This window comes from Pseudomonas sp. CFBP 5748 (assembly GCF_053850495.1).
Genome location: NZ_JBSPTN010000007.1, coordinates 169,294 through 226,964, shown reverse-complemented (window position 1 = coordinate 226,964; position 57,671 = coordinate 169,294). Strand labels below are relative to the sequence as shown.

The window sequence follows — 57,671 nt, the reverse complement described above, 5'->3', positions numbered from 1 at the left end:
TTAGCGTCAGCTCGCATTTGACACGCTCACCCAGGCTGAGGTTACGCACAGGTTTATGCAGGACCTTACTAAGGTTTAGCGCCTCGGTCAGTTCAACAAGGCGCGTGCGATAATCATCATCGTTAATATTGTAAATCTCTTTGTAGGTATTCAAGCTAATCTTCACCGGCAGATCCCACCACAATGAAGTTTTGTGTCCAAACACAACACCAATTTGCTTGAGAAACGCTCTTTCGCGGCGACTGGGATCAAAGCCGAGAACTCTAACAGTCCCCGAGGAAGGTTTTTGAATTCCACACAGGATTTTTATTAAACTGGACTTACCCGCCCCATTAGGTCCAATAAATCCTACCGCGGCACCGGCCTTGACCCGGAAATCGATAGAGCTTAAAGCCTGAAACGGCACATACGTTGGCTTTATTAACTGCTTACACCATTGAGCAATTCCTTCCGTTTCACCGGCCAAATAATAATCTTTACAGACTGATTGCAAATCAATCAACGCTTCCATAGGTGTCCATAGCTTCTATAGCCTAATACCGTAGCATCGCTTTTTGTAGATGCCGTTAATATCGCAACAACACTCGCCAAACTTACTAAACCCGTTAAAAAATTCTTCCAAGAATATCTGCCGGAAATTCGACACTTACTGGCGCAACTATTAAGCGGCCTTCCAAGATCCGTCTTAAAGACGTTCTCTACACCGCCCATCTGCAATCTCAAAAAAGCGAGTTCCGACATTTTCAATAAATCTAATATCATGCGAAACTATTAATGCGGCCGCATTAAGACGCTGTATCTCACCCTCAAGCATTTCTTGGGAGCTGATATCCAAATGATTGGTTGGCTCGTCTAAAATCAAAAAATTTGGGTTGGTTAAGCGAAGCATCAACATCGCAAGGCGTGCTCGCTCACCGTAACTGAGTTGCTCAATTTTCTTTTGAGACTCAATATATGAAAAACCTGAGGCCGCGAGCTTATTAATGGCCTGTTGTCGGTCGAGTTCAAAACTATTCATAAAAAACTCCAACACCTCAGCACCGGGTGGTAATAACGAAAGCTCCTGATCAAGCACCGCAATTTTGACCGATGGACCCATTTTTATTGACAGGCTCGATTCATTGATGATGGCCTTTAGCAAAGTACTCTTACCACAACCATTGGCGCCAGAAATCACCAATCGGTCTCCCCTGTTGACCACCAAGGACTCTATGGCGAATAGCATATGCTCTGGAGTTGAATACAACCTCAAACCCTCGATCCGCAAAATGTGTCTGGCTTTGAATTCGTCCACTTCCAATGTAATCCCGGCTTTACGCGAGGTTTGTTTTTCGGGTACTGAAGCCTCAATAATCTTGATTCTTTTCTCTATTTTTTTAGCCTTCTGCAACGCCTTGTCACTATAGTTATTAACCCCTAATTGACGTTGAAACTGAGCGCTTTTCTTTAATCGTTGAATCTCATTCATGACTTCTGTTCTAGAACACGCCGAGGCATGCTCTTGCTCCAGGAACAGCTTCCGGGCCTGCGTAAAGGAAAAACCAAAGTAGGAAATGGTTCTATCCTGGAGAATTAATGTACTTTGTGTGACTGAATCCAGAAAACTACGATTGTGACTGATCACAACAAATGTAGGGACGATATTACTGTCTCTAAGCAGGCGTATAATGTTCGCAATGTGGTCCTGATCCAAATGATTTGTCGGCTCATCTAACAGCAAGAGATCAGGTTCTACTAGAATTGCCTTGGCAATCATTAGCGTTTTTTTCCAGCCACCATTCAGCTGATTGAACGGCAGCGACCGATGGTCTTTCGGAAAGCCACATAGTTCAAGCACATAGTCTACTCTCCATCTATCATCAACAGAATCGCATAGATAACTTTCCAATATTCCAGAAGCAGATAACTCATCCCATTGTTCTGGAAAGCCCTGCTCTACATATTGACATCGCAACCCCTTGGAATGGGCGATGATACCTTCATGCTCATTTATATGCTTTGCAATACTGCGTAGCAACGAAGTTTTCCCAGAGCCGTTATTACCGATAACGCCTATTTTGTCTCCCGCCTGGATGGAGAAATTAACGTCCTTAAAAAGCACTTTCCCGCTCAAAGACAAAGAAACGCCTTCCAGCTTCACCAAGGACATGACTAATTCAACTCCCACTCTCTGACAATACTTCTCCGCTTATACGATTTCTGCTCTGGCAGAGCATCAACTTCCCGGTGTAAGAGCTCGATTGAATAACCAAACAAACAAGAGAGTCGCTCTTTCAACTGCAATAAAATTTCTTCCATTTTTTTGTGTGGCGCGCCAACGTAACGAGTCATCAGTTCTATTGTTTCCGCGCTTTTTTGGGTTAACCGAAATGCTTCCAACGTTCTGTCAGGTGTGACCAAAATATCATCCACCGCGGCGAGAATAGATGCGCTAGGCACCAAGTGATATTCACGCGTACGAAAGGCATCATCACGCCTCCCATTTATTTCGTATAACGTCGTACAATCACTACCGCACGCACACCGCTCAGGCTCTAATTTCTGCCTGGCGACATCTCCGTGATCAAATCGAATCAACGGCATCAATTCATTATTTAGATCTGTGCAGACAACGTTACCGTAACCCCGTACATCAGCGTTCACAACTTCCAAGTAAACGCCGTCTTCAATAGCGTGATATTGACCATGAGCACATTGTGTCGCTATCAAACCGACCTCTTCAGAACTGTATTCGTCAAATACAGGAAGGCCCAGGGCTTGTGAGTAGTAGCTTCGCTCCAACTGTGTACTGCTTTCTGAATTAGTTAAAATGGCTTCAACGCCACTCATTTTTACTTCAGCCTTATGCTTAAGTATTAACGGCAAGTAGCTTGGCAGTGTCACAAGCAGCTTGGGGCGCAGGAGCATCAAGTGTTCACCCAAGGGTGTGCTGGGAAGCAGATCAGGAAGCTGAAAGGTTCTATACATTCCATGAAGCGACGAAAACGCCAATCCGGAGTGATGAAGCATATAAATCCAGTCATGCTTTTGGAGTGGGCGCTGCAAGCACGAATTGTAAAAACGCATCACTTGTAAATGATCTAGAACGATATCGTCGTCATCACTATAAATGGTGAAGGGCTTTCCGCTTGAGCCGGATGTTCGAGAGGTATTAGCGAGTTCAAGAGCCTCCGGATCATTTACAATCATACGAGCATCAAAACTGCTAAGGAGGCCTTTGTTGACTATCGGGAGCTGCTCAAAATCCGAAAAGCTGGAGATCCCGCCCTCCTCATAACCGCAGGCACCATACAGTTCCCGATAAAACGGGACGTTTTTGTACGCGTTGTCAACCAAGCTTCGAATTTTCGCGAGTTGGAATTTTTTTATCTCAGCGCGTTCCTGGCTTAAAAATCGCCCCATTGAGTCTGCGTTTTTTGACCATGACTCGAGAGCGTCACCTTGAAGGTTATAATTATCGGTTCTTGGTTTAAATGCTTGTTGCGCCAGCTTTTTTATCGCCGTCAAGCGGACACTTTCCAACTGCGAACCTTGGATGATTTCTGAGGAATGAAATTTGTTCATTGGATGTCCCCTGTCATTTAAAGTTACGTTTATTTGTTAACTCTCGACATACGCAATTTAAAATTCTAACCCACATCGACTCATGAAAAAAAGCCAACAGATGCCTCCTTCATAATTAGATACAAAAACATCACTAACTAAATACAAACAAGACCAAGAACGAGTTAAAGCATCTGAAAAATAAATTGGTTTTCTCAGAACAAGGCGTCATACTGATGATGCTTTAGCACACATAACATCTTCAAGGAGGAAGAGAATTCCATGGTTGATTTTAATAAGCTTGTACCCGAGATGATCGTATCTGACATTAAGGTAAGTTTAAAATTTTATTGCAAAATTATTGGATTCCAAATTGAGTACGAAAGGCCGAAAAATGGCTTTGCATTCATTTCGTATCATGGGAGCCAACTCATGCTGGAGCAAGATTATTTCCACAAATCACCTTGGCGAGTAGAACCTCTACAACAACCCTACGGGCGAGGGATGAATCTCTCAATTGATTGTCCGGATGTCAAAGCGCTGGCAAAGGCCTTAGTAACCTCGGGACATGAACTACGTAAACCAGTAGAAGAAGCTTGGTACAAGGAAAACAAGCAACTGCATGGCGAGAGTAATTTTCTTGTTTTAGACCCCGACGGTTACCTACTCCGCTTCGCTCAGGATTTAGGTTCAAAACCTGATAATCGCAACGAACTCTGATACATCAGACCACTTATTGATTACTCACCTTTTTTAAGTTTCGACATCGATTATAAAATGGGTGAGTAATCATTACTTTGGGGCGTTCACAATGGGATCACTGATGCGAATTAACGCCATCGCTGTGTTTGCTCAGATCACATCCATACGTTCAACACGGCGTACGTATTACCTTAGGAGCAATTACCGATCTTGAAAGTGATACCGCATCAATGTGCTGAGGATTATATTTACTTTCGATCAACTTCGTTTGCATCTGTTCGATGGATAGCTCCACATCCCCTACATGCCCTACCAGCCAAACCCAATCCTGCTCATCCACTTCGAAATACGTCACATGGTGGAATACTTTCTTCATTCTGTCATAGGATTTTTTAAGGGTCTTATATCGCCACAAACTTGAGTTTCCTGCTTGCGTAATAAAGGCGCCACTGGGCGTAAGTAGCGACTTCACTTCATGCCAAAACGGCTCGTTATAAAGAGACTCCGTTTCAGGCCCCTCATCCGGAATATCCATTACGATGAGATCATACCGCGTGGTTTTATCGAGCAAGCTTCTTATGTATTCTTTACCATCCGCAAATATAATTTTCAAAGCATCATCGCTACCGGCGCTCGTGTATTTTATTATTTCTTCGCTTGTATAGCCGTATGGTAAAAATTCGCCACAGGCCACCATACACTCTTCATCAATATCAACATGTGTTACATGCTCCACGCCGGCGTCTTGCAGTATTTTTACAGCCACGCCTTCGGAGGAGCCAATGACCAGAGCAGTTTTCGGCAGAGTCGGCATACTCAAGAGAGCCGGCATCACTTGCCCTTCATGGTAGGCCAATTGACTTAACTCAGAGCTTTGTCGCTCATTATTACAAAATAAAGTAACGCCATGGGCCGTGTCGGCTATCAGCATATCCTGAAATTTTGTTTTACCCTGGAAGTGGATTTTATATATTTCCCACGTTCTATCAACGCCTTTGGAAATAGGCTCTCGCAATAATATTGATTCTGGAATTTTATTCATTCGCACTACTCTCCGCATGCTGTAATCCCTTGAGATTCAAACGTTTCAATATATTTACTTTGTGTACGGCACCCCTTAGCGGTGCCGTTACGAAAACTGACGTGGTTTGGCCTTTGAGAACTGACGCGATAAAACTCACTGGGACGAGTTTTACAAACAAACAACAGACAAATTATTAAATAATTGCGCACACCCTGCTAATGTTTACACTGTTAGTGGCTAAATAATAAGTTAGACATGAAGAGTTGCCCCCGACATTCGACGGTCTCTCAGCGTTCAATAGCAAGTTCAAGAGTTCGCTTGGCCTGCATAAAAATACTGTTTACGACCTCTTGTTCCTGCCCTGCCAAATGTGATGTTACTACTAGATTTTTGGCGGGCAAGGAGAGTAAGCCATACGGATCACTATGCTGGCCTTTATTATCAACCCATTCATTGTAATAGCCGTCTATAAAACAAAACGCATCTGCATTATTCTGAAGATATTTTTTAAGTGCAGCCGGACAGATTATCTTCGGATTGGACATATTCAGTATTTTCAGTTTTGTTGACGCGCCCGCCAATATAAATTCATCGATAAGATTGTACGTTTCAGCGCAACCTTTGAGATGAATACATAAAATATCAACGGTGTTAACCATCTCGACCAAGGTTGCATATCGTAACCCCAACGACGTCTCCAGCCCGACCCTCCTGCTTCTAGACCAGTAGTACATGGTTGTACATTCGCGTAGATGGAGTTGATGTGCCATCTCACTGGCAATCGCCCCCATTCCAACAAAACCTACTCTCAATTTCGACAATGATAGCCTAGGTGTCTGTATCCAGCCGGCCCCCTCTTTGACATTCTCAACACTCTCAAATACTTTTGCCAAGGAAACAGTGATCATTGCCAACGTAAACTCTGTCACTGCCTGAACGTTCATACTGGGTGTATTGGCTAATTTAATACCTTTTTTCGTAGCGCACTCCATGTCCACGAAGCTGGAGATACTGGTTCCCATCACAACCACGTTCTCTAGCCGAACGGCGACCTCCATTAGATGAGAGGATAGATACTCCGGCCCTCCCAAAATATAGTCATGCACGTAGGGCAAGACATCCATGATCTGCTGTTCATCAACGGGGCATCGAATATGAACAACTTCCACATCATCTGGAAATAAATGTCCTCCAACATCAAAGTCACCTGTCACCAGAACCTTTCTCATTAGAGCACCTCCGCCAGGCATTTGTTTTTGCACGCGGAAATTAAAGCAAGCTCTATTAACGCTTGTTTTAATCGCAAAATTGAAGAAAGGAACTGTCCATCAGGTTTCATTAGGGCGATCCTGATACGGTTGTGTCCCGCAACCTGATGACTGTTCCAATAAAAATATCTCCCCGGCAAGACCGCCACGTCACATTTAGCGAGATAATCAGTCAGTTCAAGATCCGACAGACCTGTTTTTTCAATATTGAGCCACATGACAGTCATTATTGAACTTGGCCCGACTGTTTCAATGGCAACCAGGGAGTTTTCTAATTCCGAGCGGGCGATTTCGATATTTTTCATGACGATGGAATGCATATACGAAAGCCCCCCTTTCTTCAGGGTCTCGTCGATAAATGCAACAATCACTCTTAATGAAAAATTAGAGCAGCACAAGTAAATCTCTTCGTAGATGTTCCGTATGTCAGCCGCCAGATCCTCGCTGTAGGAAAGCAGGCTGGCCTTGGTGTCGAGTGTCGGCCATTGCTTACCGGTATCCTCCAAGACTATAAATGACACCCCCTTATCGCTGAGGAGCGCATATTCGTCTATGTTGGTCTGGTGGCAGAACCGGAAAGAAGTATCGAGGATCAAGATCACATCGTGTCGATGACACAAGTCGATAACATTCGACATCGCGATCGCATCAAGTGCGACCCCTGTTGGATTATTCGGGTTAACCAGGAATAGCGCATCAAGGCGCCTATCCCGAACAAGATCCTCCAGCAGCGCCGGATCGACAACGACTTTTTCGGGAATGGCCTCGAGGGCGACTTCTCTGCGCCGTAGTAACTGGGCTAGGTTATCAAACGTCGGCTCCACGAGCCCAACCTTGTAATTCTTTGATCTTGCCCACGCTCCGACGATGTCGATACTGTTAGACGCAGTGGGACAAACGGAGAAGTGCGAGTGTCTTCTCAACCCGTCCAGGGCAAAGTACTCGGCAAACTTGTTTTTAAATAAAACCTCCATCTCCGGAATCGGCATCTCAACCGCGGAGCCCCATAACTCGGGTAACTCGGACAACACCGAACCAAAATGCTCCTTCGCCGAAATATAACTATGTCCATCTGCAAGATTGTACTTTGCAGACAAGCCAAAAACTTCCAGCTCTGTCAGGTTATTATTTTTATGGCCAGGTAAAAATTTCATTCAGCGCTACAACCCTTTCAAGAGACAACACCCAAACTTGCCGGCCGAACTTTAGCGACCCGAATTCGCTCTGTAAAGCTCACAAGCAGGACTTAGTCTATCTGAATATTTCTACCCCCCCTCGCTTTCACTCCAACGCCATTGTCCATCTTTAATACGGCTACCCCATTCCTGACAACCCATAAAGTCGATACTTTAAGTTTATTGTTTCTTTATCTTTCAGATGTTTATCACTTCAAACATGCCACTTGATAAGTTTATTTAGTGCCATAACTTTCTCCCGCCACCTACTCCGTAACATTACGATGTATTAATACTTGATAGTTTCCGTACCGGGAGATAACGCTCAAACCTAACAGTTCTGCTAGGTTGACATCCGCTTTCAGTACGGTAAATGTGGGATCAATGCTCCAACTGCGGGGAAGTGGTGATGCCCAGCTCATCTGATCGCGCCTTAATAGCCTATCGCTACGATGCACTTGACCGCCTGGTTGGCCGCACGCCTGCAGGGCAACCCCATCAGAGACGCTTCTATCAAAAGGACGTTCTGGTGACGGAGATCGAAGGCGGCGTTAGTTACCGGATTTTTCAATACCAGGACGAATTGCTTGCAGAACGCCATAACGGGCGTATCCCACGTACGGCCTTATTGATCACCGATAAACAACGCTCGGTGCTGCAGGCATTCGATGCGAGATCGGTCTATACCCCGTATGGCCATCGTTCTGTGGCAGGGAGCTTTGCCAGCCTTACGGGCTTCAACGGAGAACGTGCTGACTCGACTACCGGCCACTATTTGCTGGGAAACGGACACCGGGCCTTCAACCCAGTGCTCATGCGTTTCAACCGGCCCGATAGCTTGAGCCCATTTGGAGAAGGCGGCCTGAATAGCTATGCATATTGTGGGGGGGATCCCGTCAATCGTAGGGATCCCACAGGAAAATGGAATGTACATGGATGGTTTGCTAACGCGCTCTTGGAGATTATCGGCGCCTACGCAGTTCCTTTCATCCCCCAACGAGCAGTAACGTGGATCCCCGGAGTCGGAAATCGTACATTCGGACGTGTGACTAAAATAGCTAGCAGAATTTCCGGTTTTATTGCGGCAGGGGCTTATGTGGCTTTGAACCGCTATGATGCCTACGCTTTCGAAGCATCACTCTATGACAAACTCTTCACCGGTTTCCTGGCGATTTCTACCTTTAGCACTCTCAGCGCTGCGGCTTCGACCCTACATAAAGTAGCTCGAAAGGGGCGGCCGTCTGCTCCCCCCATCACCGACGTGTCATTCCGACCTAGACCAAGCGTTTCTAGCTTAGCCGTTGAACCTGTGCCTCTCTCAGTGAGGAGTTTGAACGGGTATAGTGCTAGAGAGGTTGCCCCCGAATCGCGGGTACCAGAGGCCATTGATATACGACGAAGCTAATGCTTCTCAGCGGACATGCCCCTGAGCAACGAGAGCGAAAGTCAGCGCCTGGATATTTTCATCCGATCCCCCTTCATTCCTTTACGCCACGTCGACGGAATGCTCATGCCTGGGGCGTCTGCACATTTATGTCCTGGCGGTTATGCGTGACTAAAGCCAAGTGATTGTGTCGCGGGGGTCCACAGTCAATGCGGTGCCACAGATAAAATGCACCCAACAAAAAGCCCCGCTTCCTTTCAGAAGCGGGGCTTTTTGCGTATCAGGCCACTTGAGGCTGTGCGCTCACCGGCTGAAGCGGTAGCAGCGGTGCATGGGGATCGGCCTTGACCGATTCGCGCCACGCCGCCAGCCACTCGGGATGAGCCTCGCTCCAGACTTGCTCATGCAGGCGGGACAAGGCCACCGGGTCGCTCAGCAGCGCCAATCGCTCGCTGTTGCTCAACCCGGCCGGACCGGCCTTCAGCGCGTGACGAACGCGCTCGACCCGCAGCCATTCAATCGGCTCGGCCTGGCCGTGCCGTGAGGTTGCCAGCGCATACGCCAAGGCGTTTTGTTGTGGATCGACCACCGCCCGGATGAAACCGTCGTTCAGCGCGTGCCAACGATTTTCATGGGTGTACTGGTCCGTCGACAGCAGTTCCTGCGGCGGTGCGTATTCCTCGGGGATCAGGAACAGGCTTTCATCACGGGACTTCAAGCCCAGGCCCACGCGGCTGGAAATCACCGATACCGGGATCGACAGCATCAAGGAACCAACGATCGGCACCAGCCACCACAAGAAGCTCGGGTTCAGCCAGATCACCAGCAAGGCCCAGAAAAAGCCCAGCAGAGTCTGCGGACCGTGGCGCTTGAGCGCTTCGCTCCACGGCGTGGAGTCGTCGTCACGTTGCGGCGAGTTCCAGGTTGCCGCCCAGCCCAGGAAAGCGGCGAGCACGAAACGGGTGTGGAAAATCATCCGCACCGGCGCCAGCAGCATGGAGAACAGCATCTCCAGCAGCATCGACAGCGTCACCTTGAACTTGCCACCGAACTCCTTCGCACCCTTGGCCCAGATCAGCACGATACTCAGCAACTTGGGCAGGAACAGCAGCACGATAGTGGTCGAGAACAGGGCGATGGCTTTTTCCGGGTGCCATTGTGGCCACAACGGATAAAGCTGACGCGGCTCGAGGAAGTACTGCGGCTCCATCAGCGTGTTCACCGCCAGCAGCGCAGTGGACAGCACCAGGAAGAAGAACCACAGGGGTGCCGACAGGTAGGACATCACGCCGGTCAGGAACACCGCACGATGCACCGGGTGCATGCCCTTGACCAGGAACAGCCGGAAGTTCATCAGGTTGCCGTGGCACCAGCGACGGTCGCGCTTGAGCTCGTCCAACAGGTTCGGCGGCAGTTCTTCGTAGCTGCCCGGCAGGTCATAGGCAATCCACACGCCCCAGCCGGCACGACGCATCAGCGCAGCTTCGACGAAATCGTGGGACAGGATCGCACCGGCGAACGCGCCTTTGCCGGGCAACGGCGCCAGGGCGCAGTGCTCGATGAACGGCTTCATGCGGATGATCGCGTTGTGGCCCCAGTAGTGGGACTCACCCAACTGCCAGAAGTGCAGGCCAGCGGTGAACAACGGACCGTACACCCGCGTGGCGAACTGCTGCATGCGTGCATACAGCGTGTCCATGCCCGAGGCACGTGGAGCGGTCTGGATGATGCCAGCGTCCGGCGTGGCTTCCATCAGGCGCACCAGACTGGTCAGGCACGTACCGCTCATGACGCTGTCGGCGTCGAGCACGACCATGTACTTGTATTCGCTGCCCCAGCGACGGCAGAAGTCGTCGAGGTTGCCGCTCTTGCGCTTCACGCGACGGCGACGGCGGCGATAGAAGATCTTGCCGAAGCCCCCGGCTTCACGACAGACATCCAGCCAGGCCTGTTGCTCGGCCACGCAGATATCGCTTTCGTTACTGTCGCTGAGCACGAAGAAGTCGAAGCGATCCAGGTCACCGGTGGCGGCCACCGACTCGAAGGTCGCGCGCAAACCGGCAAACACCCGCGGCACGTCTTCGTTACAGATCGGCATCACCAGCGCGGTGCGGGCGTCCTTGGGAATCGGCTCGTTGCCGGCACTGGCACCGGAGATCCGGTATTTGTCGTGGCCGGTGAGCAACTCGAGGAAGCCCATCAGCGCCGTCCAGAAACCGGCCGACACCCAGCAGAACAGAATCCCGAACAGAATCAGGATGCTGGTTTGCAGCGCATAGGGCAGCACTTGCGTGGCGGTCTGCAACAGCGGTTGGTGCAGGACTTCTTCCAGGTCCACGAACGACCAACCCTGGTACGGCATGATGCCTTTCATGTACCAGCCGGCGACGATGGTCTGGCCGAGCATCAATATCAGCAGGATATAGCGGCGGGTCGAACCCACGGTGCGCCAGCGCGCATGGGGCAATACCCGCTCATCCTTGGGCGGCTTCGGCGGATTGGTGCGACCGGTCAGGCGCCGCCAGCCACGCACCAGGATATTGGTACGCCACGGCTCCGGCACGACTTTGGTCCGACGAATCGGCGGTGTCGCCTTCAGGCACACGCGACCGCTGGCATCGACTGCCAGCATCTCGGCGTCCTGGAGTTCCTCAGCGGTGCTCAGGGTCAGGCGACGGCCTACCGAGGCTTGTGCCGCCTCGGCAGGTGCGTCAAAGGTCGAAGACGACAGGCGTGCGTGCAGTTCGCTGAAGGACTTGCAGCCCGCCAGTTCGGCGCGCTGCTCGTCGGTCATTGGCAAATGTGCCAGATACTCGCTGAGAGACTCTGGCTGTACGGGAGTATTACTCATCGGCAGGCAACTGATAGCTCCAGGTCTCGGTCAGGACTTGTTCAGTCTGTTCCGGTTCCTGCGGGGTTGGGGTCGCGTCCACAGCGGCGGACGCCGCCTTGACGGCCTTGGCTTCTTTTTCGTTCTCTATTGCTTGCTCTTTTTCTTTCGCTTTCTCGTTCTGCTGCTTGGCGATCTTGTCGGCCTTGGCCAGGGTGGTCACCGAATGCGACGCGCCAGGCTCCTCGACCGGAACAAGCGGACGGACCAGCGCAGCGCGCATTTCGGTCGCCTTGCTCGGGTCTTTGATCTTCATCCGCAGCGTCAGGCGCCAGCCCTTGGTTTCAGGGTTGTAGCGCACACTGTTCTCGACGATCTCGGCGTTGTCGCCGACGCTCACCTGGCTGCGCACATCGGCGTTTTCAGGCAGGGCTTGCAGGGAAGGACCTTCGAAATCCACCAGGTAGGCCACGCTGCCGTCCGGCTGGCGGATCAGGTTGGATTGCTTCACGTCACCGGTGGAACGCAGGGTCTGCTTGACCCAGGCGCTGTCCGGCGAATGCAGGTTGGCTTCGTCGAGGGTCCAGTGCAGACGGTAGGAGAAGTCCAGCGGCTGGCCTGGCTCCGGCAGTTTTTCCGGGCTCCAGAACGCTACGATGTTGTCGTTGGTCTCGTCGGCGGTCGGAATTTCCACCAGATCGACAGAGCCCTTGCCCCAATCGCCTTTCGGTTCGATCCAGGCGCTTGGGCGTTTTTCGTAGCGGTCGTCGAGGTCTTCGTAGTGGCTGAAGTCACGACCACGTTGCAGCAGGCCGAAACCACGTGGGTTTTCTACCGAGAAGTTGCTCACGGCCAGGTGTTTCGGGTTGTTCAACGGACGCCAGATCCACTCGCCGTTGCCAGCATGGATCGACAGGCCGCTGGAGTCGTGCAGTTCGCGACGGTAGTTCAGCACTTTGGACGGCTGGTTGGCGCCGAACAGGAACATGCTAGTCAGCGGGGCAACGCCCAGCTTGGTCACGCGATCACGCAGGAACATGCGCGACTTCACGTCAACGATGGTATCGGTACCCGGACGCACGGTCAGGCGATAGGCGCCAGTGGCCCGTGGCGAATCCAGCAAGGCGAAGATCACCAGGTGCTTGTCGGTCGGTTTCGGACGTTGGATCCAGAACTCGCGAAAACGCGGGAACTCCTCGCCAGACGGCAGCGCGGTGTCGATGGCCATGCCGCGAGCGGACAAACCGTAAGTCTGCCCCTTGCCGATGACGCGGAAGTAGCTCGCGCCCAGCATGGTCATGATTTCGTCTTGCTTGTCAGCCTTGTTGATCGGGTACAACACGCGGAAACCCGCGTAACCCAACTGCTCGGTGGCCTTGGGATCGAACTTCACGTCACCGAAATCGAAGCGCGACGGGTCGTACTTGATCTCTTCGACGGTCGTCGCGGTGATTTCGTTGATTTTCACCGGGGTGTCGAAATGCATCCCCTGATGATAGAAGGACAGCCTGAACGGGGTCTTCTGGTCGGCCCATTCGGCTTTTTCGGTGCGGAAACGGATTTTTTGATAGTCAGCGAATTTCATTTCGCGGAATTCGTTCGGCAGATTGCTGCGCGGGGCTTCAAATTTTTGCCCGGCCAGTTCTTGAGCCTTCGCCGATACATCATCCAGGCTGAATGCCCACAGTTGGCCCGCGCCGAACAGGCACAACAGGGCCGAGCCCGCTACCAGAGCGTTTCTAAACCGTTTGGCAGACATTTTTTGTGCATTACAGGGACTAACAATCACGAGCAACCCTCGCCGAAAACAGATCAAAAAACCAACGGCCAGATAAAGTATCTGCCTGGTATCGGCATTGAAAAACCGACCCTGCGGACCACTCTTGCCAAGTTGGCGAGCATTGTTCCGACTCCTATGGGGCAAAATGATTCCCCAAATGGATCAGGACAAGTCTCTACCTAAGTCAAATGGACCAGCGAACGCTGATCCCCCGTAGCGCGCGATTATCTAGTAGGCCGCGTGACAACGCATCAGGGATAGCAAAGTATTTATCGAGAAAACTCCCTGTTTAGCCTCGAAACAGGACCGAAAAGGTGTTTCAAACACTTTCAGGCCTGTAACAGAAAGGTTACCGGGCCGTCGTTGACCAGATGCACCTGCATGTCGGCGCCGAATCTACCTGATGCCACAGTGCCATGCACCTGTTTCGCTTGGCTGAGCAGATAGTTGAACAACTCTTCTCCCAGCGCCGCAGGAGCGGCCGTCGAAAAGCTCGGGCGCAAACCGCTTTTGGTGTCTGCCGCCAGGGTGAACTGCGACACCAGCAGCAAACCGCCGCCGACGTCTGCCAGGGACAGGTTCATCTTGCCGTCGGCGTCACTGAATACCCGATAGTTAAGCAGTTTATGCAGGAGTCTGTCAGCGCTGGCCCGGGTGTCCTCGGGCTCGACCGCCACCAGCACCAGCAAGCCCTGGTCCACGGCGCCAACGATCTCGCCGGCGACTTCGACCCGGGCGCCGCGAACCCGTTGCAACAAACCTTTCATGCTTCTTCGGGCGGCAGATCCAGCAGGCGCCGGGCCATTTGCGCTGCGGCGCGCACCAGCGCATCGGTGATGCCCGGCTCCGAAGCGGCGTGGCCGGCGTCGCGAATCACCTGCAATTCGCTGTTAGGCCAGTTCTGATGCAACTCCCAGGCATTGTCCAGCGGGCAGATCACGTCGTAGCGGCCGTGCACGATGACACCCGGCAAATGGGCGATCTTGCCCATGTCGCGAATCAGCTGGTTGGGCTCCAGGAAAGCGTTGTTGGTGAAGTAGTGGCATTCGATCCGGGCAATCGACAGCGCGCGCTGCGGTTCGGAGAAGCGATCGACCACCAGCGGATTCGGGCGCAGGGTCGCGGTACGACCTTCCCAGGTGGACCAGGCCTTGGCCGCGTGCATCTGGGCGATCTGGTCGTTGCCGGTCAGGCGCTTGTGGAAGGCGCTGAGCAAGTCTTCGCGCTCGTCCAGCGGGATCGGTGCGATGTAGTCCTGCCAGTAATCGGGAAACAGACGACTGGCGCCAGCCTGATAGAACCACTCGATTTCCTGCGGACGGCAGAGAAAGATCCCACGCAGAATCAGACCGTGCACCCGCTCCGGATGGGTCTGGGCGTAGGCCAGGGCCAGGGTCGAGCCCCAGGAACCGCCAAACAGCACCCATTTTTCGATGCCCAGGTGCTTACGGATGCGCTCCAGGTCTTCGACCAGATCCCAGGTGGTGTTGTTTTCCAGGCTGGCATGGGGCGTAGAACGACCGCAGCCGCGCTGATCGAAGGTAACAATGCGATAGAGGTTCGGATCGAAGTAGCGGCGGCTCTGCGCATCGCAACCCGCACCCGGGCCGCCGTGGATGAACACCACTGGCAGGCCTTCGGGGGAACCGCTTTCATCGACATAGAGCGTGTGGGTGTCATCGACAGCCAGATCGTGCCGGGCATGGGGTTTGATCTGCGGGTACAAAGTCTGCATTGAGCGCTCCGTAAGGGGTCGAGTCATCCCTGTAGGGACTTCTATTTAGTCTGCCGTCCGGCATCATAAACCCGAATTACCTTAATGAGCATGTCCCCTGCGCAGTCAAAGCGTGTCAGTCAGGTACGCCAGCAGCGTGCGATACATCTGATCGACCTCTGGCACCTGGCCCCGGCCACGCAAACAGCCATGGACCAACCCTCCCCCGACATACAGCACAGCGTCCACGCCTGCGGCGTTCAGCCGCTCGCTATAAAGGACGCCATCGTCGCGCAGCGGGTCCCATTGCGCCACGATGATCAGCGCCGGCGGCAAGCCGCCCAGGTCATCGGCGAGCAACGGCATGGCGAGGGAAGACAGTTGAGCGCCGCTCAGGTAGAGCGCCTGATAACGCTCCAGATCGCTGCTGCTCAGCAGCGGTGCATCGGCACATTCGTGCCGCGAAGGCAAATGCGCCGGGCCACCGAGGGCGGGATAAATCAGCACCTGAGCCCGGGGCAACACTTGCCCGGCGTCGCGCAAGGCCAGGCATAACGCAGCCGCGAGGTTACCCCCGGCGCTGTCGCCCACGACCAGTCGGCGGTGAGGATCAATGGCAAAAGGGGCTGCCGCCAGATGACGCCACACCGCGAGGCAATCTTCGAAAGCCGCCGGAAACGGATGTTCCGGGGCCAGCCGATAATCCACCGCCACCACCAACGCGCCGAGGGTGGCGGCCAGCTCCATGCAGATGAAATCGTGGGAGTCCAGATCCCCCACCACCCAACCGCCTCCATGCAGGTAGAGGATGCACGGCCAGCCTTCGGGCGGCGCTGTGATCCGGGAGTGATAGGCGCGTACGGCCACGCCGGCCAACTGGAAATCCTCGACCGCCAGCACCTCCGGGCACGGCGGCGTGAACGCCCGGCACATTTGGCTGTAGGCCTGGCGCGAGCCGACGAGGCTGGCGTCCGGGGTGTTGAAGCTCAGGGTTTTGTCGATGAAGGCTGACATCTGCTCAGAGAGTGGATATGAGGCCATGAAGAACACCACCCGATAAAAAAGCAGGACAAACACTGACCATTGGTGCTCAGAATCTCTGTGGGAGCAAGGCTTGCCCGCGATAGCGGTGGCACATCCAATATTTATGTCGACTGACGCATCGCCATCGCGGGCAAGCCTTGCTCCCACAGATAAATCACCCGCCACAAAAATAGGCAGGTCAATTTTTCAGACTGGCCTGCACCGCCGCCACGCCATCCTTGCCATCAAAACTGGTCACCCCGGCCAGCCAGCGCTGAAGATCTTCAGGATGATCACGCAGCCATTGGCGGGCGACGTCCTGAGGCGTCTTGCGCTCCATGATCGGCACCATCAACTGGCTTTCCTGGGCGGCGGTGAAGGTGAGGTTTTCCAGCAGCCGATTCACGTTCGGGCAACGCTGGGCATAGTCCGGCGCGGTCACGGTGGAAACAGTTGCGGCGCCTTCGTTCGAGCCGTAGACGTCTTCGCTGCCGGTCAGGTAGGTGATGTTCATGTTGATGTTCATCGGGTGCGGGGTCCAGCCAACGAACACCACGAACTCCTTGCGATTCACCGCCCGCTGTACCGCGGCCAGCATCCCCGCCTCGCCGGACTCGATCAGTTTGAAGTCCTTGAGGCCGAAGTGATTGGTTTCAATCATGGTCTTGATGGTGGTGTTGGCCCCACTGCCCGGCTCGATGCCGTAGATCTTGCCGCCGAGCTGGTCCTTGAACCGGGCGATGTCGGCAAACGTCTTGAGCCCCGCCGCCGCCACGTAGTCCGGCACCGCCAGCGTGGCTTGGGCGTCGGCCAGGCTCGGCTTGTCCAACACCGTCACCTGATTGGCCGCCAGGAACGGGGCGATGTTCTTGTCCATCGCCGGCTTCCAGTAGCCCAGGAAGATATCGAGCCGCTTGTCGCGGATACCGGCGAAGATGATCTGCTGTACAGCGCTGGTCTGCTTGCTGTCGTAACCCAAGCCCGTAAGCAACACGTCGGCCATGCCGCTGGTGGCAATCACGTCGGTCCAGTTGACCACGCCCATGCGCACGGTCTGGCAGGACGCCGGCTCGGCGGCTATCGCCCCGGTGCTCAAGAGGGCGGTACCGCAGAGGATCGACAGACAGCGTTTGAACAGTCTTTTCATCGGGAAGGTCTCGTGCGGCAGCGGATTATTGTAGGTCGGTGTCTTGTTGCACCGTGACCGGAACATTACGCAGCGCCGAGGAGCTGAAAGTGAACTGTGGCGACTCGGTTTTGCACGGTGGCGACAGGTTGAGAAGCATGAATGCTCTTGTGGCGAGGGAGCTTGCTCCCGCTCGGTTGCGTAGCAACTGAAAAAGCAAGGGCGGCTTCGCCGCCCAGCGGGAGCAAGCTCCCTCGCCACAAAAAGCTGCCTCGCCAGGGATCAACGCTTGTAAGTCTTTTGCCCCCACGCCAGGAAGCCTTCAAGCAATTGCTTGAGCACCACCTGGGTCGGCTCCGCCAGGTCAGCACGGTAGTTGAACGGCTCGAACTCTTCCATGTACGTGCTCTGGCACAGTTCCAGTTGCACCGCGTGGATGTGCTCGGCCGGATTGCCGTAGTGCCGGGTAATGTGTCCCCCCTTGAAGCGCCCGTTGAGCACATGGGTGAACTCGCCATGGCGGGCGCAGATAGCTTCGAGCTGGCTGGCCAACGTCGGATCGCAGCTGGCGCCGTTGAAAGTGCCGAGGTTGAAGTCCGGCAGCTTACCGTCGAACAGGTGCGGGATCACCGAGCGGATCGAGTGGGCGTCGAACAGCAAGGCATAGCCATATTCGGCCTTGAGCCGCGCCAATTCCTGTTGCAACGCCTGGTGGTACGGCATCCAGACCTGCTGCAGATAAGTCGCCCGCTCTGCGGCGGATGGCTCCAGCCCTTCGCGAAACAACGGTACACCATCAAACAGCGTCGCCGGGTACAAGCCGGTGGTGGCACCGACGTACATCGGCTTGTCGTCGGAAGGACGGTTCAGGTCGATGACGAACCGAGAATACTCAGCGGCCAAGGTACTGGCGCCCAACTCAGCGGCGAACTCGTAGAGCCGGGGAATGTGCCAGTCGGTGTCCGGCAGGCTTTGGGCCTCAGGGATCAACCCGGCCTGTATTGCCGGGGTGAGACGCAGGCCGGCGTGGGGCATGCTGATCAACAGCGGCACGCGCCCTTGCGTGAAATTCAGGACCTTCTCCACAACCGCTCTCCTCAATCGATTTCAACGCCGTGACGCACGACGCGTTTTTCCAGTTCGCCACCGAGCCAGTACGCCAGGTCAGCCGGCCGGTCGATGTGCCAGGCGACAAAATCCGCCACTTTGCCGGCCTCCAGCGAACCGTGGGTGTCAGCCATGCCCAAGGCCTGGGCCGCATGTATAGTCGCCCCGGCCAAGGCTTCTTCCGGGGTCATCCGAAAGCACGTGCAGGCCATGTTCAACATCAAGCGCAGCGACAGCGCCGGCGAGGTACCGGGGTTGAGGTCGCTGGCCACGGCGATCTTCACGCCGTGCTTGCGCAGGGCATCCATGGGCGGCAGCTGGGTTTCGCGCAGGAAATAAAACGCCCCTGGCAGCAACACGGCCACCGTCCCGGACTCGGCCATGGCCTTGGCATCGTCCTCGGTCATGAACTCCAGGTGATCGGCCGACAGCGCCTGGTAACGGGCCGCCAGGCTTGAGCCGTGCAGGGACGACAATTGCTCGGCGTGCAGCTTCACCGGCAGCCCCAGCCGTTGCGCAGTGATAAACACCCGCTCGACTTGCGCCGGGGAAAACGCCAGGTATTCGCAAAAGGCATCCACCGCATCCACCAGCCCCTCGGCCGCCAAGGCCGGCAGCATCTCGCTACAGATATGCTCGATGTAGTCATCGGCGCGATCTTTGTATTCCGGTGGCAAGGCGTGGGCCGCCAGACAGGTGCTGCGTACGCTGACCGGCAGTTCGGCGCCAAGGCGACGGATGACGCGCAGGATCTTGCGTTCGCTCGCCAGGTCCAGGCCGTAGCCAGACTTGATTTCCACCGTGGTCACGCCGTCGCGCATCAGGCTTTGCAGGCGCTTGGCAGCGCTGGCGAACAGCTCGTCTTCACTGGCGGCCCGGGTGGCGCGCACGGTGCTGGCGATGCCACCGCCAGCCGCGGCGATCTCGGCGTAGCTGACGCCTTGCAGGCGCTGCTCGAATTCACCGCTGCGGTTGCCGCCGAACACCGTGTGGGTGTGACAGTCGATCAGCCCCGGCGTAACCCACGCGCCCCTGAGATCGTTGACCGCCGGATAGTCACCGGCCGGCAGTTCGGCCCGCGGGCCGATCCAATGAATGTGCTCGCCCAAGGTAACGATGGCGGCGTCTTCGATGATCGAGTAGACGCCCTGGGCCATGGTGGCGGCGTGGCAGTTTTGCCAGAGGGTTTTCATCCCGAGTCTCCTCGTCTCATTCAGAATCGGATCGCGAGCAAGCTCGCTCCCACAAGGACTGCGCAGAACCTGTGGGAGCGGGCTTGCTCGCGAAGACGGCGGCACATTCGACATTGATGCAAGTTGACCCTCCGCTTTCGCGAGCAAGCCCGCTCCCACAGGTATCGAGGCTGATCAAACATCGTGTGTGCCTGCTTGCGGTGAGGCCCTTACAGGCTCGGCAACAACTTCGCCATCACCAGCTCATTCAGGCAACGGCTCGCCAACAACTCGCTCGCCGCATTGATGTCCGGCGCAAAGAACCGATCCTTCTCATAAAACGGTACGTCTGAACGCAAGAGCGCGCGGGCCTGTTCCAGCTTCGCGGAGGTCTTCAAACCACCGCGCAGGTCCAACCCCTGGCAAGCCGCCAGCCATTCCACCGCCAAAATCCCACGAGTGTTCTCAGCCATTTCCCACAGGCGCTTGCCAGCGGCCGGGGCCATGGACACATGGTCTTCCTGGTTGGCCGAAGTCGGCAGGCTGTCCACCGAATGGGGATGGGACAGCGCCTTGTTTTCGCTGGCCAGGGCGGCCGCGGTGACCTGGGCGATCATGAAGCCGGAGTTCACCCCGCCATTGGCCACCAGGAACGGCGGCAATTGCGACATGTGCTTGTCCATCATCAACGAAATACGGCGCTCGCTCAGGGAGCCGATCTCGGCAATCGCCAGGGCCATGTTGTCGGCAGCCATTGCCACCGGTTCAGCGTGGAAGTTGCCACCGGAAATCACGTCGCCCTCGGCGGCGAATACCAACGGGTTATCCGACACCGCGTTGGCCTCGATCACCAACACCTCGGCGGCCTGGCGGAACTGGGTCAGGCAGGCACCCATCACTTGCGGTTGGCAACGCAGGGAATACGGGTCCTGAACCTTGTCGCAGTTCTGGTGCGAATCGGAGACTTCGCTGCGCTCGCCCAGCAGATCACGGTAAGCGGCGGCGGCATCGATCTGGCCCTTCTGGCCGCGAGCGGCATGGATGCGCGCGTCGAACGGCGAACGCGAACCGAGCACGGCTTCTACGGTGAGGCTGCCCAGGGCCAGGGCGCCGGCGAACAGGTCTTCGCCTTCAAACAGGCCACGCAGGGCAAACGCGGTGGACACCTGGGTGCCATTGAGCAGCGCCAGGCCTTCCTTCGCGGCCAGGGTCAGCGGCGCGAGACCGGCCACTTTCAATGCCTCGACGGCCGGCAGCCATTCGCCTTTGTAACGGGCCTTGCCTTCGCCCAGCAACACCAGAGACATGTGGGCCAGCGGCGCCAGGTCACCAGAGGCGCCGACCGAACCTTTAAGCGGAATGTGCGGATAGACCTCGGCATTGATCAGCGCGATCAGCGCATCGATCACTTGCCGGCGGATACCGGAAAAACCCCGGCTCAGGCTGTTGACCTTGAGCACCATGACCAGCCGAACCAACGCGTCGCTGATCGGCTCGCCCACACCGGCGGCATGGGACAGCACCAGGGAGCGCTGCAGGTTTTCCAGGTCTTCACTGGCGATGCGGGTCGAGGCCAGCAGGCCGAAACCGGTGTTGATACCGTAGGCGGTGCGATTCTCGGCGAGGATCTGTTCCACGCAGGCGACGCTGGCCTCGATCTGCGCCGAGGCGCTGGCGTCGAGACTCAAGGTCACAGGCTGCTGATAGATATCACGCAATTGAGCCAGGCTCAGTTGGCCGGGGATCAGGTTCAAAGCTTTCATTTCATGCTCCTTTTGAGAGTTTTTATTCACCCGCCAATCGCTCCGGAATGTTCCGTTATCCGTCACCTTCGCTTTTTGGGCGATGCTTTATGGGCAATAGGTGCCTTGGCACGCTGGCGGTTTTTTGATCAATTCAAATTCGGTAAAGCGTCGTGCAGCACGCTCGGGGTTTTAAGCAGCGCGGCGGCGCTGGCGATGTCCGGCGCCAGCCAGCGGTCCTGGTCGTAGGCCGGGACATGCTCGCGCAGCAGTTTCCAGGCAACGCCGGTGCCGGCACCGAAGCGTTGTGTCTGGAGAAATTCAAAGGCTTGGGCCGCCAGCAGGTATTCGATGGCGAGGATCTGTGTGCAGTTTTCCAGCGTGCGATGCAGCTTCAGGGCAGCGTTGGTGCCCATGCTCAAGTGGTCCTCTTGCAGCCCTGAAGTGACGAAGTTGTCGAGCACCGCCGGTTGCGCCAGTTGGCGATTTTCCGCGCACAGCGAAGCGGCGACATACTGCACGATCATCATTCCCGAATTCACCCCGGGATTGGCCACCAAAAAAGCCGGCAGGCCACTGACGTGGGGATTGATCAGACGATCGAGACGGCGCTCGGCGATGGAGCCGATCTCAGCCATGGCGATCGCCAGCAGATCAGCCGCCAGCGCCACCGACTGACCATGGGGATTGGCCTGGGACATCACTCGGAAGTTTTCCGGCGTGCCCAGCAACAACGGGTTATCGGTGGTGGCGTTGAGTTCGGTTTCGATCTGTTTGCGAGCATGCTCCAACTGATCGCGAGCGGCACCGTGTACTTGGGGAATCGAACGGATGCTCAAGGCGTCCTGGGTGCGAATGCCCAGGCTCGAGGCGATGACTTCGCTGCCATCGAGCAGGGTACGCAAGTTGACCCCAACCTGCTGCATGCCCGGGTGCGGCTTGAGCGCGATGATCTCGGCATCGAACGCCGCGATCTGTCCGCGCAGGGCCTCGAAGCTCATGGCACCGATCACGTCGGCCCATTGCACCAACCGCGTCGCATCGGCCAGGGCCAGGCAGCTCAGACCGGTCATGCACGGCGTGCCGTTGACCAGGCACAAACCGTCCTTGGCCCCCAGTTGCACCGGTTGCAAACCTTCTGCAGCCAGGGCCTGTTGCGCCGAAACGATTTGCCCGCGATAGCTGACATTGCCAACGCCCAGCAGCGCGATGCTGATGTGGGCCATGTGGGTCAGGTAGCCCACCGACCCCTGGGACGGCACCTGGGGCGTGATGCCGCGATTGAGCAGCGCCAGCAACGCTTCGACCACCCGGCGGTGAATGCCGGATTTGCCGTGGCTGTAGTTGAGGATGGCGGCACAGAGAATCGCCCGGGTCTGCTCATCGGAAAGCGGCGCGCCCACGCCACAGGCATGGCTGAGCAGGGTGTTGCGTGACAGTTGGCTGAGTTGTTCGTCCTTGAGCGAGACATTGCACAAGGCCCCCAGGCCGGTGTTGACGCCATAGGCGCGCTCGCCGCTTTCGACGATGCGCTGGACAATGGCCTGGGCATTGTCGATCCGTGCCCAAGCCTGGGTCGACAGTTCCAGGGGCGCGCCGAAACGGGCGACGGCGACCACATCCTGCCAACGCAACGGAGCGTCGGCGATTACGATTTTTTCAGCCTGGGACATCTTCAACCTCGTGCTTACAACTTGAACATTGATCCAGCTTTGCCGGCCCTATCGCGAGCAAGCTCGCTCCCACAGGGGTACGCATTCCAATGTGGGAGCGAGCTTGCTCGCGATGGGGCCAGCCCAGCCACCACAAATTCCTCAAACCACCGCCGCACGCCGCTGCACAAACCGATCGACATACTCATCCGCTGGCGAGTGTAGGATCTCCCGGGGCGTGCCGACCTGAATCAGCTTGCCGTCCTTGAGGATCGCGATGCGGTTACCGATGCGCACGGCCTCGTCGAGGTCGTGGGTGATGAACACGATGGTCTTGTGCAGGGTCTTTTGCAGCTCCAGCAACTGGTCCTGCATTTCCGCACGGATCAGCGGGTCGAGGGCACTGAAGGCTTCGTCCATCAGGATGATGTCGGTGTCCGCCGCCAAGGCTCGGGCCAGGCCCACGCGCTGGCGCATGCCGCCGGAGAGCTGGTGCGGGTATTTGTTCTCGTAGCCCTTCAGGCCCACGGTGTTGATCCAGTGCAACGCGCGCTCGGCGCAGACCTGCTTGCTCTCGCCGCGCACTTTCAAACCGTAGGCGACGTTGTCCAGCACGCTCTTGTGGGGCAACAAGCCGAAGCTCTGGAACACCATGCTGATCTTGTGCCGACGAAATTCGCGCAGGGCGTCCATGTCCAGTTGCAGGATGTCTTCGCCGTCCACCAGGATCGCACCGCTGGTAGGATCGATCAGTCGATTGAAGTGCCGCACCAGGGTGGACTTGCCGGAACCCGACAGGCCCATGATCACGAAGATCTCCCCCGTGCCGATGCTCAATGACAGGTCGTTCACACCGACGACGCAACCGGTATCGGCCAGCACCTGATCCTTGGTCTTGTTCTGGCGGATCAGTTCCAGGGCTTCCTTGGAGCGATTGCCGAAAATCTTGAAGACGTTTTTGACTTCGATTTTGCTGACGGTTGCGTTGTTCATTTGCTCACCTCATGCCGAGGACGACCATAGGCCTGGGTAATGCGGTCGATGACCACGGCGAGAATCACGATCGCCAGCCCGGCTTCCAGGCCGCGTCCGACGTTGAGGGTCTGGATGCCCACCAGTACGTCTTCACCCAGGCCTCGGGCGCCGATCATCGAAGCGATGACGACCATCGACAAGGCCATCATGGTGGTCTGGTTGATCCCGGCCATGATGCTCGGCAGGGCCAGGGGCAGTTGCACGCCGAACAGCTGCTGCCAGCGGTTGGCGCCGAAGGCGTTGATGGCTTCCATCACTTCGCCGTCTACCTGGCGAATGCCCAGGTCGGTCAGGCGAATCAGTGGCGGCGCGGCGTAGATCACCGTGGCGAAAATCGCCGGGACCTTGCCCAGGCCAAACAGCATCAACACCGGAATCAGGTACACGAAGCTCGGCATGGTCTGCATGATGTCCAGCAACGGCATCAGCACCGAACGCAGGCGATTGCTGCGCGCCGAGAGGATGCCCAGCGGAATGCCGATCAACACCGAGATCAGCGTCGCCACCAGCATCAGGGCGAGGGTCTGCATCAGTTTGTCCCACAGGCCCACCGCGCCCACCAGAAACAGCAGCCCGACGATCACTGCCGTGGCCACGACTTTGCGGGTGGCGTGCCAGGCAACGCCGCCGACGATGGCCAGCATCAGCCACCAGGGCGCCATGCGCAGCAGGCCTTCGAGGTTGACGATGGCCCACAGCAAGGTGTCGGAGATGTGCCGGAACACATCGCCATAGTTGGTCACCAGGGAGTCGACCCAACCGTTGACCCAGTCGGCAATGGAGAAGGTAAAGCTTTCGGGAAACATAAGAGACTCTCGATCAAATGGATGCAGTGAACGTCCCGGCCAGCCCTAGGGTTGGCCGGGGTATTCGACCTACAGAGCCGCGTCGATTTTCTTGGCCGCGTCTTCACTGACCCAGGCGTGCCAGACTTCAGGATGTTCCTTCAGGAAGATCTTCGCCAGTTTCGGCGACTCGATCCGCTCCTTGGCCATACGGCCGAGGTTCTGGTTCAGGATATCGATGGGCAGGTTGACCTTTTCCAGCACCGCCACCAGTTCCGGGGCTTCGTCGTGGAAGGTCTTGGACAGGCCGACCTTGATACTCACGCTTTTATCCACGCCCGGTTTTTCTTCCAGTTTCACCAGGTCCACCTGGCCCATCAGCGGCGTTGGCGACCAGTAGTAGAACAGGATCGGCTCGCCACGCTTGTAGCTCGACAGCACCGCCGCATCCAAGGCCGGGCCGGTGCCAGGACGGAAGTTGGTGTAGGTTTTTTCCAGGCCATAACTTTTCAGCATTTCGCTGTTGTCCAGCTCGCAGGTCCAACCGGCCGGGCAGTTATAGAAACGGCCTTTGGACGGCTCCTCCTGATCCTTGAACACGGCGGCGTACTGGCCCAGGTCAGCGATGTTCTTCAGGCCCGGCGCCTTAGGCTCGAGCTTGCGTTTGGCATCACCTTCGATCACGTAGCGCGGCACGTACCAGCCTTCAATGGCACCCACCACCGGCGCACCGACGCCAACCACTTTGCCGGCCTTCTCGGCCTTGTTCCAGACTTCACTGCGGCCGACCCACTCTTCGGCAAATACCTGGATGTCGTTGCTGCTCAGGGCGTTCTCCATGGTGATGGAGTTGCCTGGCAGGCTGTCGGTCTTGCAGCCGTAGCCTTTTTCCAGCACCACTTGCAGGACGTCGGTCAGCAACATGCCGCTTTCCCAGTTCAGGCCGGCGAACTTCACCGGTTTGCCCGACTCGCACCAACCCGCCGCTTGCGTGGCGCCGGCGCTGGCCAGCAGGCCCATGGAAAGCAATGTGGTCAGCAGGGTCTTGTTCGATTTCATTGTGTGACGCTCCTAATCATTGAATTGGCTTACGGCAGTCAAGAGGCATCCAGCCCTGTCAACGTCCCATCAGACCGCTTGGATGCGGCCCGCCCTACTCGGTTGTGCGTCAACCGCGTCCTGCTCGACCGGCAGGATCAATTGGTCGGGTACGGCGCTATGCCACTTTCTGGCGGCGACGTAATACAGCCCCGCCGGTACCACCAGGCCGATGATCCAGGAGATATCCACGCCCCCCATCGCTTCCACCAGCGGACCGGTATAGAACTTGGTGGCGATGAACGGCAATTGAACCAGTACACCCAATACATAGACGCTGATACCGAGGGCGTTCCAACGCCCGTAGCGACCGTTCGGGTCGGCCAGTGCCGGCACGTCATAGCGCTCGCGAGTGATGCAGTAGTAGTCCACCAGGTTGATCGCGCTCCAAGGCGTAAAGAACGCCAGCAAGAACAGAATGAAGGACTTGAATGCACCGAGGAACGAGTGCTGGCCGAGCAGCGCGATCAGGGTCGCGGCACCGACAATGACCAGCACGAAGACCAGACGCTGCAAGCGCGTTACGTTCAGGTGGCCACGGAAACCGCTGATGATGGTCGCAATGCACATGAAGCTGCCGTAGGAGTTCAGCGTGGAAATGGTGACCTTGCCGAACGCGATGCTGAAGTACAGCAGCGCAGCGGTGGCGCCGGTACCACCCAGGCCAACGATGTAGGCCACTTCGTGCCCAGCGAACTGCCCGTTGGCCGAGGCGGCGGCAAACACGCCGAGGATCATCGCCACTTGTGCGCCGATAACTGAACCGGCGCCTGCGGCAAAAAAGGTTTTCACCGAGGAAGTCTTGCTCGGCAGGTAACGCGAATAGTCAGCCACGTAGGGGCCGAAAGCGATCTGCCAGGATGCCGCGAGCGACACCGCAAGCAGGAAGCTGCTCCAGCTGAAATGGCGGATTTGCAGGAGTGCGCCGACGTCCGTCTGGCTCATCAGGCGAGCGAACAGGTAAACAAAGGCAATCACACCAATGATGCTGGCGACACGGCCAATGAAGTGAATCACCCGATAGCCGAGCACCGTGACCAGCACGATGACACTGGCGAAAATGAGGATGCCCACACTGTCGCTGACGCCAAACAGCTGGCCCAGCGCCTGGCCGGAAAGCACGGTGCCTGTTGCGGTGAAACCCAGGTACATCAGGCACACCAGCACGATCGGAATGGCCGCGCCATACACACCAAACTGCACCCGGCTGGAGATCATCTGCGGCAGGCCGAGCTTGGGTCCTTGCGCGGCATGCAACGCCATGACGCCACCGCCGAGCAGTTGGCCGATCAGCAAACCGATCAACGACCAGAACACATCACCGCCAAGCACCACCGCCAATGCACCCGTGACAATTGCCGTGATTTGCAGGTTGGCCCCCATCCAGAGGGTGAACTGGCTCAACAATCGGCCATGCCTCTCCGCTTCCGGGATGTAGTCGATCGAACGTTTCTCGATCAACGGCTTGCTGCTTGCGCGTGTGCTACTGACAGCCATGGGGTTCAACCTCAATGGATTGTTCTGGGGTTTACTGTAGAGCTGCTTCCCTGTGGAAACGGGCGTGCTCGCGAACGCGGTGCATCATTCAACACATGTGTTGGATATAAAGCCGCCTTCGCGAGCAAGCCCGCTCCCACACGGGAACTTGCATTATTTGCCAGTGATCATCGGCAGATTCAGCCCCTGCTCTTTCGCGCAATCGATAGCGATCTGGTAACCCGCATCGGCATGGCGCATCACGCCAGTGCCTGGGTCGTTGTGCAGCACGCGGGCGATACGCTCAGCCGCTTCATCGGTGCCGTCGCAGACAATCACCATGCCCGAGTGCTGGGAGAAGCCCATGCCGACGCCGCCACCGTGGTGCAGCGACACCCAGGTCGCGCCGCTGGCGGTATTGAGCAAGGCGTTGAGCAGCGGCCAGTCAGAGACCGCATCGGAACCGTCCTGCATGGATTCGGTTTCACGGTTGGGGCTGGCCACGGAACCGGAATCCAAGTGGTCGCGGCCGATCACGATCGGGGCGGACAATTCGCCGCTGCGCACCATTTCGTTGAACGCCAAGCCCAGCTTGGCGCGCTGGCCCAGGCCGACCCAGCAGATACGTGCCGGCAGACCCTGGAAGCTGATGCGCTCGCGCGCCATGTCCAGCCAGTTGTGCAGGTGGGCGTCGTCGGGGATCAGTTCCTTGACCTTGGCGTCGGTCTTGTAGATGTCCTGCGGATCACCCGACAGCGCGGCCCAGCGGAACGGGCCGACGCCGCGGCAGAACAGGGGACGGATGTAAGCCGGCACGAAACCAGGGAAGTCGAAGGCATTTTCGACGCCCTCTTCCTGGGCCATCTGGCGAATGTTGTTGCCATAGTCAAAAGTCGGCACGCCCATTTTCTGGAAGTCCAACATGGCCTTCACGTGGACGGCCATCGATTGCTTGGCGGCCTTGACCACGGCAGCCGGCTCGGTCTTGGCGCGGGCACGGTATTGGTCCCAGGTCCAACCGGCCGGCAGGTAACCGTTGAGGGGATCGTGGGCGCTGGTCTGGTCGGTGACCATGTCTGGACGCACACCGCGACGGACCATTTCCGGCAGGATTTCGGCAGCGTTCCCACACAGCGCGATGGAAATCGCCTTGCCTTCTGCGGTGTATTTCGCAATACGGGCCAGGGCATCGTCCAGGTCAGTGGCCTGCTCATCGACGTAGCGGGTCTTGAGACGGAAATCGATACTCACCTGCTGGCACTCGATGTTCAGCGAGCAAGCACCGGCCAGGGTCGCGGCCAACGGTTGCGCACCGCCCATGCCACCCAGGCCGGCGGTCAGGACCCACTTGCCTTTCAGGTCATCGTTGTAGTGCTGGCGACCGGCCTCGACGAAGGTTTCATAAGTGCCTTGCACGATGCCCTGGCTGCCGATGTAGATCCAGCTGCCGGCGGTCATCTGGCCGTACATGGCCAGACCCTTGGCGTCGAGTTCGTTGAAGTGTTCCCAAGTGGCCCAGTGCGGCACCAGGTTGGAGTTGGCGATCAGTACGCGAGGCGCGTTGCTGTGGGTCTTGAACACGCCCACCGGCTTGCCGGATTGCACCAGCAAGGTTTCGTCGTCATTCAGATTGGTCAGGCTTTCGACGATCTTGTCGTAGCACTCCCAGTTACGCGCCGCGCGACCGATGCCGCCGTAGACCACCAGCTCCTTTGGGTTCTCCGCCACTTCCGGGTCGAGGTTGTTCATCAACATGCGCAGCGGCGCTTCGGTCAGCCAGCTCTTGGCGGTCAGCGTGTTACCGCGGGGGGCGCGAATTTCAACGTCACGGTACTTTTCAGGTTTGCGGGTAGCGTCGGTCACAGCAAAAACTCCTCAGCGATCAATCCAGACCAGCCCGGGCAGTGGGCAGCGATTCAGCGAACGTTGCGTTGAATATCGGTGACTCATACGCATACGTCTTTACTTGTATGTACAAGCATATGCAATCAAGCGGCCAACTTATTGAAATCGATGTTTAGGAACGGTTGGGGATTTGGCTGAACGCCTTGTGATTTAAGGGCTGCCGAGCTGCATGAAATTTTTGAAGAGGGTTTTTCAGGGGAAAATCGGAGGGCACAAAAGCGTGGTATTGCGCCACGCTGGGGCATTCGGTAACAAGTTGGTGCACATCGAAGGAACAAGCGCTATCGCAGGGCGCCTTAGCGGGCAGTCAGCTCGATCACACAGCATTGCCCGTGGATAGAGACGTCCAGCAACCCGGTGTTACCGCTCAGTTGCAAACAGTCGTAGAGACCCAAGTCGGCGATGGACTCGCCAATCTTGATCGCCAATCCTGGGTCCGCGCTGAACACCAGCACCGTCCCCGCCTCGCTGAAAAACCGCTGCTCGCCAGTCATCCATTGCAACCGCGCGCGGTAACGCTGCGGCGCATAGATCAGGTTGAAGTCGCGAATCGGCCCGCCCAGCAGCGTGCAATGGACATGGCTCTCACCGCTGAACGCAAAGGGGTCCAGCGGATGCAAAGGTCGCGTGGCCTGGCCATCGACGCTCAACGTCATGCCATCACCTTGCAGGACGCTGATGATCCGCTCGTAACCGGCGAAGGTGGAAAAACCGCCTGACTCAGCGATATCGGCAATCGACAGGCGCCAGCCGAAACCTTCCAGGCCAGTGCCGGCATCACGGGTGATTTCCTCGGTGCTGCCGCCGCCATTCTTCCAAGGCATGCGGGGATAGTCTGCGGCACGGAGGACTTTGATCTGACTCATCATTTATGAAACCGCCCTTCCAGACTATGACGCGAACCCGGGTGAATCAGGCGCGCGGCAGTCACCGGCTGGCGCCCGGACCAGGTGCGGCGACGGATCAACAGGCACGGCTCGCCCCGTTCGATCTGCAGCAGCTTGCACTCGCTCGGTTCGGCAAGGATCGCTTCGACCACATGCTCGCCTTCGGTCAGCGGCGCGACCTGGTTCAAATAGGCGTAGGGGGTTTGCAGGGTGAAATCTTGCTTGAGGTATTCAGGCGCCACCATTGCGTTGACAAAACGGTCCTCGATTTGCACGGGGATATCGTTTTCAAAATGCACGATCAACGAGTGGAACACCTTCTGCCCTTCGCGCATGTCCAGGGCCAGGGCGCGCTCGGAACCGGCGGCCTCTTCTTCCAGGGTAATGACCTGGCAAGTGTGGCGATGGCCACGGGAGGCGATCTCGTCGGCGATGTTATGCACTTCGAACAATGCCGACTGGCTCTTGGGTTCGGCCACGAACGTGCCGACGCCCTGCATGCGCACCAACAGGCCATCAGCGGTCATTTCCCGCAGGGCACGGTTGATGGTCATGCGGCTGAAGCCCAGTTGGCTGACCAGCTCGCTTTCCGACGGCACGCGGTAATGCGGCGGCCAGTTTCCACTGTCGATCTGCTGGGTAATCATCTGTTTGACGCGGGCGTACAAGGGCGCCGGACTGTCACCCATGTTTGCAGCCAGCGGCGGTTTGGCAGGCGGAGTCGGCACGGCGGTTCCTTGTTCTGCAAATGAAGGTGCTAGCTTGCCGGAGTTTACCGGCCAGGCAAACGTCTGTATATGTATATACAAATTACGCACGATGAGGTTGAACCATGTCCGCCTTCTTTGCCGAACGCGCGCTGCTGCCTAGTGGATGGGCCAATGATGTACGTCTTGAGGTCAACGCCGAGGGCGTCCTGACCCATCTCCAGGCCGACGCTCACGCAGACGGCGCCGAACGGCTGGGCGGTCCGCTGCTGCCGGGCATGCCGAACCTGCACTCTCACGCCTTCCAACGGGCCATGGCCGGGTTGGCGGAAGTGGCGGGAAATCCCAACGACAGCTTCTGGACCTGGCGCGACTTGATGTATCGCCTCGTCGGAAAAATCAGCCCCGATCAACTCGGCATCATCGCCCGACAGCTCTACATTGAAATGCTCAAGGCCGGTTACACCTCGGTTGCCGAGTTCCACTATGTGCACCATGACATCGACGGCGCGCCTTATGCCGACCCGGCGGAACTGGCCTTGCGCATCAGCCACGCCGCCAGCGCCGCCGGCATCGGCCTGACGCTGCTGCCGGTGCTCTACAGTCATTCCGGTTTTGGCGGCCAGGCGCCCAATGACGGGCAGCGTCGTTTCATCAACAGCAGCGAAAACTACCTGAAACTTCAAGCGCGCCTGCAGCCGATCCTGGCCAAACAACCGGCTCAGGCGCTGGGTTTGTGTTTTCACTCGCTGCGCGCCGTGACACCTGGCCAGATCCAGGAAGTGCTGGCCGCGAGCGACCGTCACTGCCCGGTGCACATCCACATCGCCGAGCAGCAGAAGGAAGTCGACGACTGCCTGAGCTGGAGCGGCGCTCGTCCGCTGCAATGGCTGTACGAAAACACCGAAGTGGATCAGCGCTGGTGCCTGGTCCACGCCACCCACGCCAACGCCCAGGAAGTCAGCCTCATGGCCAAGAGCCGGGCAATCGCCGGCCTGTGCCTGACCACCGAAGCCAACCTGGGCGACGGGATTTTCCCGGCCGTGGATTTCCTCGCCCAGGGCGGGCGCCTGGGGATCGGCTCCGACAGTCATGTGTCGTTGAGCGTGGTCGAAGAGTTGCGCTGGCTGGAGTACGGCCAGCGCCTGCGGGATCAACGGCGCAACCGCATGTATCGGGCAGACCAGCCGATGGTCGGTCGCACCTTGTTTGATGCTGCTTTGGAGGGTGGCGCCCAAGCCCTGGGCCAACCGGTCGGCGCCCTCGAAATCGGCAAGCGCGCCGACTGGCTGGTGCTCGATGGCAACGATCCGTACCTGGCCACGGCACAGGGCGACGGGATCCTCAATCGCTGGCTGTTTGCCGGTGGGGATCGCCAGGTGCGCGACGTGATGGTCGGCGGACGGTGGGTGGTGCGCGACGGACGTCATGCCGGGGAAGAAGAAAGCGCCCGAGCGTTTACCCAGGTCTTGCGCGAGCTCTTAGGCTGACGCAGATAAAAAAGTGTGGGAGCGGGCTTGCTCGCGAAGGCGGTTTTTCAGCAAACGATTATGTCGGCTGATACACCGCCTTCGCGAGCAATCCCGCTCCCACATTGAGTATTTGCAGACAGTCAGTCCGAAGTCTTGGCCATCTGCCGATCCGACGCTCGCCAGATCAAGCGTGTCGTGTCATAGCCCTGCTGACGCGCCATGCTCAGCAGTTCTTCGCGCACGACGCTATTGACGGTCGGTGTGCGGGACAGCAACCACATGTAGCGGCGGCTCGGGTCGCCGACAATGGCGGTCTTGTAGTCGTCGCTGACGTACAGCACCCAGTATTGCCCTTTTGCCACACCCGGCACGATCCGCGAAAACCAGTTGTCGAACTCGACCCAGAGCTTGTCGGTCTTGCCCGGTACTTGTGGCGTAGCGGTACCGCGGGCCTCTTCCCACTGCCAGTCCGAAGTCAGGCAGCGATTGAGGACACCCACGTCGCCGTCAGGCTTGAGGGTGTAATGAGCTTCGGATTGCGCGCAGTTGCGCTGGAAATACATGGGCAGGCGGGCCAACTCGTACCAGGTCCCTTGGTAACGCTTGAGGTTGACGCTGCTGACCGTCTTGGGTGCCAACGGATCTTCGCCAGAAGTGGCACAGCCAGCCAAGACCAGGCCAGCTAAAAGCACTAACACTAACCGCATCATTATTTTTCTCCCGCGGGCGCTTGGCCCCGGTTTACTTCAGGCCTTGGCCGGAAAACATCAACACTTTGTCACCGGCGTACTGCACGCTGATAAAGCTTTTCTGGTCGCCCCAGGTGCAACTGGACATGCCGAGCGCGCCCGAACAATCGGTCGGTTTACCCAGTAACGTTTCGACTTCTGCCTTGGGCATCCCGGCTGACAGCTTCGAATAGTTTTCCTGGTTAACCTTGCTGCATGCAGTCAACACGACGCACACACACAACAAGGCAATAGATCGCAGCGACATGGTGTAACTCCTGGAACGGAAGGGGGTGGCTGGGTGCCAACCAGAAGCTTAGAAGAGAAAACCCCTATCTGGTTCCCCGACAGCCCTAGTATTTATTGGGCCCCAGGACGGTATTTCGTCGGTAAATCAATCAGTTTGTGACGGCGTCGTGCATTTCGTCGGGATTACCCCGCCGATCGCTGATCTCTGGCACTTCCAGGCCGATAAAAAGAACAGCGCAAAGCCCTGCGTTATGGCAAATTGCCCCCCTTCCTGACCAGCTCCTGTGCGGTAGCGCTCTTAATGACCAGAAACATGAAATTCAGCCACAAAATCCTCCTGGCTGCCGCTCTTGTGGTGGCCGTTGCATTCGCCTGTTTCATCCTGTTCAACGACTACCGTCAGCGCCAGAGCCTGCACGCCAGCACCGAGACCTCCATGCAGGAGCTCGGCAGCCTGACCAGCCGTAACATTCAGACGTGGGTCGAAGGCCGTATCCAACTGCTGCAATCGCTGGCCCAGCAGATCGCCGTAGACGGTAGCAGTGCCGACAGCCTCAAACGCGCCGTGGGCCTGCCGGTGTACACCAGCAACTTTCAGCTCAGCTATTTCGGTGGCACCGATGGCGTGATGTTCTCGGTACCAGCCGGCAATCGCGCCGCCGATTACGACCCGCGTGCCCGTGGCTGGTACAAGGCCGCCAACAGCGCACAGCAAGCCATCGTGACCGAACCCTACATTGCCGCCTCGTCGGGCAAACTGGTGATCACCGTCGCCACGCCGGTACAACACCAGAACCAAATGATCGGCGTGGCCGGTGCGGACATCGACCTGTCGAGCGTCAGCGCCATCATCAACTCGCTGAACTTCGGTGGCCACGGCCATGCGTTCATCGTCAGCGCCGACGGCAAGATCCTAATCCACCCTGACAGCAAGCGCGTGCTCAAAACCCTGGCCGAGGCCTACCCCAACGGCGCACCGCAAATCAGCCCGGGCGTGAAGGAAGTCGATCTCGACGGCAAGACCCAATTCATCTCCTTCACCCGCGTCAACGGCGTGCCGGGCGCCGATTGGTACGTGGCGCTGGTGCTCGACAAGGACACCGCCCTGGCGATGCTCAGCGAGTTCCGTACCTCGGCACTGATCGCCATGACCATTGCCGTGGTGTTCATCATTGCCCTGCTGGGCATGCTGATCCGCGTGCTGATGCAACCGCTGCTGACCATGGGTCGCGCCATGCATGACATCGCCGAAGGCGAAGGCGACCTGACCCGGCGCCTGGTCATTCACGGCCACGACGAATTCGGTGCCCTGGGCACTTCCTTCAACCGCTTTGTCGAGCGTATCCATACCTCGATTCGTGAAGTGGCCTCGGCCACCGGCCAGGTCAACGAAGTTGCCCTGCGCGTGGTCAGTGCGTCCAACTCGTCGATGTACAACTCCGACCAGCAAGCGTCGCGCACCAGCAGCGTGGCCGCGGCCATCAACCAACTCGGCGCCGCCGCCCAGGAAATCGCCCAGAACGCCGCCCTTGCCTCCCAGCACTCCAGCGATGCCCGCAGCCTGGCCGAAGACGGTCAGCAAGTGGTGGATAAAACCATCGCCGCCATGCAGCAGCTGTCGGCCAAGATCAGCGATTCGTGCGGCAACGTCGAAACCCTGAACAGCAACACGGTGAACATCGGTCAGATCCTGGAGGTGATCACCAGCATTTCCCAGCAGACCAACCTGCTCGCCCTGAACGCCGCCATCGAGGCCGCCCGGGCCGGTGAAGCCGGACGCGGCTTCGCGGTGGTAGCCGATGAAGTGCGCAACCTCGCCCACCGCACCCAGGATTCGGCGCAGCAAGTGCAGAAGATGATCGAAGAGCTGCAAGTCGGTGCCCGGGAAGCGGTGCTGACCATGACCGACAGCCAGCGCCAGAGCGAAAGCAGCGTCGGCATCGCCAACCAGGCCGGCGAACGCCTGGGCAGCGTGACCCAGCGCATCGGCGAAATCGACGGCATGAACCAGTCCGTGGCCACCGCCACCGAAGAGCAGACCGCCGTGGTGGAATCGATCAACGTCGACATCACCGAGATCAATACCCTGAACCAGGAAGGCGTGGAAAACCTGCAAGCGACATTGCGCGCCTGTGCCGACCTTGAACAGCAGGCGGCGCGCTTGAAGCAGTTGGTGGGTAGCTTCCGGATCTAACGCTCTCAAGGGCCCTTTCGCGAGCAAGCCCGCTCCCACAGTTGACCGAGCCCCGTCAGGGAAACACGATCGACTGTGGGAGCGGGCTTGCTCGCGAAGACGGCATCAGCCTCGCAGAAAATTCAGAACCTGGACCCAGGCCTGTTCAAGAACTCGATTTCCTCAGCCGTAGACTCGCGCCCCAACACCGCATTGCGGTGGGGAAAGCGCCCAAACCGCGCAATGATCTTCTGATGCCGCTCGGCATAATCCAGGTTGTCTTCAAACACCGCTCGATCCGCTTCAGGCTGCTCGCGAACCAAGTCGATGAACCGCGACACGGCCTCGTTCTGCACCGCCAGGTTTTCGCAGTGCTCGAGCACCAGGTAGATGAATACACGCTGGATCGGTTTGAGTTGCCGGTCGAAACCCGCCGCCATGCCCTGGGCCACCAGCGCTTGGGCTCGCAGGTCACCGGAAAAGGCCTTGGGCGTGTCGCGAAAGATCATTCGCGGGAGTTGATCAAGCAGCAGCACCAGGGCCAGCCAACCTTCTGGGCGTTGCGCCCAGTCGGTCAATCCGCCGGCCCGTGCTTGCTCAACCTGATCGCCGAAGCGCTCCTGCGCCTGGCGATCATGGCGTTTGCCAAACCACAGCTTGCCCTTGTCAGCGGCTATTTCGTCTGGCGTGTCGGCTGAACCAAACCACCAATCGAGCAACGGCTGCCAAGGCTGCGCCATGGTTTATTCCTTGTGATAGGCCGTCGCGCGGGCGACTTCTTCCTTCGAACCGAGAAACACGGCCACGCGCTGGTGCAGGCCTTCAGGCTGGATGTCGAGGATGCGCTGGTGACCGTCAGTGGACGCGCCACCCGCCTGCTCCACCAGGAACGACATCGGGTTGGCTTCGTACATCAGGCGCAGCTTGCCCGGCTTGGACGGTTCGCGGCTATCGCGCGGGTACATGAACAAACCGCCACGGGTCAGGATGCGGTGCACGTCCGCGACCATCGCGGCGACCCAACGCATGTTGTAGTTCTTTTTCAGCGGGCCTTCTTCACCTGCCAGCAGCTCGGCGACGTAGCGCTGTACCGGAGCTTCCCAGTGCCGCTGGTTGGACATGTTGATGGCGAATTCCTGGGTGGTTTCAGGAATGGTGATGTCTTCGTGGGTCAGTACGAAGCTGCCCATCTCACGGTCCAGGGTGAAGCCTTTGACGCCGTCGCCCAGGGTCAGCACCAGCATGGTCTGAGGACCGTAGATGGCATAACCGGCGGCTACCTGCTCGGTGCCTGGCTGCAGGAAAGCCTTTTCATTCAAGGCTTCGTTCTGGCTCAGGTATTCGTTCGGGCAACGCAGTACCGAGAAGATGGTGCCGACCGGCGCGTTGATATCGATGTTCGACGAACCGTCCAGTGGGTCGAACACCAGCAGGTAGGCACCCTTGGGGTATTTGCCCGGGATCTGGTAGGCGTTGTCCATTTCCTCGGAGGCCATGCCGGCCAGGTGACCGCCCCACTCGTTGGCTTCGAGCAGGATTTCGTTGGAAAGCACGTCGAGCTTCTTCTGCACTTCGCCCTGCACGTTTTCAGTGCCCATGCTGCCCAGGACACCACCCAGTGCGCCTTTGGAGACGGCGTGGCTGATCTCCTTGCACGCACGCGCCACCACTTCGATCAAAAAGCGCAGATCGGCAGGGGTGTTGTTGCTACGGGTCTGCTCAATCAAATAGCGACTCAAGGTAACGCGGGACATGGACGGCTCCGAAGAATAGGGGGCGGAAAAACCAGCGCAGTTTAGCGCGAGTCGGGACTTAATTCCTCCTATGAGACGGGATATAGGGGATTGAGTTCACGCAGTGGTGGTTGCTTGTGGATTTTGGGCGCCAGGGAGATCGCTTTCGCGAGCAAGCCCGCTCCCACAGGAGTACGCATTCCAATGTGGGAGCGGGCTTGCTCGCGAAATAGGCAACTCGGTTTATCGGTGTGCCCCACTTTCAGGATTTGACTGGCGGCTTGCGCAACAAGCTGAACGCCATCGCCGCGAGGAACAGCACACTGAGCAGCAGCACCGCCCACAAACCGATTTTTTTCCAGTTGGTCTCGACGGTCGCAGGTGTGGTTGCGGTAACCGGTGTCGCAGTTGCCACCCCATTCACCGTCGCCGTACCCAGCGCCGCCAGGCGTGACGGTTTGTAATCGGGCACCAGCGTCGTCAAGGGCAAACTGGCGGTTTTCACCGTCGCGCTGCCCAGCGCCAGACTGTAGGGCCCGTCGCCACGTGCGAGGAACACCACCTGAGTCGCGCGCACGGCAAAGCGCAGGGCCGGGGCTTCTGGACCCAGGCCGCCGCCCCGCTCGTCCACCGTCAGCTTCAATTGCTGAATGGTTTGGCCGGACAGCTGCAGTTGGTTTTGCAACACATCCTGGCCGTTCTGGGTCAGGCGATACAACAAGCCACTGCCCAGCGGCTGCCACGGCTGGCTGCTTTCCCGCCGCCCAGCCAAGGTCACCGGCGCCAGGCTGTTGGCTTGGCTCAGGTCCACCTGCACCTGCTCGATATTCAGCCCCATGGGCAGCTGCCAGGTGTATTCCCCGGCCTTCGTGGTGCTGCCAGCCAAAGGCTTTGACCAGACCAACGGCAACGGCAAGCTTTCGCGGCTGGCGCTTTGCAGCTGGGCCGAGGTCAGCACCGGCGCAGAGGACGGCGAATCCCACAATAACCGCAGATAGCGCGCCGGTTGCCCCGGCAGGCTCACTTCATGCTGCTCGACCCGCTCGTCGGCAAAGGTCAGGCGCGCCACCTGGCCTTCGCCCCATGACTGCCATTGCTGTAAGTCGTCACTGGCCTCGATGGTAAAGCGCTGGAAGCCGTCACGTTCGCTGGTCCAGTCAAGAATCAACTGCTGCAACGGCGCCTTGATCGCGCTGGCATCGAGCAACCAGCCACGCAGTTCCTCCTCTCCCGCCTCAAGCCGACTGGACGGCTGGACTTCCACCAGCGTGCCATTGGCGTTCGATTGCACGCGCACGCTGGGCGCGCGCTCGCTGTCGTCGGCGGCGTTGTACAGCGGGAACCACTTCACGTCGGTGAGGGTGCGGTTTTCCCGGCTCTGCGCCGACTCACGAACCAGCGCGTAGGCTTGGGCCTGACCGGCCGCGTTAAAGACCCGCAGGTCGCTCAAGTCGGTTTGCCGCGCTTGCAGCTGTACGTCCAGAGGTAACGGCAGGCGATACCACGGTCCCTCGCCGCTCAAGGCCAGTGGCACCTGATGGGCAAAGTCCGCCGGTTGCTCCTGGGCCGTTGCCGACAATGCCACCCACAGCCCGACCACACCCAGCCCGATCCGATTCAACGTGCGACTCAAGATGACACTCCCTCACTGACAGGCATTGGCGGTTCGGGCTGCGCGACCGTTTCCGGGCGTTTTGGCGGCAGCGGCGCGAAGTAGCCCACCACCAGCAACAGTACACCCACGCCGATAAACGACACGATCCGCGCCAGACCGCCACGGTTACTCAATTCAACAAAGAACAGCTTGGCCACGACCAGCGCAATCAACGCCGCGCCGATCAGCCACACTTCACGGCGATGGCGAAGATGACCACCAATCATCAGGCCCAGGGCGATCAGGGTCCAGACGATGGACAACCCGGCCTGCACGAACATGGACTCAAGCAACGCATCCAGCTCGAACGGCACCCCCATCCACTGGTGGGCGCTGCGCATCACCAGGGCGGTGAAGAACGCGAACAGCGACACGCCGGCGACCAACTGAGCGATGTGTCCGACGCGACTCCAACGGTTCGTCGATTGCGCCACGGCGTTGCGGGCCCACACATAGACACCGAACAAGGCGAACAGCAGGCCCAGCTCCAAGGGATTGAGCAGCGGCACATAGGGCAGTGGCTCCGCGGTGCCATCGCTGAAGGTGTTGGTCAGCCAGAACCAGCCGAGCATCAACAGCGCCATGGGCGCCGCCGCATAGACTCGGTATTCGCGCGACTGGGCCGAGATCGGCCATGGCCAGGCACGCGGCGCGGCCATCAACACCAGGTACAGGCTCGGCAGGATCGCCCAGCCCAACCAGCGCCAGGCGTTGTACTGCTCGGACAACAACAGCAGGCCGTAACGCAACTCCAGCATCAACACCGCCATCAGCAACCAGCAACCGAGCACATGGGCGGTACTGCGCGCCTGGGCCGGCAGCATCGGTGCCAGGCGCTTGAGAGAGAGAAAGTGCACACCAAATACCGCCAGCCAGGCCAGCCAGCCGAAATCCGCCGCCGGGTGATAGTAGCTGTGCCCCGTCGCCACCAGCACGCAACCCGCCGCCGGAATCAACAAGGTGCACAGCAGCCCCAGCGCCGGCCAGTTCAAACGCAGTGCCAAGACAGTCCACAGCGCCACACTGATCGCCGCGACGAGCAGCAGCAAGCTGCCCTGCAGGTTCACCGGGGCAAAGCGCAGCACTTCGCTGACCCACGCCAACGCCCACCAACCGGCTCCCCAGATCAACAACATCTCGGACAGGCGCTGCAAGCTCATGGCTTCAAATACCGCCGCCGAATGGCCGCGCTGCAATCGCCATGCGCCCACCAGCGCCGCCAGCCCCAGCACCAGCGGCGTCCAGAACCCGCTGTGGGCCAGGGGCCGCAGATCCTCGGCATTGAGCGGCCCCAGCAGCGCCGGCCCCGCCGTGAGGAACGCCGCACCGCCCAACAGTTGCAACAGCAGGCCGAAGACAAAGCTCACGCGCTGCTTCAGGTACAGGCTCAACCAGATGATCAGCAGACCGCTGGCCGCCCACACACCGCTCGCTGTTTGCCAAGGCAGGACGAACAGCACAGCGAGGTTGATCAGCACCAACCCGGCCAGCAACACCACTGACAACCCGCGCAGCAATCGGACGTCGTTGCGCACCATGTCATCGCGTGCCGCCAGCAACATACCGCCAATCAATGCCAGACCGATCAGGGAAGCACTGAGCAAACCGCTCCAGCCGGCACTGAACACCGCCGCCGAGTCACCCTCGGCGCCTTGCAGGCGCAACAGGAACAGCGCGCCGCCGAGCAACTGCACCGCAAACGCGGTGAACAGGAAGCTGCGCGATTGCAGGCGCAGGCCAACAAACAGTGTCGCCAAACCGGCCAGGGCCCAGGCGATAGCGGTGCCGTGGGTGAAGAAAAACAGCGGCGCCAGCAGATACAGGAAGCTGAGTCCCAGGACAGCCAGCACCGGCAAACCCTGGCGCTCCCAATTCGAGGTGAGCTCTGGCGCAGCCTTGCGCAACTGGTAGAAGGTGAAGAGCAAGGCGCCGCCGAGCATCAACGCGCCCAACGGTGGGCCATCGAGCAGGCTGCTCTCGCCGGTCCGCAGTTCGCTGATGAATGCCAGTGCCGAGCCCAGTTGCAGCAGCAAGGCAAAGGCCCGGGCGAAGGGTCGTTGCTGACGCAGGCCCAACCAGAAGATCCCCGCGCCCTCCACGGCCCAGGCTGCCGAGGTCCAACGGGCGTCGAGCCCCAAGGGAATCGCCAGGCTGGCAAAAATCACCCCCAGGGCCAGGCAGGTTTCAGCCAGCAGCAAGGCCCGGCCGCCCATCAGCACGCGGGCCAGGCCCATGTAGATCATGCCCAGGGCCAGGGCGCTGAACGCAGCGGCGAACTCCAGGTGCTGCACCAAGGCGAACTGCAAACCGAAACCCACCAGCGGCGGCGCGAACAGCATCGTGCCGTCCACGTAATCGCCCTTGCGCGTCGACCAGCGCAACAACGCATCGCGGCTGCCGTCCTCGGGGGCGTCGCTCATTTCCAACAGTTTGCGACGGGTGAACAGCAAGCCGATCGCCAGGTAAATGAGGAAGAACAGGATCAGGAACGGCTCGGTGCTCCAGAGCAGCTCCGGCGCGTAAGAGCGCAGGCCCCAGGCCAAACCGATGCCGAAGGTGCCGACGAAGCCGATCAGATTGAGCAGGCGCCAGGCCTTGAACCAGGCAATCGCGAGGATGCCGGCGTTGAGCAGGATGAAGTAACTGAACAGGGCGACGTGGTTGCCGCTGCCGGTGGAAGTCAGGATCGGTGCGGCAAACCCGCCCAACGCTGCGGCGGCGGCCAGGCCCAAGGCGTTCTGGGTCACCGCCAGGATCGCCGAGAACACCGTGACGGCCACCAGCAAGCCCAGGGCGGCCTTGGAGTCGAGCAATGGGTGCAGGCGCATGGCAGCGAACACGGTCAAGTACAGCACCGCGATCCCGGTGCCCTGAAGCATCAGCGCATAATTGTTGTTGCGTTGGCGCAGCCACCAACCCAGGCCCAGCAGGCCCAAGGCACTGGCCGCGACGCCGGCGTAACGCAGTTCGATCGGGACCACCATGCCTTCAGTGGCATAGCGCAGCAGGAACGCCAGGCCGAGGAACAACAGCACCACGCCGACCCGCAGCACGGTGTTGCCGCCAAACAGCCAATTGCGCGCGCCCATCCAGGCGCGGTCGAATAGATTCGGGCCACGAGGAGCTACGGGCTCAAAAACCACCGGTTCCGGGCGAGCCGGTTTGCGGGCGGCGGGCTTGGAGGCGACAGGCTGAGGTTTCCAGATGTCGTCGGGCAGGGGCTGACTGGCTTGCGTAGCCATTGCCGAGACGGGCTCGAGGTCAGGCGGCAGTTCCCAGCTCAACTCCGGCTCGACGCGAGGTTCGGCTTTCGGTGACTGGGCGACGACGACTTCAGGCGCTGGCGCCGGATCACCCGGTGCAGCAGTGGTGCCGCGCTCAAGCACCGTCAGACGCGCTTGCAGCTCGATCAAGCTACGCTGCGCCTCCTGCAGAAGGCCCTGTTGCTTGGCGGCCTGGACAGCCAGGCGGCTCAGCCGGAATGCCTGGGCGATGCCAAGTCCCACCAGCGCACCTATCAGCGCATCGGCGAACGACTCATCCACCACCCAGCCGAGTGCCAGGCCCAACAGCGTCAAAATCCATTGCATAGTCGATATCCCTAAGCCGCCCGTTGCGGGCATAACCGGGGTGATGCGGTGCCTGGATCAGTCTAGTGGAACAGCACAAACCTTGTGGGAGCGGGCTTGCTCGCGAATGCGGAGTGTCAGTCACAGCAACGTTGACTGTTACACCGCATTCGCGAGCAAGCCCGCTCCCACATTGGATTGGTGCGTTTCCAAATACTGAGTCCGCCGCACAACCCGGCGAAACTGGCACTTAGTATATCGACGAAGCCCAACCGCCGTTGGGCTTCGCTCACATTTCTTACAGCAAATGCTACTCCAGGGCCTTCCAGATGTCGGTGGCGTACTCGCGGATAGTCCGATCCGAGGAGAACCAGCCCATGCGTGCGGTGTTGAGCACCGCCGAACGCCACCATTGCTTGGAGTCGTGCCAACGCTCTTCGACCTTGGCCTGGGCGTTCCAGTACGAGTCGAAGTCGGCGCAGACCAGGAAGCGGTCGTAGTCCACCAACGAATCCACCAACCCGGTATAGCGCATCGGATCATCCGGCGAGAACACCCCGCCACGAATCGCCTGCAACACATCATTGAGGCGATGGGACGCGGCGATGTCCGGCGCGGCGCTGAACTCACCGTTCTGCTTGCGGGCTTCCACCTGCTCGGCGGTCAGGCCGAAGATGAACATATGCTCACCGCCCACGCGCTCATGCATCTCTACGTTGGCGCCGTCCATGGTGCCGATGGTCAGCGCACCGTTGAGGCCGAACTTCATGTTGCTGGTGCCCGACGCTTCGAAGCCGGCCGTGGAGATCTGCTCCGACAAGTCCGCCGCCGGGATAATGCTCTCGGCCAGGCTGACGTTGTAGTTGGGTAGAAACACCACTTTGAGCAGGCCACGTACAGTCGGATCGTTGTTCACCACCCGGGCGATGTCGTTGGTCAACTTGATGATCAGCTTGGCCTGGTGGTAACTGGCAGCGGCCTTGCCGGCGAAGATCTTCACCCGTGGCACCCAGTCCACTTCCGGCTCGGCGCGAATCGCCTGGTACAGCGCCACGGTGTGCATCAGGTTGAGCAACTGGCGCTTGTATTCGTGGATCCGCTTGACCTGCACATCGAACATCGCCGCCGGGTTCACGGCGATACCGAGCCGCTCGTGGATCAGATACGCCAGGGCCTTCTTGCTGTGCAGCCGCTGCTCGGCGAACTGTTTGCGAAACGCCGGCTTATCGGCGAACGGCTCCAGTTCGATCAGGCGCTCTTCGGGATTATCGAGCACGCTCGGGCCGAGGGCGTCGACCATCATCGAGGTCAGTTCGGCGTTGGCCTGGAACAACCAGCGGCGGAAGGTGATGCCATTGGTCTTGTTGTTGATCCGATCCGGATAGAGCTTGTGCATCTCGGAGAACACCGTGCTGCGCATCAGCTGCGTGTGTAGCGCGGATACACCGTTGACGCTGTGGGAGCCGAGGAACGCCAGATTGCCCATGCGCACCCGACGACCGTTGTCCTCTTCGATCAGCGAAACCGAGCGCAGCACGTCGAAATCATGCACGCCCTTGGCCCGCAACGAATCGATGTGCTGGGCGTTGATCAGGTAAATGATCTGCATGTGCCGGGGCAACATGCGCTCCATCAACCCGACTGGCCAGGTTTCCAGGGCTTCGGGCAGCAGCGTGTGGTTGGTGTAGGACAGCGTGTCCTGGGTGATCTGCCAAGCCGCGTCCCAGGCCACGTCATAGACGTCCACCAACTGCCGCATCAGCTCGGCCACGGCGATTGACGGGTGAGTGTCGTTGAGCTGGATCGCCGCGTGGTCGCCCAGGGTCAGCACTGAGGTGTGCATGTTGCGATGACGGCGCAGCAAGTCCTGCAACGAGGCGGCGACGAAGAAATACTCCTGGCGCAGGCGCAGTTCCTGGCCAGCTTCGGTGCTGTCGGCCGGGTAGAGCACGCGGGAAATACTTTCGGCACGGGCCACTTCTGCCACCGCACCCAAATGGTCGCCGGCATTGAAGCGTTCCAGGTGCAGGTCTTCCACAGCCCGGGCGCGCCATAGACGCAGGGTGTTGACGCTGGCACCACGCCACCCCACCACCGGGGTGTCATAGGCGATGGCACGCACGGTTTCGCCCGGCGTCCAGACTTGTCGAGTCTTGCCAGCCTCATCAGTCACCGTTTCGACGCCGCCGCCAAAGCCGATCGGGTAGACCACCTCCGGTCGTTCAAACTCCCACGGGTTGCCGAAATCCAGCCAGTGCTCGGTCTGCTCCTGCTGCCAGCCGTCAACGATGGCCTGACGAAACAGACCATGCTCATAACGAATGCCGTAGCCGTGGCCAGCGATGCCCAGGGTCGACATGCTTTCCATGAAACACGCCGCCAACCGGCCGAGGCCGCCATTGCCCAGTGCCGCATCCGGCTCGAGCAGGCGAATGCGTTCCAGGTCCACGCCCAGTTCGGTCAACGCTTCACGGGCGGTGTCCAACAGACCGAGATTGCTCAGGCTGTCATAGAGCAAGCGCCCAATGAGGAATTCCAGGGAGAGGTAATAGACGCGCTTCTGGCCCTTGCGGTAGATCTGCCGCGTGTGATCCATCCAGTGTTCGACCATGTGGTCGCGGGCGGCCAGGGCAATGGCTTCGAACCAGTCGTGATCAAACGCATGATCCGGGTCCTTGCCAACGGCATAAGTGAGTTTGGTCAACACAGCATCGCGAAAAGCAGCGACTTCGGCTTCGCGAACAAGTGGTTCTTGAGTCATTGATGAGACCTCGAACGAGCATGGAATTGTCTGAGCCTAGTCGGTCTGACAGGCGGTACAGGCGCAGGTTCGGTGGTTTTTCCACCACGCCGGAGAATCGTCGCCATGGAACGGCCCTATGGGCGAATGAATGCAGGGGGCGTGCCGGTCCTGGAGCGTTTTGGCGGGGATGAAAAAAAACCGGCAGATGGTCGTTCAAAATTTCACCAGTCCCGGTATGATCGCGCGCCCTGATGCACGCTGGTAAACCTTGATGATGAAGCCCAACCTGATCGCCGCCGCGGAACTCGACCGACTCGATACCTGGGCCAAGTACTCCGCCCCGATGTGCGGTTCCTGCGTGTCGAGCTGCTGCACGCTGCCGGTGGAGGTCAAGATCAAGGACCTGATCCGCATCGGCATTGTCGATGAGTTCGAACTGGGCGACCCGCCGAAGAACATCGCCAAGCGCCTGCAAAAGGAAGGGATCGTCGAACGCTACAACCAGAAGTCCGAGATCTTCACGCTCCAGCGCATGAGCAACAACGATTGCCTTTATCTGGACCGCAAGAGCCGGCTGTGCACCATTTACGAGAAACGCCCGGACACCTGCCGCAACCACCCGAGGGTTGGACCGCGGCCGGGGTATTGCGCGTACAAGCCCAAGGAAGTGGAGCGCGAGCGCAATCCGCGGACGTTGGACAAATTCTGATCGACTCCTAGCTCCTGCGGCGTCTGGCCGATCGTTTTCGCGAGCAAGCCCGCTCCCACAATGGATCTACGGCGGATACAAATTCTGTGTCCACTGAAAATCAACGGTGGGAGCGGGCTTGCTCGCGAAGGGGCCTTATCAGGCACCCAATAATTTCAAGGCATAAAAAAACGCCCCTGATCTCACAATCAGGGGCGTTTTTTTCAGCCACTAACTAAGTCGAAACTCAGTTACCGCTTTTCTTGGCAGCGCGGGTACGCTCGCTTTCGCCAAGGATTTTCTTACGCAGGCGAATCGACTTCGGCGTCACTTCACACAGTTCGTCTTCTTGTACGAACTCCAGAGCTTGCTCCAGGGTGAACTTGACCGGCGGAACCAGGGCGATGGTTTCGTCTTTGCCCGAAGCACGCATGTTGTCGAGCTTCTTGCCTTTGGTCGGGTTCACGCCCAGGTCGTTGTCGCGGCTGTTCAGGCCGACGATTTGACCTTCGTAGATGTCCTGGCCGTGTTCAACGAACAGCTTGCCACGGGCTTGCAGGGTTTCCAGCGAGTAGGTCAGTGCCTTGCCGGTCGCAACCGATACCAGAACACCGTTCTGACGGCCGGACATGTCGCCGGACTTCATCACGTCGTAACGATCGAAGATCGAAGTCAGGATGCCGCCACCGGAGGTCAGGGTCAGGAACTCGTTACGGAAACCGATCAGGCCACGGGCCGGGATGTTGTACTCAAGGCGCACACGGCCCTTGCCATCCGGAACCATGTTGGTCAGGTCGCCCTTGCGCAGGCCCATTTGCTCCATGATCGCGCCCTGGGATTCTTCCGGCAGGTCGATGGTCACGTTTTCGTACGGTTCGTGCTTGACGCCATCAACCATACGGATGATCACTTCAGGACGACCAACGCCCATTTCGAAGCCTTCGCGACGCATGGTTTCGATCAGTACCGAGAGGTGCAGCTCACCACGGCCGGAAACCTTGAACTTGTCGGCCGAGTCGCCTTCTTCAACGCGCAGGGCAACGTTGTAGAGCAGCTCTTTGTCCAGGCGCTCCTTGATGTTGCGGCTGGTCACGAACTTGCCTTCTTTACCGCAGAATGGCGAGTCGTTGACCTGGAAGGTCATGGAAACGGTTGGCTCGTCGACGGTCAACGGCTTCATCGCTTCGACGTTCATCGGATCGCACAGGGTGTCGGAGATGAACAGTTGCTCGAAGCCGCTGATGCAGACGATGTCGCCGGCTGCTGCTTCTTCAACGTCGATACGGTGCAGACCGTGGTGACCCATCAGCTTGAGGATACGACCGTTACGCTTCTTGCCGTCGGCATCGATAGCCACGACCGGCGTGTTCGGCTTGATGCGACCACGAGCGATACGGCCAACACCGATCACACCCAGGAAGCTGTTGTAGTCCAGTGCCGAGATTTGCATCTGGAACGGACCGTCACGGTCGACTTTCGGCGCCGGTACGTCGTCGACGATCGACTGGTACAGCGGGGTCATGTCTTCAGCCATGGCGGTGTGGTCCAGACCGGCAATACCGTTCAGGGCCGAGGCGTAGACGACTTTGAAGTCCAGCTGTTCTTCGGTAGCACCCAGGTTGTCGAACAGGTCGAAGATCTGGTCCAGAACCCAGTCCGGACGCGCGCCTGGACGGTCAACCTTGTTGATGACCACGATCGGACGCAGGCCGGCTTCGAAAGCCTTCTTGGTCACGAAGCGGGTTTGCGGCATAGGGCCGTCCTGGGCGTCGACCAGCAGCAGCACGGAGTCGACCATCGACATTACGCGCTCTACTTCACCACCGAAGTCGGCGTGGCCCGGGGTGTCCACGATGTTGATGTGGTAGCCGTTCCAGTTGATGGCGGTGTTTTTCGCCAGGATGGTAATACCGCGCTCTTTTTCCTGGTCGTTGGAGTCCATCACGCGCTCGTCGTTGAGCTCGTTGCGCTCCAGGGTGCCGGATTGACGCAAGAGTTTGTCTACCAGGGTGGTTTTACCATGGTCAACGTGAGCAATGATGGCGATGTTGCGTAGATTTTCGATCACTTGTGTATCTCGATCAGAGGATTCGGTGTGCTGACAGGTCGTGGCAGCGATTAACAGTAGAGTCAGGCTTTGCCGTTACAGCTTGTCGGCGGCGTCGGGGGGCCGGTGACGCAAGCCACAGGCAAACAGCCCCGGGCACTTAGCTCGGTCGATAAACGCGCACATTGGCATGCCCCTCACTGAGCAAATGGTGGGCATGCAGGCGACTCATCACGCCTTTGTCGCAATACAGCAGGTACTGGCGAGTAGGGTCCAGTTCCTTGAAACGCGCGTTCACTGCATAGAACGGCATCGTTTGTACCTCGATGCCGGCGATATTCAGCGGGTCGTCTTCAGCGTCGTCCGGGTGACGGATGTCGATGATGATCTGACCGGCCAGCGCTTCGCCGACTTCTTCAATTTGGATATCCTGGCCCAACTCATCGATTACGCGATCGATTGGCACCAGCCTGGCGTTTTCGAGCGCACGCTCGAGCACCGCCATGTCGAATTCTTTCTCTTCATGCTCCACCCGCCCGCGCTTGGCCGCCGTCTTCGGATTGACCGAGATGACCCCGCAGTACTCCGGCATGTGCCGGGCAAAATCGGCGGTGCCGATCTCGATGGCCGTGTCGATGATGTCCTGCTTGTGGCTGGCGATCAGCGGACGCAAGACCAGCTTCTCGGTCACGCAGTCAATCACCGACAGGTTCGGCAGCGTCTGGCTGGATACCTGGGAGATCGCTTCACCGGTCACCAGCGCATCGATCTGCAGGCGGTCGGCAATTCGTGAAGCGGCGCGCAACATCATACGCTTCAAAATGACGCCCATATGACTGTTATCGACTTTGCCGAGAATCTCGCCCAGGACTTCTTCGAACGGCACACTCACAAATAACACGCGTTGGGAGCTGCCGTACTTCTTCCAGATGAAGTGCGCCACTTCCATTACGCCCAGTTCATGGGCGCGCCCGCCGAGGTTGAAGAAGCAGAAATGGCTCATCAACCCGCGACGCATGATCTGGTAGGCGGCGACCGTGGAGTCGAAGCCGCCGGACATCAGCACCAGGGTCTGCTCCAGCGAACCCAGCGGGTAACCGCCAATGCTGTTGTGCTGGCTGTGGATCACGAACAGCCGCTGGTCGCGAATCTCGATGCGTACTTCTATTTGCGGGTCTTTCAACGAAATACCGGCGGCGCCGCACTGACGACGTAGCTGGCTGCCGACGTATTTCTCCACGTCCATCGAGCTGAACGGGTGTTTGCCGGCACGCTTGCAACGTACCGAAAAGATCTTGCCGGCCAGGGCATCACCATAATGGAGCATGCACTTGGCGAGGATGTCGTCGAAATCCCCCAGTGGATATTCATCGACCTGCAGGAAATGCGCGATGCCCGGCATGCAGCTCAGGCGCTCGGTCATTTCCTTGAGGATCCTGGGTTCGCTGACGCGGGTTTCCAGCTCGAGGTTGTCCCACACGCCGTTCACCACCACGGCCGGGTCCAGGTCTCGGAGCACGGTGCGGATGTTCTTGGCCAACTGGCGGATGAAACGCATCCGTACCGGGCGGCTCTTGATGGTGATCTCGGGGAAGACTTTTACGATTAGTTTCATGAAAACAGCGCGCGAACGGCCAGCCGAAAAAGGGGGGCGCGGATTATAGCGGAAATTGCTCAAGGTTTAACCAGTTAATGTGCAGATGGTTTTGTTCGCACCAAAACAGGTCATTATCGATTGGCGACGCCACATTGCAGTGCGTTATTGTCTGACAATCTGCGATTTACGCCGTCAAAAGCGTGGATTTGGTGCAAAAAACCCATGCTGGGGCACTGGCATGCAATTTGCTCCCTTGTGAGGCAGGTTGCCTTGGCAGAGTATTCGCGCCGGCATCACCCATATCTAAGGGCACTCCACTACCCGCCCGAAGCCACCCGGAGGACATATGTCGAAGTCGGTTCAACTCATCAAAGATCATGACGTCAAGTGGATTGATCTGCGCTTCACTGACACCAAAGGTACTCAACATCACGTGACCATGCCGGCCCGTGATGCGCTGGACGACGAATTCTTTGAAATCGGAAAAATGTTCGACGGCTCCTCCATCTCTGGCTGGAAAGGCATCGAAGCCTCCGACATGATCCTGATGCCGGACGACGCAACTGCCGTCCTGGACCCGTTCACCGAAGAGCCGACCCTGATCCTGGTCTGCGACATCATCGAACCTTCGACCATGCAAGGCTATGACCGCGACCCACGCGCCATCGCCCACCGTGCCGAGGAATACCTGAAGTCCACCGGTATCGGCGACACCGCTTTCTTCGGCCCTGAGCCTGAGTTCTTCATCTTCGACTCGGTCAAGTTCAAGTCCGACATCTCCGGCTCCATGTTCAAGATCTTCTCCGAACAAGGTTCGTGGATGTCCGACCAGGACGTGGAAGGCGGTAACAAAGGCCACCGCCCTGGTATCAAAGGCGGTTACTTCCCGGTTCCACCGTTCGACTTCGACCACGAAATCCGTACCTCCATGTGCAACGCACTGGAAGAGATGGGCCAGACCGTCGAAGTTCACCACCACGAAGTGGCAACTGCCGGCCAGAACGAAATCGGCGTGAAATTCAACACGCTGGTCAAGAAGGCTGACGAAGTCCAGACCCTGAAGTACTGCGTACACAACGTTGCTGATGCATACGGCCGCACCGCGACCTTCATGCCTAAGCCTCTGTACGGCGACAACGGTTCGGGCATGCACGTGCACATGTCGATCTCCAAAGACGGCAAGAACACCTTCGCAGGCGAAGGCTATGCCGGTCTGTCGGACACCGCTCTGTACTTCATCGGCGGCATCATCAAGCACGGTAAGGCCCTGAACGGCTTCACCAACCCGTCGACCAACTCCTACAAGCGTCTGGTACCAGGCTTCGAAGCACCGGTCATGCTGGCCTACTCGGCTCGTAACCGTTCCGCCTCGATCCGTATTCCTTACGTGAACAGCCCGAAAGCCCGCCGTATCGAAGCTCGCTTCCCGGATCCGGCTGCCAACCCATACCTGGCCTTCGCTGCACTGATGATGGCCGGTCTGGACGGTATCCAGAACAAGATCCACCCTGGCGATGCCGCTGACAAAAACCTGTATGACCTGCCGCCTGAAGAGGCCAAGGAAATCCCACAGGTTTGCGGCAGCCTGAAAGAAGCCCTGGAAGAGCTGGACAAGGGCCGTGCGTTCCTGACCAAGGGCGGCGTATTCAGCGATGACTTCATCGACGCTTACATCGCACTGAAAAGCGAAGAAGAAATCAAGGTTCGCACCTTCGTACACCCACTGGAATATGAGCTGTACTACAGCTGCTGATCCAGTAAGCGCCGCCACGCACGGCGTGAATAAAGAGAGGCCTCCTTCGGGAGGCCTTTTTTATGGGCGCAGGTTACGTGCATGATGACTCGTCGCTCCCCCATAGAAGACGAGACTGCCCATGACTTTGCGCTTCAAACTCTGCCTTGCCCTGTCTGCCGCGCTGCTGGCCTCCACCGCCGAGGCCGCCTCTGCTCCCGCCCCTGAGGCCCTCACCCCGCTGCTTAACGCCATTGGCGAGCGCCTGGCCCTCGCCGACCAAGTGGCACTGAGCAAATGGGACAGCCACAAACCAGTAGAAGACCGTCAGCGCGAGCGTGAAGTCATTGCCGCCGCCGTCGCTCAGGCGCCGGCCTACAAGCTGAGCGGCGAAACCGTGGAAGCGTTTTTCGCTGCCCAGATAGAAGCCAACAAAATGGTGCAGTACATCAATTTGTCCGACTGGGCCCTGGAAGGTAAGGCCCCGGACCTCCCACGCCCGGACCTGGTGGGACAGATCCGCCCGCAACTCGACCGCCTGCAAAAGCGCCTGCTGCAACAACTGGCTGACTTCGCCCCCTACCGCACCGACCCGCAGTGCCCGCAATGGCTGGCCCGGGCCACCCACCACAACAAACAGCACCCGGTGCACCGGCTCGCCCTGATCCGGGCGACTGCTGAGCTGTGTGTCTTCACAAAATCCTAAAGACAACAATCCACCCTGTGGGAGCGAGCTTGCTCGCGATGAGGCCAGCACATCCAACATCCTGGCGACTGACACACCGCCATCGCGAGCAAGCTCGCTCCCACAGGGGATTGAGGGCAACAACTTGGGCCAACCGCGCCACCTGACCTATGCTGCAACCCATCACTTTTCGTTTTCGGTCGATTTTTCATGGGTCGTGGTTTTCCAATCATCCTGTTGCTGCTGTTGGCGCTGCCAGCCGCTGCGCAGATCTACAAGTACACCGACGCTGACGGCAACACCGCCTATAGCAACCAGCCGCCCCAAGGCGTACCGGCCCAGGCGGTGGAATTGCCGCCGCTCAACAGCATCGAACGCCAGCCCCCAACCAGCTCGGACGCGCCCGCGGTGCCCCTAGCCAAGGACGAGCCGCACAATGCCTACGAGGTGCTGGAGCTGACAGACATCCCCACCGAGGAGGCCCTGCGCGCCAATAACGGCACGTTCACCGTTGGCGTCCGGGCTCAACCGCGCCTGCAAAGCCCCCATCTGTTCCGGCTGCTGCTGGATGGCCAACCCTACGGGCAGCCAACCAACGTGCCTCGCCTGCAATTGGTGAATATCGATCGGGGCGAACACAGCCTGGCGGTTCAAGTCATCGCCGGGGACACCCTCGTGCAACAAAGTGACACCGTCACGTTCACCGTACAGCGGGTGCACCAGCCATGATCCGCTGGCTGCTCGCGCTGGGCCTTTTGCTGGCCACGCTGCCGGGAATGGCGCAGGTCTATACCTACATCGACGCCCAAGGCAATCGCGTCTTCACCGACCAGCCGCGCCCCGGCAACGCAAAGAAAGTACAGCTGCCGCCCGGCAATCGGATGTCGCCCCCCTCCGCCAGCGCAGCACCAGCGCCGACAGCGGAAAACCGCCCCGAGCCGCTGTTCCATTATGAAATGCTCCGGCTACTGATCCCGGAACCGGACGCCACGATACGCAGCACCGCCGGAGAGCTGATCGTCAGCGTTACCAGCGAACCCGGACTGAAAAAAGGTCACCGGTACCGCCTGCTGCTCGACGGCCAACCCACGGGCGCACCGGGGCCGAGCCCGGTGTTCGCCTTGAGCGACATCGATCGAGGCACCCATCATCTGGCGGTGGAAATCCTCGATGAGCAAGACCGTATCCTCGAACGCACCGCCAACCAGCCGTTCCACATGCAACGCATGTCCCTGGCGCAGAAGCGCCGTATCAAACCCTGCGCCATCGCCGACTACGGCCTGCGCCCCGAATGCCCCCTCGCCGATAAACCTGAAGAAGAAAGCAGTATCTTGCCGTTCTTCTAACACCGCCCGGGCTTGCGCACTATATTGGTGCGGCATCTTGCACAAATACCCAAACCCCAACCCATTTTGGTTCGAAAGTACCCGTAAAAACTGGCAGAACGCCACGCAAACGGGCGAATAAAGCCCTTTTAAGGCTCTAAACGCTTCTTTTCGGAGCCTTGGTTTGGTTTTTGCATTTTCCTTGTACCAGCGCGTCATACGCGTGCTAGCTACGCTCCAAAAGAGGTCCTGATGACCATTAGCGACGCACTACACCGCTTGCTACTCGACAACCTCACCACCGCAACCCTGCTGCTCGACGCCGAACTGCGCCTTGAGTACATGAACCCGGCGGCGGAGATGCTCCTGGCCGTCAGCGGCCAGCGCAGCCATGGGCAGTTCATCAGCGAATTGTTCACCGAGTCCACCGAGGCGCTCAATTCCCTGCGCCAGGCGGTGGAACAGGCCCACCCGTTTACCAAGCGCGAAGCGATGCTCACCGCCCTGACCGGCCAGACCTTGACCGTGGACTACGCGGTCACGCCGATCCTGAACAATGGCGCCACCCTGCTGCTGCTGGAAGTCCACCCGCGTGATCGCCTGCTGCGCATCACCAAGGAAGAAGCCCAGTTGTCCAAGCAGGAAACCAGCAAGATGCTGGTGCGCGGCCTGGCCCATGAGATCAAGAACCCCCTCGGTGGGATTCGCGGCGCAGCGCAGTTGCTCGCCCGTGAGCTACCGGAAGAAAGCCTCAAGGACTACACCAACGTCATCATCGAAGAAGCCGACCGCCTGCGAAACCTGGTGGACCGGATGCTCGGTTCGAACAAGCTGCCGTCGCTAGCGATGTGCAACGTTCACGAAGTGCTGGAGCGCGTCAGCAGCCTGGTGGAAGCGGAAAGCCAGGGCTGCATCACTTTGGTGCGCGACTACGATCCAAGCATTCCAGACGTCTTGATCGACCGCGAGCAGATGATCCAGGCGGTGCTGAACATCGTGCGCAACGCGATGCAGGCCATCAGCAGCCAGAACGAGCTGCGCCTGGGCCGCATCAGCCTGCGCACCCGCGCCATGCGCCAGTTCACCATCGGCCACGTGCGTCATCGCCTGGTGACCAAGATCGAGATTATCGACAACGGCCCGGGCATCCCTGCCGAGCTGCAGGAAACCATCTTCTTTCCCATGGTCAGCGGCCGCCCGGACGGTACCGGGCTGGGCCTGGCCATTACCCAGAACATCATCAGTCAGCATCAGGGCTTGATCGAGTGTGAGAGCCACCCCGGCCACACCACTTTCTCGATTTTCCTGCCACTGGAACAAGGAGCCACAGCGACATGAGCCGTAGTGAAACCGTGTGGATCGTCGATGACGACCGTTCTATCCGTTGGGTCCTGGAAAAAGCCTTGCAACAGGAAGGCATGACCACCCAGAGCTTCGACAGCGCCGATGGGGTGATGAGTCGCCTGGCCCGTCAGCAACCGGACGTCATCATCTCCGACATCCGCATGCCTGGCGCCAGTGGCCTGGACCTGCTGGCGCGGATTCGCGAGCAGCATCCACGGCTGCCGGTGATCATCATGACCGCCCATTCCGACCTGGACAGCGCCGTGGCGTCCTACCAGGGTGGGGCCTTCGAATACCTGCCCAAGCCGTTCGACGTCGATGAAGCCGTGTCGCTGGTCAAGCGCGCCAACCAACACGCCCAGGAACAACAAGGCATGGAAGAGGTGCCGGCCCTGGCCCGCACCCCGGAAATCATCGGCGAAGCGCCGGCGATGCAGGAAGTGTTTCGCGCTATCGGGCGCCTGAGCCACTCCAACATCACCGTGCTGATCAACGGCGAATCGGGCACCGGTAAAGAACTGGTGGCCCATGCCCTGCATCGCCACAGTCCACGGGCGGCCTCGCCGTTCATCGCGCTGAACATGGCGGCGATTCCCAAGGACCTGATGGAGTCGGAGCTGTTCGGCCACGAAAAAGGCGCGTTCACCGGCGCGGCCAACCTGCGACGTGGGCGCTTCGAGCAAGCCGACGGCGGCACGTTGTTCCTTGATGAAATCGGTGACATGCCGGCCGACACCCAGACCCGATTGCTGCGCGTTCTGGCCGACGGCGAGTTCTACCGGGTCGGCGGGCATACGCCGGTCAAGGTCGATGTGCGCATCATCGCAGCGACCCACCAGAACCTGGAAACCCTGGTCCACGCCGGCAAGTTCCGTGAAGACTTGTTCCACCGCCTGAACGTGATCCGCATTCATATCCCGCGCCTGGCGGATCGTCGCGAAGACATCCCGACCCTGGCCCGACACTTCCTCAGCCGCGCGGCCCAGGAACTGGCGGTCGAGCCCAAGCTGCTCAAGAGCGAAACCGAGGAATACCTCAAGAACCTGCCGTGGCCCGGCAACGTGCGTCAACTGGAGAACACCTGCCGCTGGATCACGGTGATGGCTTCGGGTCGCGAAGTGCACATCAGCGACCTGCCGCCGGAACTGCTGAGCCTGCCGCAGGACTCGGCCCCAGTGACCAACTGGGAGCAAGCCTTGCGCCAGTGGGCCGACCAGGCCTTGTCCCGTGGCCAGTCGAGCCTGTTGGACAGCGCAGTGCCGAGTTTCGAACGAATCATGATCGAAACCGCCCTCAAGCACACCGCCGGCCGCCGCCGCGACGCCGCCGTGCTGCTGGGCTGGGGCCGCAATACCTTGACTCGCAAGATCAAGGAATTGGGGATGAAGGTCGATGGTGGGGATGATGATGACGGGGATGAGGGCTGATCAGTCTTTAACCCTTCGCTGAATTTGAAGGCCCAATCGCGAGCAAGCTCGCTCCTACAGGGTTCAGTGGTGTTCACGCGCTCGCGAACACCGAAAAACCATTGTGGGAGCGAGCTTGCTCGCGATGCTTTTAAAGGCTTCATGCACCGCATCAATGCACGGCGAACCGCAATTGCGCATGCCGCGCGAGCCTCAGCCAATCGGCAAAACGCGGAAAAAACAGCCCATACAAAAGAAAAAGCCCCGGAATACGGGGCTTTTCGCCTCATCGGCAGATTTTTTGAGACAGCCATTAAAAACTGGCACGCCCCCTGCAATAACCCAATCACTACCCAGTTTCGGGGACCTTGGTACAGGCAGGCCGGGGATTCCCCATTTTATACCGGGCTCATCGAGCCCACTGTTTTGGGGGCCTTGATACAGGCAGGTCAAGGTTTCCCTTCTTTACATCCAGGGCTGTGCGCCGAGCGCGCGCCCTCCCGTTTTGGGGACCTTGGTACAGGCAGGCCGGGGATTCCCTCTTTTATTGCTCCCGGAGACGGATCTCCAGTCGCCAGCGGTCATCGACCTCGCTGCCGGCCCACTCCCCCCGCAACGGACGCGCCGCCACCAACGTCAGCAATAATCCCTTATCACTCAAACGCACCCGCCAGTTGACGTCCTTGCCGTTGAACTTGAGCTGGCCCTTCTGCGCCCGGCCTGCTGCCTGGAACAACAGCGCCACGGAGCCGTCGACGATTTCGCCGTGCAGCTTGGGCTCGTTGTTAAACCAGGCTATCAGCGCCCCGTCGGCCACCTCGATCTGTTGCAACTCACTCGGTTCGGGCGTGGTCAGCCGACCGATCATCAGCCCGATCATCACGCCGAAAATCGCCAAAGAGCCCATCACCCGAGGCATTAGCTTCGAACGTCGATCGGTTTGCGGCGTAGAATGCCGCTCATCTTTATCTGCGGAGCCGTGCATGTTTCACGTCATCCTTTTTCAACCGGAAATTCCGCCGAACACCGGCAACGTCATCAGGCTGTGCGCCAACAGCGGCTGCCACCTGCATTTGATCGAACCGCTGGGTTTCGAGATGGACGACAAACGCCTGCGCCGTGCCGGCCTCGACTACCACGAGTATGCCACCTTGCAGCGTCACGCCGACCTCGCCAGTTGTCTGGAAAGTCTAGGGCATCCGCGCCTGTTCGCCTTTACCACCAAGGGTTCGCGGCCATTCCATGACGCCAGTTTCGTCGCTGGCGATGCGTTCCTGTTCGGCCCGGAAAGCCGTGGCCTGCCAGCCGACGTGCTGGACGCCCTGCCCACCGATCAACGCCTGCGCCTGCCGATGCGTGAGGGCTGTCGCAGCCTGAACTTGTCCAACACC

The 57,671-nt window shown here is 58.7% G+C and carries 45 protein-coding genes (2 of these 45 only partly in view); 12 read left to right on the top strand and 33 right to left on the bottom strand.

Annotated features, from left to right (window positions below; translation table 11 throughout):
• The 3 genes from ACWNZ1_RS18125 to ACWNZ1_RS18115 all read right to left on the bottom strand — a co-directional run.
• Positions 1 to 511 carry the 5' portion of an ABC transporter ATP-binding protein gene (locus ACWNZ1_RS18125; RefSeq protein ID WP_256454099.1) on the bottom strand. It extends 500 nt beyond the left edge of the window, so only the first 511 of its 1,011 coding nucleotides appear in the window; the start codon lies at positions 509 to 511; its stop codon lies beyond the left edge, outside the window.
• A 174-nt stretch (positions 512 to 685) separates the two neighbouring features.
• Positions 686 to 2,149 carry an ABC-F family ATP-binding cassette domain-containing protein gene (locus tag ACWNZ1_RS18120; protein ID WP_135843281.1) on the bottom strand — a complete coding sequence of 488 codons (1,464 nt, stop codon included), beginning with the start codon at positions 2,147 to 2,149 and terminating at the stop codon, positions 686 to 688.
• 2 nt (positions 2,150 to 2,151) lie between these two features.
• Positions 2,152 to 3,564, bottom strand: coding sequence for a phenylacetate--CoA ligase family protein (locus ACWNZ1_RS18115; protein ID WP_256454098.1), 1,413 nt, complete (start codon positions 3,562 to 3,564; stop codon positions 2,152 to 2,154).
• A gap of 261 nt (positions 3,565 to 3,825) precedes the next feature.
• On the opposite strand from ACWNZ1_RS18115, the gene ACWNZ1_RS18110 reads away from it, so the two are divergent.
• Positions 3,826 to 4,263: a bleomycin resistance protein gene (locus ACWNZ1_RS18110; RefSeq protein ID WP_135843279.1), complete on the top strand. Its 438-nt coding sequence runs from the start codon at positions 3,826 to 3,828 to the stop codon at positions 4,261 to 4,263.
• 151 nt (positions 4,264 to 4,414) lie between these two features.
• Here ACWNZ1_RS18110 and ACWNZ1_RS18105 read toward each other — a convergent pair whose 3' ends face one another.
• From ACWNZ1_RS18105 to ACWNZ1_RS18095, 3 genes are all read right to left on the bottom strand, one after another.
• Positions 4,415 to 5,287 carry a spermidine synthase gene (locus ACWNZ1_RS18105; protein ID WP_135843278.1) on the bottom strand — a complete coding sequence of 291 codons (873 nt, stop codon included), beginning with the start codon at positions 5,285 to 5,287 and terminating at the stop codon, positions 4,415 to 4,417.
• A 269-nt stretch (positions 5,288 to 5,556) separates the two neighbouring features.
• Complete coding sequence (locus ACWNZ1_RS18100; protein WP_256454097.1) at positions 5,557 to 6,498, bottom strand: NAD(P)-dependent oxidoreductase; 942 nt, start codon at positions 6,496 to 6,498, stop codon at positions 5,557 to 5,559.
• Positions 6,498 to 7,691 carry an aminotransferase class I/II-fold pyridoxal phosphate-dependent enzyme gene (locus ACWNZ1_RS18095; protein ID WP_256454096.1) on the bottom strand — a complete coding sequence of 398 codons (1,194 nt, stop codon included), beginning with the start codon at positions 7,689 to 7,691 and terminating at the stop codon, positions 6,498 to 6,500. Before ACWNZ1_RS18095 ends, ACWNZ1_RS18100 begins: the two co-directional genes overlap by 1 nt.
• Positions 7,692 to 8,121: 430 nt before the next feature.
• Between ACWNZ1_RS18095 and ACWNZ1_RS18090 the strand changes: the two genes are divergently transcribed.
• The gene (locus ACWNZ1_RS18090) at positions 8,122 to 9,117 is read left to right on the top strand and encodes an RHS repeat-associated core domain-containing protein (RefSeq protein WP_135843275.1); all 996 of its coding nucleotides are present in this window, start codon (positions 8,122 to 8,124) and stop codon (positions 9,115 to 9,117) included.
• Between the two features lie 259 nt (positions 9,118 to 9,376).
• Here the strand turns inward: ACWNZ1_RS18090 and mdoH are convergent, their stop codons facing one another.
• The 17 genes from mdoH to hutC form a co-directional block, all read right to left on the bottom strand.
• Positions 9,377 to 11,947 carry a glucans biosynthesis glucosyltransferase MdoH gene (gene mdoH, locus ACWNZ1_RS18085; RefSeq protein WP_135843274.1) on the bottom strand — a complete coding sequence of 857 codons (2,571 nt, stop codon included), beginning with the start codon at positions 11,945 to 11,947 and terminating at the stop codon, positions 9,377 to 9,379.
• Positions 11,940 to 13,715, bottom strand: coding sequence for a glucan biosynthesis protein G (locus ACWNZ1_RS18080; RefSeq protein ID WP_135843273.1), 1,776 nt, complete (start codon positions 13,713 to 13,715; stop codon positions 11,940 to 11,942). The genes mdoH and ACWNZ1_RS18080 overlap by 8 nt, the downstream gene beginning before the upstream one ends.
• Before the next feature lie 320 nt (positions 13,716 to 14,035).
• Positions 14,036 to 14,473 carry a D-aminoacyl-tRNA deacylase gene (gene dtd / locus ACWNZ1_RS18075; RefSeq protein ID WP_135843272.1) on the bottom strand — a complete coding sequence of 146 codons (438 nt, stop codon included), beginning with the start codon at positions 14,471 to 14,473 and terminating at the stop codon, positions 14,036 to 14,038.
• Positions 14,470 to 15,441 (bottom strand): prolyl aminopeptidase, encoded by a 972-nt coding sequence (gene pip, locus ACWNZ1_RS18070; protein ID WP_135843271.1) that lies wholly within the window; start codon positions 15,439 to 15,441, stop codon positions 14,470 to 14,472. The genes dtd and pip overlap by 4 nt, the downstream gene beginning before the upstream one ends.
• Positions 15,442 to 15,546: 105 nt before the next feature.
• Positions 15,547 to 16,461: an alpha/beta hydrolase gene (locus ACWNZ1_RS18065; RefSeq protein WP_456027787.1), complete on the bottom strand. Its 915-nt coding sequence runs from the start codon at positions 16,459 to 16,461 to the stop codon at positions 15,547 to 15,549.
• A 181-nt stretch (positions 16,462 to 16,642) separates the two neighbouring features.
• Complete coding sequence (locus tag ACWNZ1_RS18060) at positions 16,643 to 17,590, bottom strand: choline ABC transporter substrate-binding protein (RefSeq protein WP_456027786.1); 948 nt, start codon at positions 17,588 to 17,590, stop codon at positions 16,643 to 16,645.
• A gap of 261 nt (positions 17,591 to 17,851) precedes the next feature.
• Positions 17,852 to 18,655 carry an N-formylglutamate deformylase gene (gene hutG / locus ACWNZ1_RS18055; RefSeq protein ID WP_456027785.1) on the bottom strand — a complete coding sequence of 268 codons (804 nt, stop codon included), beginning with the start codon at positions 18,653 to 18,655 and terminating at the stop codon, positions 17,852 to 17,854.
• 11 nt (positions 18,656 to 18,666) lie between these two features.
• Positions 18,667 to 19,869, bottom strand: coding sequence for an imidazolonepropionase (gene hutI / locus ACWNZ1_RS18050; protein ID WP_135843267.1), 1,203 nt, complete (start codon positions 19,867 to 19,869; stop codon positions 18,667 to 18,669).
• A gap of 209 nt (positions 19,870 to 20,078) precedes the next feature.
• Positions 20,079 to 21,611, bottom strand: a complete 1,533-nt coding sequence (gene hutH, locus ACWNZ1_RS18045) for a histidine ammonia-lyase (RefSeq protein WP_265072608.1) — start codon at positions 21,609 to 21,611, stop codon at positions 20,079 to 20,081.
• 128 nt (positions 21,612 to 21,739) lie between these two features.
• Positions 21,740 to 23,263, bottom strand: a complete 1,524-nt coding sequence (hutH, locus tag ACWNZ1_RS18040) for a histidine ammonia-lyase (RefSeq protein ID WP_256454092.1) — start codon at positions 23,261 to 23,263, stop codon at positions 21,740 to 21,742.
• Between the two features lie 141 nt (positions 23,264 to 23,404).
• Positions 23,405 to 24,235: a quaternary amine ABC transporter ATP-binding protein gene (locus tag ACWNZ1_RS18035; RefSeq protein WP_135843264.1), complete on the bottom strand. Its 831-nt coding sequence runs from the start codon at positions 24,233 to 24,235 to the stop codon at positions 23,405 to 23,407.
• Positions 24,232 to 25,083, bottom strand: a complete 852-nt coding sequence (locus ACWNZ1_RS18030; RefSeq protein WP_109752006.1) for an ABC transporter permease — start codon at positions 25,081 to 25,083, stop codon at positions 24,232 to 24,234. The genes ACWNZ1_RS18035 and ACWNZ1_RS18030 overlap by 4 nt, the downstream gene beginning before the upstream one ends.
• Before the next feature lie 69 nt (positions 25,084 to 25,152).
• Positions 25,153 to 26,121 carry an ABC transporter substrate-binding protein gene (locus tag ACWNZ1_RS18025; protein ID WP_135843263.1) on the bottom strand — a complete coding sequence of 323 codons (969 nt, stop codon included), beginning with the start codon at positions 26,119 to 26,121 and terminating at the stop codon, positions 25,153 to 25,155.
• Between the two features lie 69 nt (positions 26,122 to 26,190).
• Complete coding sequence (locus ACWNZ1_RS18020) at positions 26,191 to 27,657, bottom strand: purine-cytosine permease family protein (protein WP_265072607.1); 1,467 nt, start codon at positions 27,655 to 27,657, stop codon at positions 26,191 to 26,193.
• Positions 27,658 to 27,810: 153 nt separating this feature from the next.
• A complete protein-coding gene (hutU, locus tag ACWNZ1_RS18015; protein WP_265072606.1) occupies positions 27,811 to 29,499 on the bottom strand; it encodes a urocanate hydratase in 1,689 nt (562 codons plus the stop codon).
• 338 nt (positions 29,500 to 29,837) lie between these two features.
• Positions 29,838 to 30,407: a HutD/Ves family protein gene (locus ACWNZ1_RS18010; protein ID WP_135847934.1), complete on the bottom strand. Its 570-nt coding sequence runs from the start codon at positions 30,405 to 30,407 to the stop codon at positions 29,838 to 29,840.
• Positions 30,407 to 31,117: a histidine utilization repressor gene (gene hutC / locus ACWNZ1_RS18005; protein ID WP_178084291.1), complete on the bottom strand. Its 711-nt coding sequence runs from the start codon at positions 31,115 to 31,117 to the stop codon at positions 30,407 to 30,409. Before hutC ends, ACWNZ1_RS18010 begins: the two co-directional genes overlap by 1 nt.
• A gap of 143 nt (positions 31,118 to 31,260) precedes the next feature.
• Here hutC and ACWNZ1_RS18000 point away from each other — a divergent pair, with 143 nt between their 5' ends.
• Positions 31,261 to 32,625, top strand: a complete 1,365-nt coding sequence (locus ACWNZ1_RS18000; protein WP_280944620.1) for a formimidoylglutamate deiminase — start codon at positions 31,261 to 31,263, stop codon at positions 32,623 to 32,625.
• A gap of 122 nt (positions 32,626 to 32,747) precedes the next feature.
• Here the strand turns inward: ACWNZ1_RS18000 and ACWNZ1_RS17995 are convergent, their stop codons facing one another.
• Positions 32,748 to 33,317: a lipocalin family protein gene (locus ACWNZ1_RS17995; protein ID WP_135843258.1), complete on the bottom strand. Its 570-nt coding sequence runs from the start codon at positions 33,315 to 33,317 to the stop codon at positions 32,748 to 32,750.
• 31 nt (positions 33,318 to 33,348) lie between these two features.
• On the bottom strand, positions 33,349 to 33,603 hold the full coding sequence (locus ACWNZ1_RS17990) for an outer membrane protein assembly factor BamE (RefSeq protein ID WP_135843257.1): 255 nt from the start codon (positions 33,601 to 33,603) through the stop codon (positions 33,349 to 33,351).
• A gap of 282 nt (positions 33,604 to 33,885) precedes the next feature.
• Between ACWNZ1_RS17990 and ACWNZ1_RS17985 the strand changes: the two genes are divergently transcribed.
• On the top strand, positions 33,886 to 35,778 hold the full coding sequence (locus ACWNZ1_RS17985; protein WP_202879084.1) for a methyl-accepting chemotaxis protein: 1,893 nt from the start codon (positions 33,886 to 33,888) through the stop codon (positions 35,776 to 35,778).
• A 122-nt stretch (positions 35,779 to 35,900) separates the two neighbouring features.
• On the opposite strand, the gene ACWNZ1_RS17980 is transcribed toward ACWNZ1_RS17985, so the two are convergent.
• From ACWNZ1_RS17980 to ACWNZ1_RS17960, 5 genes are all read right to left on the bottom strand, one after another.
• The gene (locus ACWNZ1_RS17980; protein WP_135843255.1) at positions 35,901 to 36,497 is read right to left on the bottom strand and encodes a DUF924 family protein; all 597 of its coding nucleotides are present in this window, start codon (positions 36,495 to 36,497) and stop codon (positions 35,901 to 35,903) included.
• A 3-nt stretch (positions 36,498 to 36,500) separates the two neighbouring features.
• Entirely contained in the window at positions 36,501 to 37,511 is a 1,011-nt protein-coding gene (locus tag ACWNZ1_RS17975) for a class 1 fructose-bisphosphatase (protein ID WP_135843254.1), read from the bottom strand.
• A 241-nt stretch (positions 37,512 to 37,752) separates the two neighbouring features.
• Positions 37,753 to 39,123 carry a DUF3999 domain-containing protein gene (locus tag ACWNZ1_RS17970; protein WP_135843253.1) on the bottom strand — a complete coding sequence of 457 codons (1,371 nt, stop codon included), beginning with the start codon at positions 39,121 to 39,123 and terminating at the stop codon, positions 37,753 to 37,755.
• The gene (locus ACWNZ1_RS17965) at positions 39,120 to 42,734 is read right to left on the bottom strand and encodes a DUF2339 domain-containing protein (RefSeq protein WP_256454088.1); all 3,615 of its coding nucleotides are present in this window, start codon (positions 42,732 to 42,734) and stop codon (positions 39,120 to 39,122) included. Before ACWNZ1_RS17965 ends, ACWNZ1_RS17970 begins: the two co-directional genes overlap by 4 nt.
• A 289-nt stretch (positions 42,735 to 43,023) precedes the next feature.
• Positions 43,024 to 45,474 carry a glycogen/starch/alpha-glucan phosphorylase gene (locus ACWNZ1_RS17960; protein ID WP_135843251.1) on the bottom strand — a complete coding sequence of 817 codons (2,451 nt, stop codon included), beginning with the start codon at positions 45,472 to 45,474 and terminating at the stop codon, positions 43,024 to 43,026.
• Positions 45,475 to 45,727: 253 nt separating this feature from the next.
• Here ACWNZ1_RS17960 and ACWNZ1_RS17955 point away from each other — a divergent pair, with 253 nt between their 5' ends.
• Positions 45,728 to 46,165: a YkgJ family cysteine cluster protein gene (locus ACWNZ1_RS17955; protein WP_135843250.1), complete on the top strand. Its 438-nt coding sequence runs from the start codon at positions 45,728 to 45,730 to the stop codon at positions 46,163 to 46,165.
• Positions 46,166 to 46,391: 226 nt separating this feature from the next.
• On the opposite strand, the gene typA is transcribed toward ACWNZ1_RS17955, so the two are convergent.
• Positions 46,392 to 48,212 (bottom strand): translational GTPase TypA, encoded by a 1,821-nt coding sequence (typA, locus tag ACWNZ1_RS17950; RefSeq protein ID WP_135843249.1) that lies wholly within the window; start codon positions 48,210 to 48,212, stop codon positions 46,392 to 46,394.
• Between the two features lie 139 nt (positions 48,213 to 48,351).
• Entirely contained in the window at positions 48,352 to 49,806 is a 1,455-nt protein-coding gene (thiI, locus tag ACWNZ1_RS17945; protein ID WP_135843248.1) for a tRNA uracil 4-sulfurtransferase ThiI, read from the bottom strand.
• 328 nt (positions 49,807 to 50,134) lie between these two features.
• On the opposite strand from thiI, the gene glnA reads away from it, so the two are divergent.
• The 6 genes from glnA to ntrC all read left to right on the top strand — a co-directional run bounded on the left by glnA (position 50,135) and on the right by ntrC (position 56,301).
• Complete coding sequence (gene glnA / locus ACWNZ1_RS17940) at positions 50,135 to 51,541, top strand: type I glutamate--ammonia ligase (protein WP_135843247.1); 1,407 nt, start codon at positions 50,135 to 50,137, stop codon at positions 51,539 to 51,541.
• Between the two features lie 121 nt (positions 51,542 to 51,662).
• The gene (locus ACWNZ1_RS17935) at positions 51,663 to 52,226 is read left to right on the top strand and encodes a chorismate mutase (RefSeq protein WP_256454086.1); all 564 of its coding nucleotides are present in this window, start codon (positions 51,663 to 51,665) and stop codon (positions 52,224 to 52,226) included.
• 189 nt (positions 52,227 to 52,415) lie between these two features.
• Positions 52,416 to 52,934 (top strand): DUF4124 domain-containing protein, encoded by a 519-nt coding sequence (locus tag ACWNZ1_RS17930; RefSeq protein WP_256454085.1) that lies wholly within the window; start codon positions 52,416 to 52,418, stop codon positions 52,932 to 52,934.
• Positions 52,931 to 53,551 carry a DUF4124 domain-containing protein gene (locus tag ACWNZ1_RS17925; RefSeq protein ID WP_135843244.1) on the top strand — a complete coding sequence of 207 codons (621 nt, stop codon included), beginning with the start codon at positions 52,931 to 52,933 and terminating at the stop codon, positions 53,549 to 53,551. Before ACWNZ1_RS17930 ends, ACWNZ1_RS17925 begins: the two co-directional genes overlap by 4 nt.
• A 231-nt stretch (positions 53,552 to 53,782) precedes the next feature.
• Positions 53,783 to 54,868 (top strand): nitrogen regulation protein NR(II), encoded by a 1,086-nt coding sequence (gene glnL / locus ACWNZ1_RS17920; protein WP_135843243.1) that lies wholly within the window; start codon positions 53,783 to 53,785, stop codon positions 54,866 to 54,868.
• Complete coding sequence (ntrC, locus tag ACWNZ1_RS17915; protein WP_013692071.1) at positions 54,865 to 56,301, top strand: nitrogen regulation protein NR(I); 1,437 nt, start codon at positions 54,865 to 54,867, stop codon at positions 56,299 to 56,301. Before glnL ends, ntrC begins: the two co-directional genes overlap by 4 nt.
• Positions 56,302 to 56,824: 523 nt before the next feature.
• On the opposite strand, the gene ACWNZ1_RS17910 is transcribed toward ntrC, so the two are convergent.
• A complete protein-coding gene (locus tag ACWNZ1_RS17910; RefSeq protein ID WP_135843242.1) occupies positions 56,825 to 57,265 on the bottom strand; it encodes a hypothetical protein in 441 nt (146 codons plus the stop codon).
• Between ACWNZ1_RS17910 and trmL the strand changes: the two genes are divergently transcribed.
• A protein-coding gene (gene trmL, locus ACWNZ1_RS17905; protein WP_135843241.1) for a tRNA (uridine(34)/cytosine(34)/5-carboxymethylaminomethyluridine(34)-2'-O)-methyltransferase TrmL crosses the window boundary here: on the top strand, positions 57,264 to 57,671 show its 5' portion. Its footprint extends 48 nt past the window's final position; the window shows 408 of its 456 coding nt (coding positions 1–408); it begins with the start codon at positions 57,264 to 57,266; its stop codon lies off the right edge, out of view. The two genes, ACWNZ1_RS17910 and trmL, sit on opposite strands and share 2 nt — an antisense overlap.

Excerpts from the sequence above, each read along its gene's own strand:
- ACWNZ1_RS18120 (WP_135843281.1), bottom strand. The coding sequence starts at position 2,149 with ATGTCCTTGGTGAAGCTGGAAGGCGTTTCTTTGTCTTTGAGCGGGAAA.
- ACWNZ1_RS18115 (WP_256454098.1), bottom strand. The coding sequence starts at position 3,564 with ATGAACAAATTTCATTCCTCAGAAATCATCCAAGGTTCGCAGTTGGAA.
- ACWNZ1_RS18110 (WP_135843279.1), top strand. The coding sequence starts at position 3,826 with ATGGTTGATTTTAATAAGCTTGTACCCGAGATGATCGTATCTGACATT.
- ACWNZ1_RS18105 (WP_135843278.1), bottom strand. The coding sequence starts at position 5,287 with ATGAATAAAATTCCAGAATCAATATTATTGCGAGAGCCTATTTCCAAA.
- ACWNZ1_RS18100 (WP_256454097.1), bottom strand. The coding sequence starts at position 6,498 with ATGAGAAAGGTTCTGGTGACAGGTGACTTTGATGTTGGAGGACATTTA.
- ACWNZ1_RS18095 (WP_256454096.1), bottom strand. The coding sequence starts at position 7,691 with ATGAAATTTTTACCTGGCCATAAAAATAATAACCTGACAGAGCTGGAA.
- ACWNZ1_RS18090 (WP_135843275.1), top strand. The coding sequence starts at position 8,122 with ATGCCCAGCTCATCTGATCGCGCCTTAATAGCCTATCGCTACGATGCA.
- mdoH (WP_135843274.1), bottom strand. The coding sequence starts at position 11,947 with ATGAGTAATACTCCCGTACAGCCAGAGTCTCTCAGCGAGTATCTGGCA.
- dtd (WP_135843272.1), bottom strand. The coding sequence starts at position 14,473 with ATGAAAGGTTTGTTGCAACGGGTTCGCGGCGCCCGGGTCGAAGTCGCC.
- pip (WP_135843271.1), bottom strand. The coding sequence starts at position 15,441 with ATGCAGACTTTGTACCCGCAGATCAAACCCCATGCCCGGCACGATCTG.
- ACWNZ1_RS18065 (WP_456027787.1), bottom strand. The coding sequence starts at position 16,461 with ATGGCCTCATATCCACTCTCTGAGCAGATGTCAGCCTTCATCGACAAA.
- ACWNZ1_RS18060 (WP_456027786.1), bottom strand. The coding sequence starts at position 17,590 with ATGAAAAGACTGTTCAAACGCTGTCTGTCGATCCTCTGCGGTACCGCC.
- hutI (WP_135843267.1), bottom strand. The coding sequence starts at position 19,869 with ATGAAAACCCTCTGGCAAAACTGCCACGCCGCCACCATGGCCCAGGGC.
- hutH (WP_265072608.1), bottom strand. The coding sequence starts at position 21,611 with ATGAAAGCTTTGAACCTGATCCCCGGCCAACTGAGCCTGGCTCAATTG.
- hutH (WP_256454092.1), bottom strand. The coding sequence starts at position 23,263 with ATGTCCCAGGCTGAAAAAATCGTAATCGCCGACGCTCCGTTGCGTTGG.
- ACWNZ1_RS18035 (WP_135843264.1), bottom strand. The coding sequence starts at position 24,235 with ATGAACAACGCAACCGTCAGCAAAATCGAAGTCAAAAACGTCTTCAAG.
- ACWNZ1_RS18030 (WP_109752006.1), bottom strand. The coding sequence starts at position 25,083 with ATGTTTCCCGAAAGCTTTACCTTCTCCATTGCCGACTGGGTCAACGGT.
- ACWNZ1_RS18025 (WP_135843263.1), bottom strand. The coding sequence starts at position 26,121 with ATGAAATCGAACAAGACCCTGCTGACCACATTGCTTTCCATGGGCCTG.
- ACWNZ1_RS18020 (WP_265072607.1), bottom strand. The coding sequence starts at position 27,657 with ATGGCTGTCAGTAGCACACGCGCAAGCAGCAAGCCGTTGATCGAGAAA.
- ACWNZ1_RS18010 (WP_135847934.1), bottom strand. The coding sequence starts at position 30,407 with ATGAGTCAGATCAAAGTCCTCCGTGCCGCAGACTATCCCCGCATGCCT.
- hutC (WP_178084291.1), bottom strand. The coding sequence starts at position 31,117 with ATGGGTGACAGTCCGGCGCCCTTGTACGCCCGCGTCAAACAGATGATT.
- ACWNZ1_RS18000 (WP_280944620.1), top strand. The coding sequence starts at position 31,261 with ATGTCCGCCTTCTTTGCCGAACGCGCGCTGCTGCCTAGTGGATGGGCC.
- ACWNZ1_RS17995 (WP_135843258.1), bottom strand. The coding sequence starts at position 33,317 with ATGATGCGGTTAGTGTTAGTGCTTTTAGCTGGCCTGGTCTTGGCTGGC.
- ACWNZ1_RS17990 (WP_135843257.1), bottom strand. The coding sequence starts at position 33,603 with ATGTCGCTGCGATCTATTGCCTTGTTGTGTGTGTGCGTCGTGTTGACT.
- ACWNZ1_RS17985 (WP_202879084.1), top strand. The coding sequence starts at position 33,886 with ATGACCAGAAACATGAAATTCAGCCACAAAATCCTCCTGGCTGCCGCT.
- ACWNZ1_RS17980 (WP_135843255.1), bottom strand. The coding sequence starts at position 36,497 with ATGGCGCAGCCTTGGCAGCCGTTGCTCGATTGGTGGTTTGGTTCAGCC.
- ACWNZ1_RS17975 (WP_135843254.1), bottom strand. The coding sequence starts at position 37,511 with ATGTCCCGCGTTACCTTGAGTCGCTATTTGATTGAGCAGACCCGTAGC.
- ACWNZ1_RS17965 (WP_256454088.1), bottom strand. The coding sequence starts at position 42,734 with ATGCAATGGATTTTGACGCTGTTGGGCCTGGCACTCGGCTGGGTGGTG.
- ACWNZ1_RS17960 (WP_135843251.1), bottom strand. The coding sequence starts at position 45,474 with ATGACTCAAGAACCACTTGTTCGCGAAGCCGAAGTCGCTGCTTTTCGC.
- ACWNZ1_RS17955 (WP_135843250.1), top strand. The coding sequence starts at position 45,728 with ATGATGAAGCCCAACCTGATCGCCGCCGCGGAACTCGACCGACTCGAT.
- thiI (WP_135843248.1), bottom strand. The coding sequence starts at position 49,806 with ATGAAACTAATCGTAAAAGTCTTCCCCGAGATCACCATCAAGAGCCGC.
- glnA (WP_135843247.1), top strand. The coding sequence starts at position 50,135 with ATGTCGAAGTCGGTTCAACTCATCAAAGATCATGACGTCAAGTGGATT.
- ACWNZ1_RS17935 (WP_256454086.1), top strand. The coding sequence starts at position 51,663 with ATGACTTTGCGCTTCAAACTCTGCCTTGCCCTGTCTGCCGCGCTGCTG.
- ACWNZ1_RS17930 (WP_256454085.1), top strand. The coding sequence starts at position 52,416 with ATGGGTCGTGGTTTTCCAATCATCCTGTTGCTGCTGTTGGCGCTGCCA.
- ACWNZ1_RS17925 (WP_135843244.1), top strand. The coding sequence starts at position 52,931 with ATGATCCGCTGGCTGCTCGCGCTGGGCCTTTTGCTGGCCACGCTGCCG.
- glnL (WP_135843243.1), top strand. The coding sequence starts at position 53,783 with ATGACCATTAGCGACGCACTACACCGCTTGCTACTCGACAACCTCACC.
- ntrC (WP_013692071.1), top strand. The coding sequence starts at position 54,865 with ATGAGCCGTAGTGAAACCGTGTGGATCGTCGATGACGACCGTTCTATC.
- ACWNZ1_RS17910 (WP_135843242.1), bottom strand. The coding sequence starts at position 57,265 with ATGCACGGCTCCGCAGATAAAGATGAGCGGCATTCTACGCCGCAAACC.